Source organism: Azospirillum largimobile (genome assembly GCF_977007025.2).
The window spans coordinates 1-57257 of sequence record NZ_CDRMUA020000005.1 but is presented as its reverse complement, the minus strand read 5'-3'; the positions used below and the strand labels follow the sequence as shown (position 1 = coordinate 57257).

At 68.4% G+C, this 57257-nt stretch carries 51 protein-coding genes and 1 pseudogene (1 of these 52 running past the window's edge); 30 read left to right on the top strand and 22 right to left on the bottom strand.

Annotated features, from left to right (window positions below):
* The 14 genes and pseudogenes from ACWPKK_RS24970 to ACWPKK_RS24905 form a co-directional block, all read left to right on the top strand.
* Positions 1–2533, top strand: partial view of a two-partner secretion domain-containing protein gene (locus tag ACWPKK_RS24970; protein WP_452009781.1) — the 3' portion only. Its footprint begins 2861 nt before the window's first position; 2533 of the gene's 5394 nt are visible here — the last part of the coding sequence; the start codon falls outside the window, past its left edge; its stop codon occupies positions 2531–2533.
* A 261-nt stretch (positions 2534–2794) separates the two neighbouring features.
* The gene (gene hmgA / locus ACWPKK_RS24965; protein ID WP_452009778.1) at positions 2795–4099 is read left to right on the top strand and encodes a homogentisate 1,2-dioxygenase; all 1305 of its coding nucleotides are present in this window, start codon (positions 2795–2797) and stop codon (positions 4097–4099) included.
* Between the two features lie 139 nt (positions 4100–4238).
* Positions 4239–4736, top strand: a complete 498-nt coding sequence (locus ACWPKK_RS24960) for a class I SAM-dependent methyltransferase (protein WP_452009776.1) — start codon at positions 4239–4241, stop codon at positions 4734–4736.
* Positions 4737–4905: 169 nt separating this feature from the next.
* Positions 4906–8025, top strand: coding sequence for an ABC transporter transmembrane domain-containing protein (locus ACWPKK_RS24955; protein WP_452009774.1), 3120 nt, complete (start codon positions 4906–4908; stop codon positions 8023–8025).
* Between the two features lie 201 nt (positions 8026–8226).
* Positions 8227–9996, top strand: coding sequence for an ABC transporter ATP-binding protein (locus tag ACWPKK_RS24950; protein WP_452009771.1), 1770 nt, complete (start codon positions 8227–8229; stop codon positions 9994–9996).
* Between the two features lie 176 nt (positions 9997–10172).
* Entirely contained in the window at positions 10173–12116 is a 1944-nt protein-coding gene (locus ACWPKK_RS24945) for an ABC transporter substrate-binding protein (RefSeq protein WP_452009769.1), read from the top strand.
* 6 nt (positions 12117–12122) lie between these two features.
* Entirely contained in the window at positions 12123–13154 is a 1032-nt protein-coding gene (locus ACWPKK_RS24940) for an ABC transporter permease (protein ID WP_452009767.1), read from the top strand.
* 41 nt (positions 13155–13195) lie between these two features.
* A complete protein-coding gene (locus ACWPKK_RS24935; protein ID WP_452010752.1) occupies positions 13196–14368 on the top strand; it encodes an ABC transporter permease in 1173 nt (390 codons plus the stop codon).
* Between the two features lie 268 nt (positions 14369–14636).
* A complete protein-coding gene (locus tag ACWPKK_RS24930; RefSeq protein ID WP_452009764.1) occupies positions 14637–15950 on the top strand; it encodes a glycosyltransferase family protein in 1314 nt (437 codons plus the stop codon).
* On the top strand, positions 15947–17257 hold the full coding sequence (locus ACWPKK_RS24925) for a glycosyltransferase family 4 protein (RefSeq protein WP_452009761.1): 1311 nt from the start codon (positions 15947–15949) through the stop codon (positions 17255–17257). The genes ACWPKK_RS24930 and ACWPKK_RS24925 overlap by 4 nt, the downstream gene beginning before the upstream one ends.
* On the top strand, positions 17254–18384 hold the full coding sequence (locus tag ACWPKK_RS24920) for a glycosyltransferase family 4 protein (RefSeq protein WP_452009758.1): 1131 nt from the start codon (positions 17254–17256) through the stop codon (positions 18382–18384). Before ACWPKK_RS24925 ends, ACWPKK_RS24920 begins: the two co-directional genes overlap by 4 nt.
* Positions 18381–18782 (top strand): annotated as a pseudogene (locus ACWPKK_RS24915) (histidine phosphatase family protein); the annotation flags it as partial. The gene ACWPKK_RS24920 and the pseudogene ACWPKK_RS24915, both read left to right, overlap by 4 nt.
* A gap of 365 nt (positions 18783–19147) precedes the next feature.
* Positions 19148–20293, top strand: coding sequence for a glycosyltransferase family protein (locus ACWPKK_RS24910; protein WP_452009755.1), 1146 nt, complete (start codon positions 19148–19150; stop codon positions 20291–20293).
* Complete coding sequence (locus ACWPKK_RS24905; protein WP_452009752.1) at positions 20290–21060, top strand: polysaccharide deacetylase family protein; 771 nt, start codon at positions 20290–20292, stop codon at positions 21058–21060. The genes ACWPKK_RS24910 and ACWPKK_RS24905 overlap by 4 nt, the downstream gene beginning before the upstream one ends.
* A 93-nt stretch (positions 21061–21153) precedes the next feature.
* On the opposite strand, the gene ACWPKK_RS24900 is transcribed toward ACWPKK_RS24905, so the two are convergent.
* The 5 genes from ACWPKK_RS24900 to ACWPKK_RS24880 form a co-directional block, all read right to left on the bottom strand.
* Positions 21154–23559 carry a cellulase family glycosylhydrolase gene (locus ACWPKK_RS24900; RefSeq protein ID WP_452009750.1) on the bottom strand — a complete coding sequence of 802 codons (2406 nt, stop codon included), beginning with the start codon at positions 23557–23559 and terminating at the stop codon, positions 21154–21156.
* Positions 23560–24167: 608 nt separating this feature from the next.
* Complete coding sequence (locus ACWPKK_RS24895) at positions 24168–24947, bottom strand: amino acid ABC transporter ATP-binding protein (protein WP_452009748.1); 780 nt, start codon at positions 24945–24947, stop codon at positions 24168–24170.
* Complete coding sequence (locus tag ACWPKK_RS24890; protein ID WP_452009745.1) at positions 24934–25584, bottom strand: amino acid ABC transporter permease; 651 nt, start codon at positions 25582–25584, stop codon at positions 24934–24936. Before ACWPKK_RS24890 ends, ACWPKK_RS24895 begins: the two co-directional genes overlap by 14 nt.
* Positions 25577–26251, bottom strand: a complete 675-nt coding sequence (locus ACWPKK_RS24885) for an amino acid ABC transporter permease (RefSeq protein ID WP_452009743.1) — start codon at positions 26249–26251, stop codon at positions 25577–25579. The genes ACWPKK_RS24890 and ACWPKK_RS24885 overlap by 8 nt, the downstream gene beginning before the upstream one ends.
* A 162-nt stretch (positions 26252–26413) precedes the next feature.
* Positions 26414–27205, bottom strand: a complete 792-nt coding sequence (locus ACWPKK_RS24880) for a transporter substrate-binding domain-containing protein (protein WP_452009740.1) — start codon at positions 27203–27205, stop codon at positions 26414–26416.
* A gap of 211 nt (positions 27206–27416) precedes the next feature.
* Between ACWPKK_RS24880 and ACWPKK_RS24875 the strand changes: the two genes are divergently transcribed.
* Positions 27417–28295, top strand: a complete 879-nt coding sequence (locus ACWPKK_RS24875; RefSeq protein ID WP_452009738.1) for a MurR/RpiR family transcriptional regulator — start codon at positions 27417–27419, stop codon at positions 28293–28295.
* A 206-nt stretch (positions 28296–28501) separates the two neighbouring features.
* Positions 28502–29926, top strand: coding sequence for a pyruvate kinase (gene pyk, locus ACWPKK_RS24870; protein WP_452009735.1), 1425 nt, complete (start codon positions 28502–28504; stop codon positions 29924–29926).
* 56 nt (positions 29927–29982) lie between these two features.
* On the opposite strand, the gene ACWPKK_RS24865 is transcribed toward pyk, so the two are convergent.
* Complete coding sequence (locus ACWPKK_RS24865) at positions 29983–30408, bottom strand: Lrp/AsnC family transcriptional regulator (protein ID WP_452009732.1); 426 nt, start codon at positions 30406–30408, stop codon at positions 29983–29985.
* A gap of 163 nt (positions 30409–30571) precedes the next feature.
* Complete coding sequence (locus tag ACWPKK_RS24860) at positions 30572–31057, bottom strand: acyl-CoA thioesterase (RefSeq protein ID WP_452009729.1); 486 nt, start codon at positions 31055–31057, stop codon at positions 30572–30574.
* A gap of 410 nt (positions 31058–31467) precedes the next feature.
* On the opposite strand from ACWPKK_RS24860, the gene ACWPKK_RS24855 reads away from it, so the two are divergent.
* Both ACWPKK_RS24855 and ACWPKK_RS24850 read left to right on the top strand, forming a co-directional pair.
* Positions 31468–33735, top strand: coding sequence for a carbohydrate-binding domain-containing protein (locus ACWPKK_RS24855; RefSeq protein WP_452009726.1), 2268 nt, complete (start codon positions 31468–31470; stop codon positions 33733–33735).
* A 312-nt stretch (positions 33736–34047) separates the two neighbouring features.
* Positions 34048–34254, top strand: coding sequence for a hypothetical protein (locus ACWPKK_RS24850; protein WP_452009723.1), 207 nt, complete (start codon positions 34048–34050; stop codon positions 34252–34254).
* A 310-nt stretch (positions 34255–34564) separates the two neighbouring features.
* Here ACWPKK_RS24850 and ACWPKK_RS24845 read toward each other — a convergent pair whose 3' ends face one another.
* The 3 genes from ACWPKK_RS24845 to ACWPKK_RS24835 all read right to left on the bottom strand — a co-directional run bounded on the left by ACWPKK_RS24845 (position 34565) and on the right by ACWPKK_RS24835 (position 37770).
* Positions 34565–35518, bottom strand: coding sequence for an aldo/keto reductase (locus tag ACWPKK_RS24845; RefSeq protein ID WP_452009720.1), 954 nt, complete (start codon positions 35516–35518; stop codon positions 34565–34567).
* Positions 35519–35542: 24 nt separating this feature from the next.
* A complete protein-coding gene (locus ACWPKK_RS24840; RefSeq protein WP_452009717.1) occupies positions 35543–36754 on the bottom strand; it encodes an MFS transporter in 1212 nt (403 codons plus the stop codon).
* A 128-nt stretch (positions 36755–36882) separates the two neighbouring features.
* The gene (locus ACWPKK_RS24835) at positions 36883–37770 is read right to left on the bottom strand and encodes a LysR substrate-binding domain-containing protein (RefSeq protein WP_452009714.1); all 888 of its coding nucleotides are present in this window, start codon (positions 37768–37770) and stop codon (positions 36883–36885) included.
* A gap of 118 nt (positions 37771–37888) precedes the next feature.
* On the opposite strand from ACWPKK_RS24835, the gene ACWPKK_RS24830 reads away from it, so the two are divergent.
* Both ACWPKK_RS24830 and ACWPKK_RS24825 read left to right on the top strand, forming a co-directional pair.
* Positions 37889–38641 (top strand): TSUP family transporter, encoded by a 753-nt coding sequence (locus ACWPKK_RS24830; RefSeq protein ID WP_452009711.1) that lies wholly within the window; start codon positions 37889–37891, stop codon positions 38639–38641.
* A 710-nt stretch (positions 38642–39351) separates the two neighbouring features.
* Positions 39352–40731 carry a replication initiation protein gene (locus ACWPKK_RS24825; RefSeq protein WP_452009709.1) on the top strand — a complete coding sequence of 460 codons (1380 nt, stop codon included), beginning with the start codon at positions 39352–39354 and terminating at the stop codon, positions 40729–40731.
* Between the two features lie 31 nt (positions 40732–40762).
* On the opposite strand, the gene ACWPKK_RS24820 is transcribed toward ACWPKK_RS24825, so the two are convergent.
* The 6 genes from ACWPKK_RS24820 to ACWPKK_RS24795 form a co-directional block, all read right to left on the bottom strand.
* On the bottom strand, positions 40763–41143 hold the full coding sequence (locus ACWPKK_RS24820; RefSeq protein WP_452009706.1) for a type II toxin-antitoxin system death-on-curing family toxin: 381 nt from the start codon (positions 41141–41143) through the stop codon (positions 40763–40765).
* Between the two features lie 51 nt (positions 41144–41194).
* A complete protein-coding gene (locus tag ACWPKK_RS24815; protein WP_324864407.1) occupies positions 41195–41419 on the bottom strand; it encodes an AbrB/MazE/SpoVT family DNA-binding domain-containing protein in 225 nt (74 codons plus the stop codon).
* 118 nt (positions 41420–41537) lie between these two features.
* Positions 41538–42308: a hypothetical protein gene (locus tag ACWPKK_RS24810; RefSeq protein WP_452009704.1), complete on the bottom strand. Its 771-nt coding sequence runs from the start codon at positions 42306–42308 to the stop codon at positions 41538–41540.
* Between the two features lie 119 nt (positions 42309–42427).
* Positions 42428–42853 (bottom strand): DUF350 domain-containing protein, encoded by a 426-nt coding sequence (locus tag ACWPKK_RS24805; protein ID WP_324864411.1) that lies wholly within the window; start codon positions 42851–42853, stop codon positions 42428–42430.
* A 25-nt stretch (positions 42854–42878) separates the two neighbouring features.
* Positions 42879–44669, bottom strand: a complete 1791-nt coding sequence (locus tag ACWPKK_RS24800; protein ID WP_452009701.1) for a DUF2491 family protein — start codon at positions 44667–44669, stop codon at positions 42879–42881.
* Positions 44670–44901: 232 nt separating this feature from the next.
* Entirely contained in the window at positions 44902–45684 is a 783-nt protein-coding gene (locus ACWPKK_RS24795; protein WP_452009698.1) for a lysophospholipid acyltransferase family protein, read from the bottom strand.
* A gap of 147 nt (positions 45685–45831) precedes the next feature.
* On the opposite strand from ACWPKK_RS24795, the gene ftsE reads away from it, so the two are divergent.
* The 4 genes from ftsE to hemP all read left to right on the top strand — a co-directional run bounded on the left by ftsE (position 45832) and on the right by hemP (position 48414).
* Entirely contained in the window at positions 45832–46572 is a 741-nt protein-coding gene (gene ftsE, locus ACWPKK_RS24790; RefSeq protein ID WP_452009696.1) for a cell division ATP-binding protein FtsE, read from the top strand.
* A 4-nt stretch (positions 46573–46576) separates the two neighbouring features.
* Positions 46577–47470, top strand: a complete 894-nt coding sequence (locus ACWPKK_RS24785) for a cell division protein FtsX (RefSeq protein ID WP_452009694.1) — start codon at positions 46577–46579, stop codon at positions 47468–47470.
* Positions 47471–47483: 13 nt separating this feature from the next.
* On the top strand, positions 47484–48122 hold the full coding sequence (locus ACWPKK_RS24780) for a YdcF family protein (RefSeq protein WP_452009691.1): 639 nt from the start codon (positions 47484–47486) through the stop codon (positions 48120–48122).
* 124 nt (positions 48123–48246) lie between these two features.
* Positions 48247–48414, top strand: coding sequence for a hemin uptake protein HemP (gene hemP, locus ACWPKK_RS24775; protein ID WP_085091948.1), 168 nt, complete (start codon positions 48247–48249; stop codon positions 48412–48414).
* Between the two features lie 88 nt (positions 48415–48502).
* Here the strand turns inward: hemP and ACWPKK_RS24770 are convergent, their stop codons facing one another.
* Complete coding sequence (locus ACWPKK_RS24770) at positions 48503–48703, bottom strand: heavy-metal-associated domain-containing protein (protein ID WP_452009689.1); 201 nt, start codon at positions 48701–48703, stop codon at positions 48503–48505.
* A 340-nt stretch (positions 48704–49043) separates the two neighbouring features.
* Here ACWPKK_RS24770 and ACWPKK_RS24765 point away from each other — a divergent pair, with 340 nt between their 5' ends.
* The 5 genes from ACWPKK_RS24765 to ACWPKK_RS24745 all read left to right on the top strand — a co-directional run bounded on the left by ACWPKK_RS24765 (position 49044) and on the right by ACWPKK_RS24745 (position 53079).
* Positions 49044–49496, top strand: a complete 453-nt coding sequence (locus ACWPKK_RS24765) for an SRPBCC family protein (RefSeq protein ID WP_452009686.1) — start codon at positions 49044–49046, stop codon at positions 49494–49496.
* 63 nt (positions 49497–49559) lie between these two features.
* Positions 49560–50951 (top strand): GntP family permease, encoded by a 1392-nt coding sequence (locus tag ACWPKK_RS24760; protein ID WP_324864428.1) that lies wholly within the window; start codon positions 49560–49562, stop codon positions 50949–50951.
* A gap of 2 nt (positions 50952–50953) precedes the next feature.
* Complete coding sequence (locus ACWPKK_RS24755; RefSeq protein WP_452009683.1) at positions 50954–51613, top strand: CoA transferase subunit A; 660 nt, start codon at positions 50954–50956, stop codon at positions 51611–51613.
* A gap of 17 nt (positions 51614–51630) precedes the next feature.
* A complete protein-coding gene (locus ACWPKK_RS24750; protein WP_324864432.1) occupies positions 51631–52278 on the top strand; it encodes a 3-oxoacid CoA-transferase subunit B in 648 nt (215 codons plus the stop codon).
* A 12-nt stretch (positions 52279–52290) separates the two neighbouring features.
* On the top strand, positions 52291–53079 hold the full coding sequence (locus tag ACWPKK_RS24745; RefSeq protein ID WP_452009680.1) for a 3-hydroxybutyrate dehydrogenase: 789 nt from the start codon (positions 52291–52293) through the stop codon (positions 53077–53079).
* 70 nt (positions 53080–53149) lie between these two features.
* Here ACWPKK_RS24745 and ACWPKK_RS24740 read toward each other — a convergent pair whose 3' ends face one another.
* From ACWPKK_RS24740 to ACWPKK_RS24720, 5 genes are all read right to left on the bottom strand, one after another.
* Positions 53150–53530 carry a ribbon-helix-helix domain-containing protein gene (locus tag ACWPKK_RS24740; RefSeq protein ID WP_452009677.1) on the bottom strand — a complete coding sequence of 127 codons (381 nt, stop codon included), beginning with the start codon at positions 53528–53530 and terminating at the stop codon, positions 53150–53152.
* A 107-nt stretch (positions 53531–53637) separates the two neighbouring features.
* Positions 53638–54348, bottom strand: a complete 711-nt coding sequence (locus ACWPKK_RS24735) for a Crp/Fnr family transcriptional regulator (protein WP_452009675.1) — start codon at positions 54346–54348, stop codon at positions 53638–53640.
* Between the two features lie 77 nt (positions 54349–54425).
* Positions 54426–55178: a TfuA-like protein gene (locus ACWPKK_RS24730; RefSeq protein ID WP_452009672.1), complete on the bottom strand. Its 753-nt coding sequence runs from the start codon at positions 55176–55178 to the stop codon at positions 54426–54428.
* Entirely contained in the window at positions 55175–56446 is a 1272-nt protein-coding gene (locus tag ACWPKK_RS24725) for a YcaO-like family protein (RefSeq protein WP_452009670.1), read from the bottom strand. The genes ACWPKK_RS24730 and ACWPKK_RS24725 overlap by 4 nt, the downstream gene beginning before the upstream one ends.
* Positions 56447–56567: 121 nt before the next feature.
* Positions 56568–56765, bottom strand: a complete 198-nt coding sequence (locus tag ACWPKK_RS24720) for a hypothetical protein (RefSeq protein ID WP_452009667.1) — start codon at positions 56763–56765, stop codon at positions 56568–56570.
* Between the two features lie 167 nt (positions 56766–56932).
* Here ACWPKK_RS24720 and ACWPKK_RS24715 point away from each other — a divergent pair, with 167 nt between their 5' ends.
* Complete coding sequence (locus ACWPKK_RS24715; protein ID WP_452009665.1) at positions 56933–57223, top strand: ribbon-helix-helix domain-containing protein; 291 nt, start codon at positions 56933–56935, stop codon at positions 57221–57223.
* Positions 57224–57257: the final 34 nt, after the last annotated feature.

Sequence of the window (57257 nt, the reverse complement as noted above, 5' to 3'; positions counted from 1 at the left end):
GATCGACGGCGACGCCTCCGAAGCGGATGCAGAGGAGGCCTGGGGCGTCAAAATCCGGGGCTCGGCGGAGATCACGTCGGCAGGCGGGGTTGCCATCACCGGCAAGGCCGGCGCATCCGCAGTCACCTATGAGGTCGCCGGCATCGGCCTGGATGCCGAAAGCGACGGAAACATCCGGATCGTGGCCGCCGCCGGCGAGGTGACCCTGCGGGGCACCGCCGGAACCGGCGAAAAGGCATTGGACGTGTACAGGAACGGCGATGTGGTGATCAGCAGCACGCCGGCACCACCGCCTCCGCCGCCACCTCCCCCGCCCCCGCCACCACCGCCGCCGGTGGTGCCGCCACCGGTACTGCCGCCGGTGATGCCGACGGTGCCGGAGGTTCCGACCACGCCGCCCACGCCGCCCACCCCGCCCACCCCTACGACACCGACCACCCCCACGACACCGACCACCCCCACCACGCCGGGAACCGACAGTGGAGACGGGGGCGGAACCGGCACGCCGTCCACCGGCACGTCCGGAACGGATACGTCCGGCACCACCCCGGAAGGAACCGGGAACGGATCGACGGGAAGCTCCCCCTCGGACACATCGCCTTCCAGCAGCCAATCCGCCGCGGCCGGCAACAGCTCCGTACAGACGGTGCTGCAGACGGTTGCTCAGATCGCAGCAAACACGGTGACGGGCACAACCACGACCACGACGACCAGCACGGCCACCACCACCGGCACCGCGACCGCCGGCACGACCACTCCGTCAACCGGGGCCTCGACCGCCGCAACCACCCCGCAGACCTTCCTGTCGGCGCTGGAACAGGGCACGGCTGCCCGAAACACGGCTGCCCAAGACACCGCCAGCCAAGACACCGCCAGCCAAAACACCGCCCCCCAGACCGGGGAAGGGCAGGGCACCCAGGCGGCGGGCGGCAGTTCGTCCTCCGGCAGCAGTCCGACCTCTCCGCCACCGCCACCGCCGCCCGGTCCGTCGACGGTGGTGCTGCCGTCCGGCCGCTCCGTCACCTTCACGGCGGAGGCGACGCAGTCCTACGCCTCCGGCGCCACCCTGTCGCAACCCGGTCCGCAGCTGCTCGCCTCGCCCCAGGTCCAGGCGGCGGCCGGCTCCATCATCCAGGCGGCGGCCGGCTCCATCATCCAGGCTGCCGGCGGCGGCGGCATGGCGCAGGCGGTGACGACGCTGGCCACCGGCACGCTGTCGCTGCCGGAACAGCGCGCCGTGCTGGCCAGCGTTCCCGTCCCCACCCTGATCGGCGGCCTGACCGCCAGCAGCGATCCGGTGGCGGTGCGCGTCGGCGGCATCCTGCAGAACAGCGCGGCCGGCCAGCCCGGCGGCTATGCCCAGGTGCGTGCCACGGTGACCCAGGCCAACCTGCCGCCCCAGGTCGCCCGCACCTATCTCGCCATGGTGCAGCGGGTGGAGCGCGAACAGCGCACCCAGGCCTTCTCCGGCGCGCTCCGCCAACTGGCGGCGAACCCGGCGGCGGCGGACATGTTCAGCCGGCCGAACGCCTCCTCGGCTCCGCCCAGCCTGCAACAGGCACGCGGCGGGCGCACCCGCGGCGGCAGCATGACCCTGCGCGGCATCGTCGCCGACAGCGCCAACCTGGCCGAAGCGCGGGTGAATGGCCGCTGGGTCTTCATCGACGAGCAGGGGCAGTTCCGCACCAGCATCCCGGTGGAGCCGGGCGCGACCGAAGCCACGCTGACCATGACCGACGAGGGGGGCAAGACGACCGAGCAGCGCATCGCCATCGATGCCGCCGCCGCCACACCCGACCCGGCCGCTCCGCCGAAGCCGCGCAAGATCGCCCTGATGATCGCGGTCGACAGCTACCGCGACACCGGCATTCCCGCCCTGGCCACGCCGGACGCCGACGTCAAGGCGGTCGGCAAGGCGCTGAACGACCATCTCGGCTTCGAGACGCGGGTGCTGCGCAACCCGACCAAGGCACAGATCGGCGAGGCACTGCGCAAGCTCGGCCGCGAGGTGGGCGAACAGGACCAGGTGATGGTCTATTACGCCGGCCACGGTTATGAGTTGGCGGAAACCGGAGCCGGCTATTGGCTGCCGGCCGACGCGGAGACGACCAGCGCCCGCAACTGGGTGTCGAACAACGACATCGGCCGCTTCCTCAGCCGCATGCCGGCCAAGCATGTGATGCTGGTGTCGGACAGCTGCTATTCCGGCGCCTTCACCAAGGAACAGAAGGTCGATGCCGCCCGCCTCGCCAACGAGCAGGAGATCCGTCAGCGCCGGTCGGTGATGGCGCTGTCGTCGGGCGGCGACGAGCCGGTGGCCGACGGCGAGGTGAACTCCCCCTTCGCCGCCGCGCTGAAGAAGCGGGTGATGGCGCTGCCGAAGGACAGCAACGGCTACGCGCTCTACCAGGAGGTCCGCGAGGACGTGACCCGCGACGCCCCGCAGACCCCGCAATACGGCGTGATCCGCACCGCCGGCTACGACGAAGGCGGCGACTTCCTGCTGGACCTGCCCGACCGCGCGATGAACTGAGGGGGATTCTCCCCCTCTCCCCCCCGGGGAGAGGGTCGGGGTGAGGGGGATGCATAGTGTGGATTCGGTAGGGAGCGGAGAGTGCGCGGTTCTTGAAGATCCTCGCCACGCGTCCCCCTCACCCTAACCCTCTCCCCAGGGGGGAGAGGGAATTCCCCCCAATTTCCACTGGCGCATAGTTTCAAAAGAAACTATATGAGCGACAAATGGTCGCGCCCGGCCCCACGCCGGCCGCATCCCCCGGACAAGGGAGCAGCCCGCATGACGTCCTCCGCCTTCACCTACCGATCCGGCTTCGGCAACGAGTTCGCGACGGAGGCGCTGCCGGGCGCGCTGCCCGTCGGCCGCAACTCGCCGCAGCGCCCGCCCTATGGCCTTTACGCCGAGCAGATCAGCGGAACCGCCTTCACCGCGCCGCGCGCACACAACCGCCGCTCCTGGCTGTACCGCATCCGCCCGGCGGTGGTGCACGAGCCGTTCCGGCCGATGGAGTCCGGCCGGCTGACCAGCCGCTTCGACGAGGTGCCGGCTCCGCCGACGCAGTTGCGCTGGAACCCGCCGCCGATGCCGGACGCGCCGACCGACTTTGTCGGCGGGCTCGTCACCATGGGCGGGAACGGCGGACCGCAGGCGCAGGCCGGCTGCGGCATCCATCTCTACGCCGCCAACCGGTCGATGGAGGGACGCTTCTTCTACGATGCCGACGGCGAGTTGCTGATCGTGCCGCAGCAGGGCCGCCTGCGCCTGTTCACCGAACTGGGCGTGCTGGAGGTCGAACCGCAGGAGATCGCCCTCATCCCCCGCGGCTTGCGCTTCCGGGTGGAGTTGCTTGACGGCACGGCGCGCGGCTATGTCTGCGAGAATTTCGGCGCGCCCTTCCGCCTGCCGGACCTCGGCCCCATCGGCTCCAACGGGCTGGCCAACCCGCGCGACTTCCTGACCCCCGATGCCTGGTACGAGGATGTCGAGGGCGCCTTCGAACTGGTGGCGAAGTTCGACGGCGCACTGTGGAGCGCGCCCATCGGCCACTCGCCGCTGGACGTCGTCGCCTGGCACGGCAACCACGCGCCCTGCAAATACGACCTGCGCCGCTTCAACACCATCGGCTCGATCAGCTTCGACCATCCCGACCCGTCGATCTTCCTGGTGCTGCAATCGCCCAGCGACACCCCCGGCGTCGACAGCATCGACTTCGTCATCTTCCCGCCGCGCTGGCTGGTGCAGGAGGACACCTTCCGCCCGCCCTGGTTCCACCGCAACATCGCCAGCGAGTTCATGGGCCTGATCCATGGCGTCTACGATGCCAAGGAGGAAGGGTTCCTTCCGGGCGGCGCGTCTTTGCACAACTGCATGAGCGGCCACGGGCCGGATGCGGAGACCTTCGCCAAGGCAACCGCCGCCGACACCACCCGGCCGCAGCGGGTCGGCGACACCATGGCCTTCATGTTCGAAACGCGCGCCGTCATCCGTCCGACGCGGCACGCACTGGAAACTGCCGAGCTTCAGCACGATTATTACCGCTGCTGGCAGGGGCTGGCGAAGCGCTTCGACCCGGACCGTCCGTAAGCGGGCAGGGCGGCAGCACCCGCCGGCCCCGACCATGCGACAATTTGTCTCGACGGCACGCGCGCGGCCTTTCACACTGCGCCTTGCCGATCCGTGAAGCGCAGGGGAGGGGCCGATGGGGGCCGCTATGGGCAAAGAGATGGAATCCCGGTCGCTGCTCGACCGCATGATCGACCGGATGACGGTGCAGCGCGACGCGCTGGCCTGGGCCGAACGCGCGGTCGCCGGGCGCGACGGCATGGTGCTGGAGGTGGGGCTGGGCAAGGGCCGCACCTTCGACCATCTGCGCCACCTGTTCCCGCCGCGCGACATCCTTGTCTTCGACATGTGGGTCCGCGTTCCCGCGGAGCTGACGCCGGACGAGGATCGCCTGTTCCTCGGCGATTTCAAGGAAACCATGCCGGCGGCCGCGGAGCGGTTCGGCCGCTGCGCCCGGCTGGCCCATGCCGATTTCGGCAGCACCGACCGCAGCCACGACGCCCGCCAGGCGGCTTGGCTGGCGCCGCTGATCGACGCGCTGATGCTGCCGGGCGGCGTCGTGCTGTCCGACCGGCCGCTGGAGCGTCCCAACTGGACCCCGCTTCCCCTGCCGGCGGACGAACGCTGGCCCTATCATGCATGGCGGGTGGAAAGCTGAGCGGAGTGGCGCCCATGCCCGTGACGTCAATGAAGGGGGCAGACGCAAGGCCGGCAGTGGAAAACAGCCCGGTTCACGCCAATCTTCAGTCCCCTCCGCCCGAAACGGCCCCGGCATCCATGCCGGGCTTCTCAGGGACGGACGACGGTCGCGACGCTGAAGGCCTTTGATGGACCGCAACATTTTTCAGTTCATTTGGAAGCACAGCGGCCGACAGCAGATCCTGCTCGCCCTGTTGACGATCGCGTCCTTCCCGGTGCTCTACGCATCGCTGGAACTGCCGAAGATCATCATCAACCGGGCCTTGTCCGACCCCCAGCCGGTTCGCGAGATCCTGGGCATCGCCATGGGGCCGGTGACCTATCTGCTGGTGCTGTGCTTCACCTTCCTGGCGCTGGTGCTCGCCAACGGCGCCTTCAAGATGCGCATCAACACCTTCAAGGGGGTGGTCGGCGAACGGCAGGTGCGGCGGCTGCGCTTCATGCTGCTGGACCGCATGCTGCGCTTCCCGCTGCCGCATTTCTCCAAGGTCAGCCAGGGAGAGCTGATCTCCACCGTCGCGTCGGAAACCGAACCGCTGGCCGGCTTCATCGGCGATTCCTTCGCCCAGCCGCTCTACCAGGGCGGCACGATGCTGACGATCCTGCTGTTCCTGTTCATCCAGCAGCCGACCATCGGGCTGGTGTCGATCGCGCTGATCCCGGTGCAGGCCTACATCATCCCCAAATTGCAGATCAAGGTGAAGCTGCTTGGGAAGGAGCGGGTGCGCAAGGTCCGGCAGCTGTCGGAACGCATCGGCGAAAGCGTGGAGAATGTCCGCGAGGTCCGTGTCAACGGCACCATCCGCTACGTCCTGGCCGAATTCTCCCAGTATCTCGGCAGCATCTACTGGATCAGGCTTGAGATCTACAAGCGCAAGTATTTCGTCAAGTTCCTGAACAACTTCATCAACCAGATCACGCCCTTCTTCCTGTTTTCGATCGGCGGGTATCTGGTCCTGCAGGGCGACCTGACCATCGGCGCGCTGGTGGCGGCATTGTCGGCCTTCAAGGACCTGACCGCCCCCTGGAAGGAGCTGCTCGACTATTACCAGAACATGATCGACGCCCAGATCAAGTACGAGCAGATCGCCGACCAGTTCTCCCCGCCCTTCCTGTTCAACTGGACCCCGTCGACGCCCGCCACGCCTGCCGACCTGAAGGCCCCGATGCGGCTGGAGGCGGTGACCTGGGCCAACGAGTACGGCGACCGCATGCTGCAGCGGCTGTCGCTGGAAGTGCCGCCGGGCGCGCTGGTCGGCATCGCCGGCACCAACGCGCTGGCGCTGCGCCGTCTGGCCGAGGTGCTGGTGCGCCTGTCCCCGCCGACCTCCGGCCGGATCACCATCGGCGACCAGACGCTGGACCAACTGCCGCTCGACCTGCTGGGGCGCCGCATGGCCTATGCCAGCCCGGAACCGCGCATGTTCACCGGCAGCATGATGCAGAACATCACCTATGGCCTGCGACATCGCCCGCCGCCCGACGATCCGGAGACGATGAGCCCCGCCCGCCGGCGCGAGATCGTGGAGGCCCAGGCGTCCGGCAACTCCGCCGACAGCATGGAGGGCATCTGGACCGACTTCGGCATGATCGGCGCGACCGACTGGGCCAGCCTGCGGCCCTGGTTCATGCAGTGTCTGGCGGCCACCGGCGGCGAGAGCGCCGTCTACCAGCGCGGCCTGCGCGAGGTGTTCGACCCCGACGACTATCCCTTCGTGGCCCAACCGCTTCTGCGCGCCCGCCACTGGCTGCGCGACGCCATCGGCGAACGCGGGATGGACAAGCTGCTGGCCCGCTTCGACCGCGACCGCTTCAACCCCTATGCCAGCCTGGCGGAGAACCTGCTGTTCGGCCTGCCGGACGGCAAGCGGCTGACCGTCGCCCGCATGGTCAGCGACCCCACCATCCGCGCCCTGATGGAGGCGCACGGTCTGTGGGACTCCGCGGTGCGTCTCGGCCGCCGCTTCGCCATGCGGGTGGTGAGCGTCTACCGCGACAGCGACGACGGCGACGTCATGATCATGCGCTACCCGCACATCGACGACTCCCTGTTCGAGGAGCTGGTGGAGGCGGTCACCCGCCTGAAGCGCCGGTCCGAGCGGCCCCAGCGCCGCCACCAGGAGGCGGACACGCTGCTGTTCGCCACCATGTTCCTGATGATCGTGCCCAAGCGCGACGGCATGGATTTCGCCCCGCAGCCGGAACGCGAGGCGATCATGGCGATCCGCCGCCGCCTGCTGGACGACATGCCGCAAGACCTGCGCGACAAGGTCGCCATCTTCGACCCGGACCTCTACCACCCGCGCCTGAACGTGATGGACAACCTGTTGTTCGGCCGCATCACCACGGAGGATCCCCGCGCGATCACCCAGCTGCGGGCATTGGTGGACGAGGCGCTGGAGCGGACCGACGCGCGGGCCTTCGTGCTGATCCTGGTGGCGCTGGGCGAGGTCGGCATCGGTGGCTCCCTGCTGCCGATCAGCGTGCGCCAGCGGGTGCAGCTGATCCGCGGCCTGATGAAGAAGCCCGACATCTTCGTGATCTATCAGGCGCTCAACAGCTACGACCCGGATGAGAGGCTGCGCATCTTCCTGCGCATGAAGGAACTCCTGCCGACGATGACGATGATCGTGCTGGAGGAGCGGATCACCGACAACCCGGCCTTCGACGCGATCTACGACCTGGAGGACGGCCGGCTGGTCCGGCGCGGCCAGAACGGCGCCGACCAGCAGGAGGACACGATCCCCGGGGAAGGGGAGGGCACCGACGAACCGGCCCTGCGCCTGCTGTCGCGCTCCCCCGTCTTCTCCGACCTGCCGGAAACGGTGCTGCGCCGCATGCTGGCGGCGTCGGAATGGCGGGCGGTGTCGGCCGGCGACTTCATCTACCGCAGCGGCGAGCAGTCGGAGTTCGTCTTCGTCCTGGCGGAAGGGGAGGCGGAGCTGGTGCGGCTGATGCCCGACAACCAGCCGCCGCTGCACATCGCCTACATCAAGCCGCCGGAGGTGATCGGCGAGGTGGAGTTGCTGGCCGGCGTCCGCCGCTTCTCCACCATCCGGGCGCGCACCGACCTGCGGCTGCTGCGGCTGGATGGGGCGGCGATGCTGCGGCTGCTGCCGTCGGTGCCGGACCTGCCGATGCGGGTGATCCAGCAGATCGGCAAGCGCCTGACCAGCGAGGGACCGGCCGGCTCGGCGCCGACGCCAATCGAAACCAAGGCCGACAGCCGTTCTGAAACAGAAGCATGACGAAATGAACGCCATGGGGCAGGGACGCCAGGCATCCCCTCTCCCCCCCGGGGAGAGGGTTAGGGTGAGGGGGACGCACAACGGGGATTCTCGGGATAGCCACGCATTGCATCCCCCTCACCCCGGCCCTCTCCCCAGGGGGGAGAAGGGGATAGCGGCGAATTACGGATCGCATTGGAGAATAGGCCAGGAGACGCAACTATGCTGAAGGTCGACGGCCTGACGATCCGTTTCCGCAATGCGCCGGTCGACCGTCCGGTCGTCGACGGCGTCGGCTTCTCGGTCGGGGCGGGGCAGAGCGTGGCGCTGGTCGGCGAATCGGGGTCCGGCAAGACGCTGACCTGCCGCAGCATCCTGCACATCCTGCCGCGCGGGGCGGAGGTGGCTGGCGGCTCCATCCTGTTCGGCCGGGGGCCGGAGGCGGTCGATCTGCTGCGGCTGCCGCGGTCGGGCCTGCGTGACATCCGCGGCAGCCGCATCTCCATGATCTTCCAGGAACCGATGAGCGCACTGTCGCCGCTCCACAGCATCGGCGACCAGACCATGGAGGTGCTGCGGCTGCACGGCCACTGCAACCGCCAGAGCGCCCGCGACCAGTGCCTCGCCATGTTCGAGCGGGTGGGATTCCCCGATCCGCTGCGCGCCTTCCGCTCCTACCCGTTCCAGCTGTCGGGCGGCCTGCGCCAGCGGGCGATGATCGCCATGGCGATGGTCGCGCGCCCGCAGCTGCTGATCGCCGACGAGCCCACCACGGCGCTGGACGTCACGCTGCAGGCCCAGGTGCTGGCTCTGATCAAGGAGCTGCAGGCCGAGACCGGCATGGCGGTTCTGCTGGTCACCCACGACCTGGGCGTGGTCGCCAACATGGCCGACGCCGTGGTGGTGATGCGCGCCGGCCGGGTGATGGAATCGGGGGCTTGCGCCGACGTGCTGGGCCGGCCGCTGCACGGCTACACCCGCAAGCTGATGGCCGCCGCCCCCTCCATTCCCGAGATGACCTGCGCGCTTCCCGCCTCTGGCGCGGAGGACGCCATCCTGGAGTTCCACGGCGTTGCCAAGACCTACGAGCGAGGATCCACCCGCGTGCGGGCGCTGGCCGGCATCGACCTGTCGGTCCGCCGCGGGGAGACGCTGGCCATCGTCGGCGAGTCAGGATCAGGCAAGACGACGATGGCGCGGCTTGCAATGTTGGCGGAGCGGCCGGACCCCGGCGGTCGCCTGCTGTTCCGGCCGTCCGCCGGGGAGCCGCCGCTCGACCTCCTTTCCGCCGCGGGGCCGGAGCTGACCGCCTACCGCCGCCGTGCCCAGATGGTGTTCCAGGACCCCTATGCCTCCCTCAGCCCCCGCATGAGCGTCGGCGAGATCATCGCCGAGCCGCTGGCGATCCACGGCGTCTGCGGCCGCGGCGAAGGTCGCGAGCGGGTGCGGGCGCTAATGGCGCAGGTCGGGCTCGACCCCGCCTGGGCCTGCCGCTATCCCCACGCCTTCTCCGGCGGCCAGCGCCAGCGCATCGGCATCGCCCGCGCGCTCGCCCTCGATCCGCAGCTGCTGATCTGCGACGAGCCGACCTCGGCGCTCGATGTCTCGGTGCAGGCGCAGGTTCTCGACCTGCTGGAATCGATCAAGCGACGGCTCGGCCTCAGCCTGATGTTCATCTCGCACGATCTGGCGGTGGTGGCGCGGCTGGCCGACCGGGTCGCGGTGATGCGCGCCGGCCGGGTGATGGAGCAGGCGCCGCCCGCCGTCCTGTTCTCCGCCCCGCTGCATCCCTACACCCGCGCGCTGATCGCCGCCTCGCCCGAACCGGACGTCAGCCGCCCGATCGACGTCGCCACCGTGGCTCTCGGCGCCGGCGCCCCCGACCTGTGGCCCGAACCCTTCCGCCCCACCCCCGACGGCGCCCCGCCCCCCCTGGTGGAAGCCGCGCCCGGCCATTTCGTGAGGGGCCATCCCGCGAGGTGGGCGGCATGATCAAGCGCTTTCCCATCACCGGAGACTCTCATCCTCTCCCCCCCGGGGAGAGGGGGGGGCCCCGCCGCTTTGCGGCGGGGTGGGTGAGGGGGACGCGCGGCGGGATGCTCGCGAAAATCCTGCCGCGCATCCCCCTCACCCTGACCCTCTTCCCGGGGGGGAGAGGGAACAAGCCCGTGGGGTTCGCAGGTCTCCTCCTCCTCACCCTCCTCCTCACCACCCCCGCGGCCGCCGCCGCCTTCACCCCGCAGGAACCCGCTCTCCTGCGCGACGAGGTCACCTACGGCCTGCTTCCCCCCGTGCGCCAGCGCATGCCGGAAGAGCCGCTGATCGTCGATCCGACGGCGAAGGGCCGCGACCTCGGCCGTTCCGGCGGCTGGATCCGCACCTTCATCACCCAGCGGCGCAACAGCCGCATCGCCGTGCTCTACGGCTATGCCCGGCTGGTCGGCTACAACGAGAAGCGGGAGCTGGTGCCGGACATCCTGAAGGACGTGACCGTCGTCGACGGCCGCGACTTCACCCTGACCCTGCGGGCCGGCCACCGCTGGTCCGACGGCGCCCCCTTCACCAGCGACGACATCCGCTACTGGTGGGAGGACATCGCCAACGATCCGATGCTGTCGCCGTCCGGCCCGCCGCGCTTCATGCTGGTGGACGGCAAGCCGCCGCAGGTCAGCTTCCCCGACGCGGTCACCGCCCGCTTCCGCTGGGAGGAGCCGAACCCCTATTTCCTGCCGACGCTCGCCGCCGCCCGGCCGCCCTTCATCTACCGGCCGGCCCATTACCTGAAGCGCTTCCACTCCCGCTACACCGGCGAGGCGGAGTTGGCGCCGCTGATCGCCAAGTACAAGGTCCGCAACTGGGCGGCCCTGCACAACGCCCGCGACGACATGTTCCGCATGGAGAACCCGGACGAACCGACCCTCCAGCCCTGGATGGCGATGTCGAAGGGCACCGGCAGCCACCTGCTGTTCCAGCGCAACCCCTATTACCACCGCTTCGACACGCGCGGCATGCAGCTGCCCTACACCGACGGGCTGGACGTGACGGTGATGGCCGGCGGGCTGATCCCGGCGCAGGTCGCCACCGGCAAGGCCGACCTCCAGGCCGAAGGGCTGACCTTCTCCCAGGTCCCGGTGCTGGTGGCGGGGGAGGGGGGCGGCAAATACCGCACCCTGCTGTGGCCGGAGGGCAAGGCGGCAGAGATCGCGCTCTATCCCAACCTGAACTACAACGACCCGGTCTGGCGCGGCCTGCTGCGCGATCCCCGCTTCCGCCGCGCCCTGTCGATGGGCATCGACCGGCGGATCATCAACCGCTCGCTCTTCTTCGGGCTGGCGCGCGAAAGCGGCGTCGACGTGCTGCCGGGAAGCCCGCTCTACAAGCCGGAACGCACCGGCGTCTGGACCGGCTACGACCCCAAGCGGGCCGCGGGGCTGCTCGACGAGATCGGGCTGAAGCGCCAGCGCGGCGAGCTGTACCGCGAATTGCCCGACGGCCGCCCGCTGGAGGTGATCGTGGAATCGGCCGGAGAGAAGTCGGAAGTCGCCGATGCCCTGCAGATCGTCGCGGAGACCTGGCGCGACATCGGCGTCCGCCTGCTGGTGCGCACGGTGGACCGCGACGTGCTGCGAAACCGCGTCTATGCCGGACAGACCATGATGGCGGTGTGGGGCGGCTGGGATAACGGCGTGCCCGATCCCGACAGCAGTCCGGAGGAACTGGCCCCGATGACGCAGGAGAATTTCAGCTGGCCGAAATGGGGGCAGCATTACCAGACCTCCGGCAGTGCGGGCGAACCCATCGACATGCCGGTCGCGCAGGAGTTGATGGACTTCGCCCGCCGCTGGCGCCACACCACCGACGAGACCGAACGGCGCGCCCTGTGGTCGGCGATGCTCGACATCCATGCCGACCAGATCTTCGCCATCGGCGTGGTGTCGAAGACGCCGCAGCCGATCGCCGTGGCCAACCGCCTGCGCAACGTGCCGGACAAGGGGCTGTGGCTGTGGGATCCCGGCGCCTATCTCGGCATCTACCGGCCCGACGAGTTCTATTTCGCCGACGCCCGCCCGGCCGATCCGGAGCCGGCCGGCATCCACCGCAGGGGGGAATGACCGCCTATGCTGCGTTTCATCCTGCACCGGCTGCTGGTGATGATCCCGACGCTGATCGTGGTGTCGATCGTGATCTTCATCGTCATCAACCTGCCGCCCGGCGACTATCTGTCCAACCAGATCGCGGAGCTGCGCGCCACCGGCCAGGAAGCCGGTCTGGCGAAGGCGGAGTTCCTGCGCCGCGAATATGCGCTGGACCGGCCGCTGCCCGAGCAATATCTGGTCTGGATCGGCCTGTGGCCGGGACCGAACGGCTTCAACGGCCTGCTGCAGGGCGACCTCGGCTGGTCGTTCGAGTTCAACAAGCCGGTGGCGGAGGTGGTGGGCGAGACCCTGTGGTTCACCGTCATCCTCAACGTCGCCGCCGTGCTGTTCGTCTATCTGGTCTCCTTCCCGCTGGGGGCGCTGGCGGCGATCCGGGCCAACAGCTGGGTCGATTACCTCGCCGCCACCATCGGCTATATCGGGCTGGCGACGCCCAACTTCCTGCTGGCGCTGATCCTGCTCTATTACGGCCAAAAATGGCTGGGCCTGCCGATCGGCGGGCTGGTGGACGCCCAGTACGAGAACCAGCCGATGAGTTGGGCCAAGGCCGGCTCGGTCCTGCAGCACCTGATCGTTCCCACCGTCGTCATCGGCCTGTCCGGCACCGCCGCCATGGTGCGGCGCCTGCGCGCCAACCTGCTGGACGAGCTGGGCAAGCCCTATGTCGTCACCGCCAAGGCCAAGGGCGTGCCGCCGCTGCGCCGGCTGACCCGCTATCCGCTGCGCATGGCGTTGAACCCCTTCGTCTCCGACATCGGCTCGCTCCTGCCGTCGCTGGTGTCGGGGTCGGTGCTGATCTCCGTCGTGCTGAGCCTGCCCACCATCGGGCCGGCCCTGCTGGAGGCGTTGCGGGCGCAGGACATCTTCCTGTCGGGCTTCATCCTGATGTTCATCTCGCTGCTGGTGCTGGTCGGCATGCTGATCTCCGACATCGCGCTGGCCCTGCTCGATCCCCGCATCAGGCTGGGCAAGGCAAGGAAGGCCCAGTCATGAAGGACCAGGGCATGGAAGGCGGGGGCATGGAAGGCGGGGGCATGGATGGCCACCGTGTGAAAGGCGGCTGGGACCATTACGTCGACAGCCGGCCCTATCCCGATCCGGCGGCACCGGACGGACCGGCGACCCGCTTCGATCCGGGCGCATCGACCGGGCGGCTGATGCTGCGGCGGTTCCTGCGCCACCGGCTGGCGGTGCTGGGCGCGCTCTTCCTCGGGCTGTCCTATCTCAGCCTGCCCTTCGTCGATTTCCTGGTTCCCTACGGCGCCAACGAACGCGACGTGGAGCATCTCTATGCCCCCCCGCAGGGCATCCACCTGTTCCACGAGGGCCGCTTCATCGGCCCCTTCGTCTACCCGACCACCGGACAGCCCGACCTGAAGGACTATCGCTGGCGCTACGAGGCGGACGAAAGCCGGCCGATGCCGCTGGCGTTCTTCTGCCCCGGCAAGCCATACCGCTTCCTGGGGCTGGTGGAGATGCAGATGCGGCTGGTCTGCCCGCCGCCGGGGGCGACGCTGCATCTGCTGGGCACCGACCGGCTGGGCCGGGACATGCTGTCGCGGCTGGCCATCGGGGCGCAGCTGTCGCTGACCGTCGGCCTGCTGGGCATCGCCGTGTCCTTCGCCATCGGAGTCACGCTGGGCGGCATGGCGGGGTATTTCGGCGGCTGGATCGATGCCGGGGTGCAGCGCCTGTCGGAAATCCTGAAATCCCTGCCGGAGCTGCCGCTGTGGCTGGCGCTCTCCGCCGCGGTGCCGGCGCAATGGAGCCCGGTGACGGTATTCCTCTGCATCTCCATCATCCTCGGCCTGCTCGACTGGCCGTCGCTTGCCCGCGCCGTGCGCTCCCGCTTCCTGGCGTTGCGCGAGGAGGATTTCGTCATGGCGGCGGAGCTGATGGGGGCGAGTCCGGCGCGGATCATCCGCCGCCACCTGCTGCCCAACTTCGCCAGCCATCTTCTGGCCAGCGCCACCCTGTCGATCCCGGCGATGATCCTGGGCGAGACGGCGCTGTCCTTCCTGGGGCTGGGGCTGCGCCCGCCGGCCACCAGTTGGGGGGTGATGCTGAACGACGCCCAGAATTTGATGGCCGTGGAAACCTATCCATGGGTGTCATTGCCGATGCTGCCCGTGATCCTGGTAGTCTTGTCCTTCAACTTCTTCGGCGACGGACTGCGTGACGCCCTGGATCCGTATCATGGCGATTGAGCCCTTTCCCTGGCGGCCGCGGGACACCTCAGGCGCCGCCGTTATTCCTATGCCATACTGCATAGGTGGGTTGTCGTCGCTCGGCCGGAAGTCGGCTTGATGCGCGGCACGATCCATGTGAGGGGTTCTATCCAGGCTGGAGCGCTGCCGCCGGCACCTGGACCAGACGCGCAACCAACGGGGCCAAGCCGGTCCTCAGACGAGCATAATGATTTGATCTGCTACGGCTTTTCGGTTCCGACTCCTTGCTGAAGCGGAGTGTCCGAGCATGCACCAGCCCCTGGCCCCCTTTCGGTCCATCCACCCCGACCGGACACCGCCGCGCATCCTGCTGTACAGCCACGACACCTTCGGGCTGGGGCATCTGCGGCGATCGCGGACGATTGCCCAAGCCCTGGTGTCGGCCTTTCCCGACGCCTCCGCGCTGATCCTCACCGGTTCGCCCGTCGCCGGCCGCTTCGATTTCCCGGAGCGGGTCGACCATGTGCGCCTGCCGGGCGTGGTGAAGCAGCCGGACGGCGGCTACACCGCCCGCAACCTGGGCCTGCCGATCGAGGAGACCACCGCCATCCGGGCGGAGATCATCCGCGCCACCGCCCGTGCCTTCCGCCCGACGCTGGCCATCGTCGACAAGGAGCCGACCGGCCTGCACGGCGAATTCCTGCCGGCGCTGGAGGAGATGCGGGCCGGCGGCAACACCCGCGTGGTGCTGGGCCTGCGCGACGTGCTGGACGCGCCCGAGGCGCTGCAGCCGGAGTGGGAGCGCAAGGAGGCGGTGGCCGCCGTGGAGCGCTATTACGACCAGCTCTGGGTCTACGGCCTGCCGCAGGTCTACCGTCCGCTCGACGGCCTCGACCTGCCGCCGGAGGTGGCGGCGCGGGTGCGCTACACCGGCTACCTGCGGCGGGAGCCGTCGGAGGGCGGCGGTGCCGCCCAGGCCGGGGACAGCCTGATGGCGGCGCCCTATGTGCTGGTGACGCCCGGCGGCGGCGGCGACGGGGCGGCCCTGGTCGACTGGACCATCGCCGCCTACGAGAGCGATCCGGATCTCGCCCCCAACGCCCTGATCGTCTACGGCCCCTTCCTGGAGGATGCCCGCCGCCAGGAGTTCGCCGCCCGCATCCGCCGGCTGAAGGGCAGGGTGCAGACCATCAACTTCCATTCCCGCATGGAAGACCTCTATGCCGGCGCCGTCGGCGTGGTGGCGATGGGCGGCTACAACACCTTCTGCGAGATCCTGTCCTTCGACAAGCCGTCGGTCCTGGCCCCGCGCACCCGGCCGCGGCTGGAACAGCGCATCCGGGCCGAGGCGGCGGAGGCGCTGGGCCTGCTGCGCACGCTGGACAGCGACCGCGACTGCGGCGACCCGCGGGCGATGGCCGACGCCATCCGCGCGCTGCCCGCCCAGCCGCCGCCCTCCGCCAGCCCGCTGCCGGGCCTGCTCGGCGGGCTGGACCGCATCGTCGAGCTGACGCGCGAGGTGCTGGAGGCGGACTCGGTGGCGGCCCGCGCCACCCCCGTCACCCCGATCCGCCGGGCGGCGCAACGCCTGTCCCGCGCGGCGATGGGCAAGCGCGCATGACCAATGGAGTGGAGAAGGACGGCCACGCGCCGTCCGGCGTGCTTCCGAATGCCGTGCCGACCCGTTCGCCGTTGAAGATCGCCGTGGTGGTGAAGGGATACCCCCGCCTGTCGGAAACCTTCATCGCCCAGGAAATCCTCGCCCTGCAGGAGCGCGGTGTCGATCTGGCGATCTGGTCGCTGCGCCACCCCACCGACAGCCGCCGCCACGCCCTGCACGACCGCATCACCGCACCCGTCCATTACCTGCCGGAATATCTGCGCGACGAGCCGCAACGCGTGCTGCGCGCGCTCGGCCGGCTGCTGGTCCGCCATCCGGGCGGGCTGGCCCGCACCGCGCTCGGCTGGCTGCGCGACCTGAGGCGCGACCGCACCGCCAACCGGGGCCGCCGCTTCGGGCAGGCTCTGGTGCTGGCGGCGGAGCTGCCGGCGGATGTCCCCTTCGTCTACGTCCATTTCCTGCACACCCCGGCCTCGGTCGGGCGCTATGCCGCGGCGATCCGCGGCATCGGCTGGGGCTTTTCCGCGCATGCCAAGGACATCTGGACCACGCCGGAATGGGAGAAGCGCGAAAAGCTGTCCGACGCCCGCTTCGGCGTCACCTGCACCGCCGTCGGCGCCGCCCATCTGCGCGGCCTTGCCACCGCCCCCAGCCGCATCGATCTCGTCTATCACGGCCTCGACCTCTCCCGCTTTCCCGCCCCGCCGGACCGCGCGGACGCGCTGGACCGCGACGGCTCCGCCCCCGGCCGTGCGGTGGAGATCCTGTCGGTCGGCCGGCTGGTGGAGAAGAAGGGCTATGACCGGCTGCTCGACGCCCTGGCGACGCTGCCGGACGATCTGCACTGGCGGCTGGTCCATATCGGCTCCGGCGACCTGAAGCAGTCTCTGCGCGCCCAGGCCGACCGGCTGGGGCTGACCGGCCGCATCGACTGGCGCGGCGCGCAGGACCAGGCGACGGTGATCGAGGCGTTGCGCCGCGCCGACCTGTTCGTGCTGACCAGCGTGGTGGCGGGCGACGGCGACCGCGACGGCCTGCCCAACGTGCTGATGGAGGCGGCGAGCCAGCGCCTCGCCATCCTGTCCACCGCAGTGTCGGCCATCCCCGAATTCATCACCGACGGCACCCACGGCCTGCTGACCGACGGCACCCCGCCCGCCATCGCCGCCGCGCTGGAACGGCTCGCCACCGACCCTGCGCTGCGCCTGCGGCTGGGCGAGGCCGCCCATGCCCGCCTGCGCGCCGAGTTCGGCATGACCGCCGGCATCGACCGCCTCGTCCGCCGACTGGAGGAGGCCGCGGCGTGAGCGCCCCATCCCTGCCGCGGATTGCCTTCCATGCCCCGCTGAAGCCGGTGGACCACCCCATCCCCTCCGGCGACCGCCAGATGGCGCGGCTGATCCTGCGCGCGCTGGAGGCGACCGGCCCGGTCGAGGTGGCGAGCAGCCTGCGCGTCTATGACGGCAGCGGCGATGCCGCGCTCCAGGCACATCTTCTGGCCGCCGCCGGCGCCGAGCGCGAGCGCCTGCTGTCCCTCTACGCCGTTGCACCGGAACGGCGTCCGTCGCTGTGGCTGAGCTACCATGTCTATTACAAGGCGCCCGACCTGATCGGGCCGCACATCGCCCGCAGCCTTGGCGTCCCCTATGTCGTCGTGGAGGCGACCCGCGCCCGCAAGCGCCTGACCGGCCCCTGGTCCGCCTTCGCCGCCGCCGCCGAAGCGGCCATCGAAGCGGCCGACCTCGTGCTCTGCGTCAGCGCCCGCGACCGGCAGGCGGTGGAAGCCTACGGCCCGCCCGGCCAGCGCGTGGCGATGCTGGCTCCCTTCCTCGACCTGCCGCCCGCCCCGGAATCAAACACCGCCGACCGCAGGGCGCCGGGTTCGCCGCCCCGCCTGCTGACCGTCGCCATGATGCGGCCGGGCGACAAGCTCGCCTCCTACCGCCTGCTGGCCGAGTCCCTCCATCTCCTGGCCGCCCATCCCTGGACGCTCGACATCGTCGGCGACGGCCCGGCGGCGGCAGAGGTGTCGGCCCTGTTCGCCCCCTTCGGTCCGCGCGTGCGGCTCCTCGGCGCCTGCGCTCCCGCGGATCTCGCCGGCCATTACCGCGCCGCCGACCTTCTGGTCTGGCCCGGCCTGAACGAGGCCTTCGGCATGGTCTATCTGGAGGCGCAGGCCCATGGGCTCCCCGTGCTCGCCGTCGACAATGCCGGCACCGGAACCGTCATCCGCGACGGCGTCGGCGGCCGCCTGACCGGCCCGACGCCGCAGGACTTCGCAACGGTGCTGTCCGCGCTGCTCGCCGACCCGGAGGCCCTAGCGTCTCTCGGCCGAAGCGCCCGTGCCCATGTCGAGGCGCATCACGGCCTGACCGCCGCGGCGGAGCGTCTGCGCAGCCTGCTGACCGGCCTGACCGGACGGGTGGCGGCATGATCCGGCTGGCCTTCCTGCGCCACGGCATCACCGGCTGGAACCGCGAGGGGCGCATCCAGGGCCGCACCGACATCCCGCTCGACGCGGAGGGGCGCGAGCGCCTGTCCCGCCTGACCCTGCCTGAGGACTGGCGCGACGCCGCCCTGCACGCCAGCCCGCTGTCCCGCGCCGTGGAGACCGCCCGCCTGCTGGGCAACGGCCGCCCCGTCCGCACCGACGCCCGCCTGATCGAGATGGACTGGGGCGCCTGGGAGGGGCTGCGCGGCATCGACCTGCGCGCCGATCCCGCCAGCGGCTACCGCGACATCGAAGACTGGGGCTGGGACTTCCGCCCCCCCGGCGGCGAAAGCCCGGCCGACGTCCGCAACCGCCTGACCGGCTGGCTAGACTCCCTCTCAATACGGCAAGAATCCCCTCTCCCCCCCGGGGAGAGGGTTAGGGTGAGGGGGTCGCGCGGCGGCCCTCCACCGAGAATCCACGCAATGCATCCCCCTCACCCCGACCCTCTCCCCGCTTTCGGCGGACCAAAGGTCCGCCTGTCGCGTCAGCGCAAACAAAGTTTGCGCGTGAGCGGGGGGGAGAGGGGGAACCACCTCGTCATCACCCACATCGGCGTGATCCGCGTCGCCCTGGCGCTCGCCTGGGGCTGGGACTTCCGCGGACCGCCGCCGGTGGCGGTGAAGCGCGACCGCCTCTACACCATGACGCTCGCCAATGACGGCACCCTGCGCCCGGCCGGCAACCGCGAGGGGGAGCGCCTGTCGTGAAGCTCATGATCGTCGTCACCCACCTGCTGGGCACCGGCCATCTCAGCCGCGCCCTCGCCCTGGCGGAGGCCTTCGCCGCCCGCGGCTGGAGCGTCGATGTGGTCAGCGGCGGGCGCCCGGCCCCCCATCTCGGCAACGGCGGCGCCACCCTGCACCAATTGCCGCCGCTGGCGAGCGACGGCGCCGATTTCGCCACGCTGCTGACCGCCGACGGGCGTCCCGCCGATGCCCAGACCTTCGCCGCAAGGCGGGCGATGCTGACCGGCCTGCTCGACGGTCTCCGCCCCGACGTTCTTGTCACCGAACTCTTCCCCTTCGGCCGCCGCGCGCTCGCCGCCGAGTTCGACGCCCTGCTGGAGCGCGCCCGCAGCCTGCCGGACCCGCCGCTGACGCTCGCCTCCGTCCGCGACATCCTCGCCCCGCCCTCCAAGTCGGCGCGGGTGGCGGAGACGGAGCGCCGGTTGCTCGGCTTCTATGACGGCGTGCTGGTCCATTCCGACCCCGCCGTGGTGCCGCTGGAGGACAGCTGGCCGCTGACCCCGGCGATGCGTCCGCTGCTGCGCTACACCGGCTTCGTCGTCCCGCCGCCGGCCGCTTCCGACAGCGGCACGGACGGGCAGGGCGAGATCCTGGTCACGGCAGGCGGCGGCCCGGTCGGGCGTCCCGTCTTCGAGGCCGCCGCCCTTTGCGCCGCGTCCACCGCCTTGCCGCAGCGATGGCGCCTGCTGGTGGCAAAGGGCGACGCCGCGCTGGCCGACCGGCTGCGCGCGATGGCCCCGGCCGAACGCCTCGTGGTGGAGCCTGTCCGCCCCGATTTCCGCGCCCTGCTGGGCCGTGCCGCAGCCTCGGTCGGGCGCTGCGGCTACAACACCGCGCTCGACTGCCTGACGGTGGGGGTGCCCAGCGTCTTCTGCCCGTTCGAGGACGGCAAGGAGGTCGAGCAGACCATCCGCGCCGCCATACTGGCCCGCCGCCCCGGCATCGCCATGCTGCGCGAGGCAGACCTGACCCCCGACAGCCTCGCAGGCGCGCTCCATTCCGTCCTGGGCGTGCGCATCCCGCCGCTCGACCCGGCATCGCTGGCCGGGGCAGCGCGCAGCGTCGAGATCGTCGGGGCCATGCTGGCGGAGAAGAGATCATGAGCGGCTGGAGCGTCACGAACTGGAGCGCGGTGGAAGAGGAGTTGTCGCGCTGGACCGGCCTCGGCCGCCGCTGCGCCGTCTGGCTGCGCGACGACGACGCGGTGGCGGCCGGCCCGCAGCTCGACCGGCTGCTGAGCCGCTGCGCACGGTTCGGCATCCCGCTCGGCCTCGCCGTCATCCCGGCGGATGCCGAGCGCTCGCTCGCCGACGCGCTGGCGGAGCAGCCCCATGCGACCGTGCTGGTCCATGGCTGGGCCCACGCCGACCATGCCGCCCCCGGCGCCAAGAAATGCGAATTCGGCCCGGAGCGCCCCGCCGACATCCGGCAGGCGGAGGCCGAACGCGGACTATCCGTACTGCGCGGCCTGTTCGGCGACCGGCTTTTCCCGCTGTTCGTCCCGCCCTGGAACCGGATGGCCGCCGACATGCCCGGCCGGCTGTCCGCCGCCGGCTACCGCGCCGTCTCCGCCTTCGGTGCCCCACCGCGGGAGAGGGGCGGCCTTGCCTGGATCAACACCCATCTGGACCTGATCGACTGGCGCGGCAGCCGATCCGCCGTGCCGCTCGACGCCCTGCTCGACACGCTGTGCCGCGAGTTGCGCGAACGGCGGGAGGGCCGACGCGACCCGCATGAGCCCATCGGCCTGCTGACGCATCACCGGGTCCATGACGAGGCGATCTGGGGCCTGCTGGACCGCCTGCTCGACCGGCTGGCCGGCCATCCGGCGCTGGACTGGCCGGCTGTCGGCACACTGTGCCGGTCCTGAAAATGCATTCTCTGGAAAACGCAGACGGGGCCGACCCGCGCCTTTGGCGACGCGGATCGGCCCCGTGTTGCAGTGCTGTCCTTGCGGGAGAGCTTACGCCGCGAGGTCGGTGATGTAGCCCGTGGCGGCACCGATGCTGGTGTTGCCGTGGGTCAGGTTCAGCAGGAAGTTCTCCGTTCCTTCATTGCCGGCGTTGTCGCCGTTGATGTGGACGGTGACCGTCTTGGTGGTCTCGCCCGGCTGGAAGGTCAGGCTGCCGCTGGTGGCGGTGTAGTCGGACCCGGCCTTGGCCGTGCCGTCCTCGGTCGAATAGTCGATGGTGGTGGCGGTGGTGACCGCGTTGGCCAGCTGCACGGTGAAGACCGCCTCGTCGCTGCCCGCCACGGTGCCGGAGCTGCCGGTGCCGGACGCCAGACCCGCCTTGATGATGTTCATCTTGTTCGAGTCGATGGTCTTGTAGTCGTCCTGCAGCAGGCCGCCGACGTCACCCGATTCCGGCGTCCAGGCCCAGTAGGTCCAGTTCATGCCCTGCTGGCCGGCCGGCAGGTCGCTCTTGCCGTCCAGATCCCAGTCGCCGTTCAGATACTTGACGAAGGCGTTGGCCCAGGTCTGCTCGGCGCCGCTGTTCATCTGGCCGCCGAACTCGCCGATCAGCACGGGCGCGATGTTGTTCTTGTAGATGTAGCCCCACATGCTGTCGTACTGGGCCGGCAGGTTGTTGGGGAAGTTGGAGTCCTGCAGCCAGCTGAAGTTGCCGACGCTGTGGCCGTAGGCGTGCGGGGAGTAGACCAGCTTGTTGGGCACGTCGAACTCGATCGGACGGTCCTTCACGCCGGCCAGCGTGCTGCTCCACTCGGTGCCTTCGACCAGCATCAGCCAGTCCTTGTTCACGGACTGGATGGCATTGCCGATGCGCTCGGCGGCCGAGGCCCAGTCGGTGGCGGGATTGCCGCCCCAGGTCGCGGACACGCTCGGCTCGTTGTGCAGATCGGCGCCGACCACCGCCTCGTTGCCGGCATAATGCTTGGCCAGCATCTTCCAGTTCTCGATCACCTTCGATTCCGGGTTCTTGTCGGTGTACCACAGCCCGTGTTCGTTGGTGCCGGCGCCGCCGTCGTTGCGGTGGTGGTCGAGGATCACCTTCATGCCGACCTTGCCGGCATAATCGATGACCTTGTCATAGACCTCCAGCCGGGTCAGGCCCTTCAGGTCCGGGTTCTTCGAATAGTCGATGCCGTTGGTGACGGCCTCGCTGTCGAACATGTCGTCCGCCCAGGTCAGGCGAATGACGTTGAAGCCCAGGTCCCTCATGCTGTCGACGTGGCCCTGGTAGCTGTCGGCCCACAGGCCGGCGGGCACGTAGTTGTAGCCCTCGCCGCCGAACCAGTTGACGCCGGTCAGGCGGACGTTGTTGCCGCTTTCGTCGACGATCTGGTTGCCCTTGGTGCTCAGGAAGCCGTTGATCGACCCGCTGCTCTGGCTCTCCACCATGCCCGGATCGGCGACGGTGACGTTGCCCATCTTGACCGACGGCGTGCTGCCGTTGCCGGTGGAGCCGCCCGTGTTGCCCCCCGTGGAGCCCCCCGCGCTGCCGCCCTTGCCGCTGTCGGTGCTGCCGCCGTCGCTGCTGCCGGTATCGCCGCCGGCGTCGCCGCCGTTGTCGCCGGTGGAGGCGCCGAAGTGGCTGGCATCCAGCTTCGCGGTCAGCGTGGAGTTCCAATAAAGATCGGCGGTGGCGCCGAGGTCGGCACCGTCGGCCTCACGCTGGACCGACACCGCATCGTCGGTCGCCGCGACGGCCTTGCCGTCGACGCTGACGCTGTGGACGTACAGGTTGCGGTCGGCACCGTCGACGATGCCGTCGTTCTCGTACTTCACCTGCACCGAATGGGCCGCGCCCTGGGCCAGATCGGCGGTGAACTTGAATTCCTTGGCTTCGGCGCTGTCGGCGACGGCCTTGCCGATCTCCTTGCCATCCACCATCACGGTGAAATGGGCGCCTTCGCCGCCGGCCGAACTGGCGGCCGCATTCACGGCGATGACGTTCTGCGCAGTGACGGCGGCCGGGGCGGTGATCGGAGCGGCCGGGGCGGCGGTCTGGGCACCGGCGTAGTAGCTGGCAGGGGTGCTGAAGGTCAGCGCGCCGTCCCACCACATGGCTTCCTGGCCGGCCTGGGTCGGCGCCGGGGCGGCATCGTCATAGCGTTCGTAGATGGCGTCGGTCGGCTGCAGCGTGTGGCCGTTCACCTCGATCGACTGGACGTAGAGGTCGCGATTGGCACTGTTGGCCGTGTCGTTGTCGTAAACGACCTGGACGGTGTGCGCCGTGTTGGCCGCAAGGTCGGCGGTGAAGCTGTAGGCCTTCGACGAGGCGGTCGCCGCATTGGCCGTCCCGACCTCCTGACCATCCACCAGCAGCTTGAAATTCGGCGCGATACCGTCCGCGGACTGGCCGTAGGCGTTGACGACGATCTTGCTCGGCGTGGTGGTCGTGCTCATGACTTCGATCCTATGTCCGTTTCGTTGAAGCCATGCTGGCGTTCCAATGGTTAACGAAACCTTTCCAAATCCGGTTAAGTTTTCTCGAAGCTTGTGGCAAATTTGGCTCAGCCGGTCACAGGGGCGGTCAAGGGGGAGGGGCTATGTTCGGCAACTATATCCCATCATGGTCACAGGGATAACCGTTCTATAGCCAGTCTTCCCTTCGTCGTTACAATATCAGCTTTAGAAAGTGAAATTCAGGCAAGATGATCTCGAAAGACATAGATCCATCTACTAGGAAGCTTCGCACGCATCCGGAATTATAGTTTCGCATATCCGCCGGATAACGACCGATCCTTGTCGAAAATACTTATTCTTTGGGATGCACTATTGGTCATCGTTCCGACGCGCTGAGGTACGGCCATAGAGGTAATTCGAAGTCGCGACAGACCTTATGCGTACGCAAAAAGGTTAAAAGTCGTGATCAATCAAGGCGGCTTGGCAGCAGTGTTAATGGATTTTTTAACAGATAATATTCCTATCATCCGCACGCACGAGAGCGCCCCGCACGCATGGGCGTACGGGGCGGGACAGGCAAGGGCAGCGATGGAGTGCGGGCGCGCCGCTCAGCGCGCCTCGACCATGCCGATGAACTGGGCGAGTTCGGGCGTGGATGGCCGGTCGAACAGCTCGGCCGGCGGCCCCTGTTCGATGATGCGGCCGCCATGCATGAAGACCAGCCGGTCGCAGACCTCGCGGGCGAAGCGCATCTCGTGCGTCACCAGGATCAGCGTCATGCCCTCTTCCGCCAGCCGGCGGACGACGGACAGAACCTCGGCAACCAGTTCGGGGTCCAGCGCCGACGTGATCTCGTCGCACAGCAGAACCTTGGGCGCCATCGCCAGCGACCGCGCGATGGCGACGCGCTGCTGCTGGCCGCCCGACAGCTGGGACGGATAGGCGTCGAACTTGTTGCCCAGCCCGACCTTGGCCAGCGCGGCTTCCGCCGCGGCGCGTGTGGCGGCCTTGTCCTGCTTCTTCACCACCTTCAGCGCCAGCATGACGTTGTGGCCGGCGGTCAGGTGGGGGAACAGGTTGAACTGCTGGAACACCATGCCGACCTTCTGGCGCAGCGCCCGCAGGTCGATCTGGCCGGGATCGACGCATTCGCCATCTACCTCGATGACGCCGCCGTCGATGCGCTCCAGCCCGTTGATGCTGCGCAGCAGGGTGCTCTTGCCCGATCCGCTGCGGCCGATCATGGCGACGACCTGCCCCTCCTGCACCGCCATGTCGACGCCCTTCAGCACCTCCACCGGGCCGAAGGACTTCCGGATGGCGGACAGCTTCACCAGGGGCCTGCCGGTGGCGGGCCCACCGGCGACGGGCGTGTTAACGGGCGACATTGAGCTTCCTTTCCAGCGCCTTGGCCGACAGCGACAGCGGGTAGCACAGGGCGAAATAGATCAGCCCGACCAGCCCATAGACCAGGAAGGGCTGGAAGGTGGCGTTGGTGATCATGGTGCCGGCCTTCGTCACCTCGACGAATCCGATGATGGAGGTCACCGCCGTGCCCTTCACCACCTGCACCGAGAATCCGACGGTCGGCGGCACGGCGATGCGCAGCGCCTGGGGCAGGATGACGTGGCGCATCTGCTCCCCGAAGGTCAAGGCGAGGCTGGCAGAGGCCTCCCACTGGCCCTTCGGCACCGCCTCGACGCAGCCGCGCCAGATCTCGGCGAGATAGGCGGCGGTGAACAGCGTCAGCCCGACGGCCGCGGCGGTCCAGGCCGTCGTCTCGATGCCGATCAGCGGCAATGCAAAGAAGACGATGAACAGCTGCATCAGCAGCGGCGTGCCCTGGAAAACCTCGATGAACAGCCTCGCCGCGACGCGCAGCGGCGGCACCGGCGACACCCGCGCCAGCAGCAGCAGCAGCCCCGCCACCCCGCCCGAGACGAAGGCGATCAGCGACAGCAGCACCGTCCAGCGCGCCGCCAGCAGCAGGTTGGACAGGATGTCCCACAGCGTGAACTCAAGCACGCGACACCCCCTTGGCGAACATCCGCCGGCCCATCAGGCTGAAGATCCAGCGCAGCCCCACCGCCAGCGCCAGATACAGCGCGGTCGCCAGGAAATAGACCTCGAAGGGCCGGAAATTGCGCGACTGGATGAAGTTGGCGGCGAAGCTCAGCTCCTCCGCCGCGATCTGCGAGCAGACGGACGAGCCCAGCATGACGATCACCACCTGGCTGGTCAGCGCCGGCCAGATCTTCGCCATCGCCGGCCCCAGCACGACGTAGCGGAAGATCTGCGGCCCGGTCATGCCCAGGCTGGCCCCGGCCTCGATCTGGCCCTTCGGCGTCGCCTCGATGCCGGCGCGGATGATCTCGGTCGAATAGGCGCCGAGATTGATGACCATCGCCAGCACCGCCGCCTGCCATTCGGCCAGCCGGATGCCCAGCGACGGCAGCCCGAAGAAGATGAAGAACAGCTGCACCAGGAAGGGCGTATTGCGGATCAGCTCGACATAGGCGCCGACCAGAACCGCCAGCGGCTTCACCGTGGAGGTCCGCGCCGCCGCCCCGCCGATGCCGAGCGCCACCCCTAGCACCGTGCTGACCGCGGTCAGCCCGATGGTGGTCACCACCCCGTCCACCAGCACGGGCGTGTGGTCCAACAGGGACGAGAAATCGAAACTGTAGGCCATGAAGCAGTGTCCGTCGGTGGTTTGCCCCCTCCCCATCCCTCCCCCGCTCTCGGCCGGCCGAAGGCCGGTCCGATCGCGGGAGAGGGGGCCTTACGGGAGAGCGGCGGCAGTCCCCTCCACCGCCGGAGGCGGGGGAGGGTTAGGGAGGGGGCAAAATGCCGATCACAGATCCTTCGGCAGCGGCGCGTGGAGCCACTTCTTGGCGATGTCGTTCAGCGACCCGTCATCCTTCGCCTTGGCGATGATGGCGTTGACCTTCTCCAGCAGCGGCCCCTCGTTCTTGTTCAGCCCGACGAAGCAGGGGGAGTTCTTGATCAGGAACTTCAGGATCGGCTGGCGCGGCGGGTTGCGCTCGAAGATGGCGGCGGCCACCACGTTGCCGGTGGCGACCAGTTGCACCTGCCCCGACAGGAAGGCGGAGATGGTGCCGTTGTTGTCCTCGTAACGGCGGACGGTGACCTTGTCGGTCACGATCTTCGACAGTTCGATGTCCTCGACCGAGCCGCGGGTGACGCCGACGGTCTTGCCCTCCAGGTCCTCCGGCTTCTCGGCCTTGATGTCGTCGGGACCGAAGATGCCGTTGTAGAAGGGGGCGTAGGCGGCGGTGAAGTCGATGACCTTCTCGCGCTCCGCATTCTTGCCCAGGCTGGAGATCACCAGATCGACCTTGCCGGTGGTCAGGTAGGGAATGCGGTTGGTGCTGGTCACCGGCACCAGCTCCACCTTGGCGCCCATTTCCTTGGCGATCAGGGTGGCGGTGTCGATGTCGTAGCCGACCGGCTTCAGGTCGGTGCCGACCGACCCGAAGGGTGGGAAGTCCTGCGGGACGGCGACGCGCAGCACCTTCTCCTTGGCGATGCGTTCCAGCGCATCGGCGTTCGCGGTTGCTGTGAGACCACCGGCCAGAACCGCCGTGGCAAGGCCGAGAGCACCCAGAATCTTTGCAAACCGCATGGCACCTGATCTCCAGAGCGAAGGACGATGTGCGTCCCCTTTTCAAAGCATGTGCCACTTTCGCCATACGAATTCGGGTGTGCGCCAAAGGGCGGAAATGTTACGGTTATCCCGCTTCCGGCAAATTCCGTTACATTCGTAACGTCGCTCTGGTTGCAGTCACCCCCGCTTATTTTTTGCGCATGTGCCGATCTTGCGAGGCGTTCAGCCCATGAAACAGGCAAGCCAGTCCACCACCACGGATCCCTCCCTGACCGTGCGCATCCGCGACCGCTACGGCGACCTCAGCCGGACGGAGCGGCAGCTGGCCGACGTCATCCTCGCCTGCCCGGGGGAGCTGTCGGGCTATTCGGCGACGGAACTGGCGAACCGGGCCGGCGTGTCGAAGATGACGGTGTCGCGGCTGGTCCGCCGCCTCGGCTATCCCGGCTTCGAGGAGGCGCGGCTCGCCGCCCGGCGGGGTGGCGACTGGGGCTCGCCGCTGTTCCTGCTGCCTCCCGGCGGTCCGGCTTCGGTCTCCGTCGCCGATCCCGCGCCCTTGGAGGCGCATTTCCAGCGCAGCGCGGAAGCACTCGCCGCCACCGCCCGCCAGACCGATCCGGCGATGCTGGCCCAGGCCGCCCGCGCGCTTGCCGACGCCCGGCGGATCTGGGTCTGCGGCGCCCGCAACAGCGCCTTCCTGGCCGGCTATGCCCGCTGGCAGTTCATCCAGGTGCGCGGAGAGGTGCATCAGATGACGGCGGCGGGCGAGACGATGGCGGAGACGCTGGCCGATCTCGGTCCCGAAGACCTGCTGTTCCTGGTCGGCATCCGCCGCCGCCCGCCCGCCATCGTCCGGCTGCTGCGCACCGTGCGGGACCGCGCCATCCCCACCATCCTGATCGCCGACAGCCACTCCGCCCTGGAGGCCCCGCCGCCGCCGCTGACCTTCCGCTGCGAGACGCGCAGCTTGGCGGCGCTCGACACCCATGTCGCGGCGATGGCGGTGATCCACGCGCTCGCCGCCGAGTTGATTCCGCTGACCGGAGAGGCCGGACGCGCCCGCATCGGCGCAATCGAAGACCTCCACGAACGATTGGAAGAACTCTAACTCCGTGAGCCGCCTTGCTTTTCGGCGGCAATGACGACACCTTGGTATGGCACGCGAACGGTCGTAAGGCGCCACCCGAACGGTTGCCCGCCCCGGCTGTTGCATTGCGGACCAGTCACCCCGCCGTCCTCCCAAGGTGGCAGCCGCTTGTGCCGGCGCACCGGACGGCCCAGCCAACAGAGGACGGCCCCCGCGGCCGGAACCATATGCGCCGTCATCGCCGCGCCAAGATCGTCGCCACCGTCGGACCGGCCAGCAACTCGCCCGAGATGCTGAAGACCCTGTTCCTGGCCGGCGTCGACACCTTCCGGCTGAATTTCAGCCATGGCACCCACGACGACCACGCCAAGGTCCACCGCGCCATCCGCGAGCTGGAGGCGGAGGTCGGCCGTCCCATCGGCATCCTGCAGGACCTGCAGGGGCCGAAGATCCGCGTCGGCACCATCCGCGACGGCAAGATTGCCGTCGCCACCGGCGAGTCGATCCGCTTCGTGCTTCAGGGCAGCGATGGCGACAAGCGGTCCATTCCGCTGCCGCACCCGGAAATCTTCGCCGCTATCATGCCGGGCCACCACCTGCTGATCGACGACGGCCGGGTCCGCGTCGAGGTGACCGAGCTGGGCGACGACTGGATCGAGGCCCGGGTGGTCGTCGGCGGCACCATCTCCAACCGCAAGGGCGTCAACCTGCCGGGCACCATCCTGGATCTGTCGCCGCTGACTGCCAAGGACCGCGCCGACCTCGCCTTTGGGCTGGAGCTGGGGATGGACTGGGTCGCCATGTCCTTCGTGCAGAAGCCGGGCGACATCATCGAGGGACGCGGACTGATCGGCGACCGCGCCGGCATCATGGCGAAGATCGAGAAGCCACAGGCGCTGGAGCGGATCGACGACATCATCCGCCTGTCCGACGCGGTGATGGTGGCGCGCGGCGACCTCGGCGTCGAAATTCCGCACGAGGATGTGCCCGGCCGCCAGAAGGAGCTGGTGCGCGCCTGCCGTCTGGCGGTGAAGCCGGTGATCGTCGCGACGCAGATGCTCGATTCGATGGTCTCCGCCCCGACCCCGACGCGGGCCGAGGCCTCGGACGTGGCGACCGCCATCTATGACGGCGCCGACGCGGTGATGCTGTCGGCCGAATCGGCGTCCGGCCAGTATCCGGTCGAAGCGGTGACGATGATGGACCGCATCATCCGCTCCACCGAGCAGCACAAGCTCTACCATTCGCTGATCCAGGCGACCCATCCGGGCGAGGAGCACAGCCCTCCCCACGCCGTGGCCGCCGCCGCCGCCGATCTGGCCGATGCTCTCCATTCCTCGGCCATCGTCGCCTTCACCTCCAGCGGCACCACCGCGGCGCGCATCGCCCGCAAGCGGCCGGAGGTGCCGATCCTGGCGATCACCCCCGACACGGCGGTGTCGCGCCGGCTCTGCCTGCTGTGGGGGGCCCACAGCATCCTGTCGGACGACATCCGCACCTACGAGGAGATGGTCGACCGCGCCATCGCCACCGCGCGGGCGGAAGAGTTCGCCGGCAAGACCGGCACCATGGTGGTCGTCGCCGGCATCCCCTTCGCCCAGGCCGGCACCACCAACAACCTGCGCGTCATCCAGATGGAAGGAAAGGCCTGAGGGCAGTCTGCCAGGGGCGGAACGGAGCGGTGGCACTGCCGCCGCTCCGCCGTCTTCTACCGCTCCATCTTCGTCGACAGCACGATCGACGACATCGTCCGCTCCACCCCCGGCAGGCGGCCGATGGTGTCGAGCGCCGCGTCCATCGCGTCATGGGTCTCGGTACCGATGGTGGCGCACAGGTCGTACTGGCCGCTGATGCTGTGCAGCCGGATCACCTCCGGCATCTTGCGCAGGGCGTGGACGGCGCGGTCGGCCAGCTTGGCGTTCACGCTGATCATCACCAGGGCCGACACGCCGCGGCGCGGCGCCGGGTCGCCCAACTTGACCGTATAGCCGGCGATCACCCCCTGCCGTTCCAGCCGGGCGATGCGGTCCTGAACGGTGGAGCGCGACAGCCCCAGCGCCCGGCCGAGCGCCGCCGTGCTGGTGCGCGCATTCACCGTCAACAGGTCGATCAGCCGGCGGTCGAGGTCGTCCATGGAGGTCCGTCACAGGGAGGGCATAATCCCCTCTCCCCCCCCGGGGAGAGGGTTAGGGTGAGGGGGTAGCGCGGCAGGACCTTCGCGGAAATCCCGAAATGTGTCCCCCTCACCCCGACCCTCTCCCGGGGGGGAGAGGGGGACCGGCGCCAACCAACCCCTCTTACCCCTCGCAGCCCGCCTGATAGCGCTCCATCGCCGCCCGGATGTCGTCGGGGATCGGCACTGCGGCGAAGTCGTCCAGCGAGGTGGTGACCAGCGTCAGGCTGCCCGACAGCCGGACCTGCCCCTCATGCTCGCCGTTGATGCGCAGCTTGACGGAGCTGCGGCCCAGCCGCTCCAGCAGGACGCCCAGCGTCAGGGTGTCGCCCATGCGGCTGGGGATCACGAAATCGCATTCGGCATGCACGATCGGCAGCCCCAGCCGCCGCTGCAGGATCATCGTCGCATAGTCGATGTCCAGGCCCTGGGTGAACCAGTCCTCCACCGTCCCGTTGAACATGTCGAAATAGACCGGGAAATAGACGATTCCGGCGGGATCGCAGTGGGAAAAGCGAATGGGCCGCTGCATCCGGAAACAGCCCGGCGGCAGAGGCCGGTGGTTGGGGTTCTGTTCAGGGCGGCGCGACCGCTCGCTGTACTCGTGCATCTCTCGATCAATCCTTGTTCCGCACAGGCTTCGGACATATGGGGTGGCCGGGCCGTTGCGGTAGCCGCGTCTCTTCCGGCGGCGAACAGTTGTAGCTATTCCAAACAATCCGGGAAAAGCACCTTTCGTTCAATGGCTTCCTGCAGGAATAGGGGAAAGCCGCAATATTCGCTCCGCTTGCTGTTGCGGAAATGCTGCAGTGCAATCACTACGATGCCGGGAATCCGCGCCCAATATCACTGCCCACAATTTGTCGCAGATTCCGCGGCTTTTAGCGCAAACATCACACAAAGATCCCCCGGCACCTCGCCATCCTCCGCGCACATCCCGGGTTCAGGCCCAAAACGGACATCAGGCCCGACAGATCCGCGAAGGAGCCGTCGGGCCCATCAGGCGAGGACACCGAACCGATGGCCACATCCGCTTCCAAGATCGTCGTGAACGCCCTGGGCAAGGCCGCAGGCGGCGTGAACGCCCATTTCACCCTGCTGGTCGACGGCCAGAAGGTGGGTGAGGGCACCGCCGGCACGACGGCGAAGGATTTCGTCTTCACCCCCGTGCTGACGGCCGATGCCGCGCACAAGGTGCAGATCCGGTACGACAACGACGCCGTCATCAACGGCCAGGACCGCAGCCTGACCGTCAACAGCATCAGCATCGGCGGCAAGGCGATCGCCCCGACCGCCGGCATCGTCAGCTACGACAAGGGCGCGCTCGACGGCAAGGACATCGTCGCCGGCCAGTCGAACCTGTGGTGGAACGGCACGCTGGTCGTCAATGCCGACAAGAGCTATTTCCCTGTTTCCGCGGCACCCGTGGCGGGCACCGGGGGCAAGGACACCATCGTGGTGAACGCGTCCGGTACCCCGGCGGGCGGCGTGAACGCCCATTTCAAGGTGCTGGTCGACGGCAAGCAGATCGGCGAGGGGACCGCCGGCACCACCGCCAAGAATTTCACCTTCACCACCGACGCCGCCGATCGCGTGGCGCACAAGGTGCAGATCCAGTACGACAACGACGCGATGGTCAACGGCCAGGACCGCAGCCTGAACGTCAACAGCATCTCCATCAACGGCCACAGCTATGCCCCGACCAGCAGCGCCGTCTCCTATGACAAGGGCGCGCTCGACGGCAAGGACGTGATCGCCGGCCAGAAGGGCATGTGGTGGAACGGCACGCTGGTGGTGAACGCCCCAGCCTCCGACTTCCCGGCCGGCACGACCACGCCGACCCCCACGCCGACGCCCACCCCCACACCGACTCCGACGCCCGCCCCCACGGTGCCGGCGCCGACCGAACCCGGCTTCTACGTCGCCAGGAACGGCAACGACAGCTGGTCCGGCAAGCTCGCCGCTCCCAATGCCGCCGGCACCGATGGCCCCTTCGCCTCGCTGCAGAAGGCGCAGGCCGCCATGCGTGCCGACGCCACCATCGACACCACCTATGTGCGCGGCGGCGACTATTACCTGAAGAACGTGGTCTGGCTGGACGGCCAGGATTCCGGCGTGACCTTCTCCGGCTACGGCAACGAGAAGGCGGTGATCCACGGCAGCGCGCAGGCGTCCGTGTCGTTCGGCCTCGGCGGCGCCAAGAACGTGACCATCGAAGGCCTGACCTTCACCGACGGCGTCGCGAGCGGCCATTATGTCTACGCCGACAACGCTGCCGGCCTGACCTTCGCCAACAACACCGTGACCGGCGGCGGTTACGGCATCACGGTGCAGAACAGCGCCAACAGCAAGGTCATCGGCAACCAGTTCGATCGCACCGGCGCCGAGGCGGTCTTCGTCAAGGCCGGCTCCAACGCCACGGTGGTGTCCGACAACCTGATCAGGAATCCGAACGCCGCCGACCGCGGCGACGCCGGCATCTGGGTCAACGGCAGCTCCGACGTCAAGATCACCCACAACCAGATCGAGGACTCGCCGGAGAAGGCCATCGCGGTCGGCTCGGTCCAGACGGACGGCAGCGACGCCACCTACCGGGCGACCATCGCCTTCAACAAGGTGATCGACGCCAACCTGGAATCGAACGACGGCGGCGGCATCTACCTGATCAACCGCCAGCAGGACCTGACCGGTCACACCATCGTCAACAACGACGTGTCCGGCACCACGGCGACCAACCCGTCGGGCGACGTGGCGAGCTGGGGCATCTATCTGGACGACTGGACCAGCGGCGCCACGGTGAAGGGCAACGTCGTCCACGACAACATCGGCGGCGTGTTCCTGCATGGCGGCTGGAACAACACGGTCACCGAGAACGTCATCGCCGGCAACAGCGGCGCCCAGATCGGCCTGCAGCAGGACGTCGCCTGGGGCGGTTGGAAGGGCAAGGTGATGAGCGGGAACGACATCTCCGGCAACGTCATCGACGTGCGCGAAGGCACCGCCGTCCACATCTACGGCCCGGCCGGCGTCGGCAACCTCCACAACAACTTCTACAGCAGCCTGAACACTGCCGAGAAGGAGTTCGACGCCTGGCCGCAGGTGATGTCGAGCGGCGCCTGGGGCACCCTGTCGAACTGGCAGGCTGCCGGCTACGACAAGGGCTCGGTGACGCTGAATCCGGGCTTCGTCAATCCGGGTGCGGACGACTTCAGCCTGTCGGCGACCTCGCCGGTCTACGGGCTGGGCTTCGACCACATCGCCTACGGCGACATCGGACTGCTGGGCTGATCCTCTCGATCCTTCCCCGGCCGCCGGTTCTAGAACCCGCGGCCGGGAAAGGGTTAGGCTGGAACCTTGGGGTAGGCAGGACGTTAAGGCTTTCGAAAAGTCACCCGGCCTGACGCCGGAGGGATCTTGAAGTCAAGACTCACCACCCCAACCTGTCACTTCGTCATGCCGCCCCCGCCTTGAAATAAGGACGCCGGGAGTCATCCTGTGAAACACATCGGATGTCTCGTCACCGAACCGTCTTCGACACGGGCGGCATGCCGCAGGCTTGGTCGGCGTTCCGCCGAGGGCCAGCCAATTCAAGAGGAAACCATGGAACGACGTGAATCCTGGATGAAGGACCCGGAGCTGAAGGCCGCCTACGAGGCGCTCGGCCCGAATTTCCGCCGCGAGGTGGAACTGGCGCAGCAGCGCCGCGGTCAGCGCAACCTGCAGGGCGCCACCATCGCCGCCCGCACCGGCCGCTCCGCCTCCCAGTCCGCTCCCAAGACCCATTCGGTCAGCGTCGTCCGCCGCTGACGGTCTCCCTGCACGGGATTTTTCGCTCCGCGCTTAGCCTCGCCCTGCCGCCATGGTATGACGGAACCGTCCGTTCCCGACCGTGGAGGCGTGCCGATGCTCAGCCACTGCATCCCGCCGCGCCGATGCCCCCACACCACTGCGACACCACGCCTCCGGCCTGCCGGACGCCTGCGCGCTTGTCGAGCGGCGCATGTTGAACAATGGAACATCGCCGGGAAACCGTTCCACACTGTTCCATTCGTTCCACTCCGGTGGGGAACGGAGCGCGGCGCAGTGACGGATCCGCCGCCGCGCCGGCTGGTCCATCCTACCAGGCGCTTGCGCGGTCCAACCGCCCGATGTCGTCGGCATCCAGCCGCAGATTGGCCGCGGCGATCAGGTCGCCCATCTGTTCGGGCTTCGATGCGCTCACGATGGGCGCCGTCAGGCCGGGGCGCGCGATCAGCCAGGCGAGCGCCACCTGTGCCGGGGTCGCCCCATGCCGGCCGGCAACCTCGTCCAGCGCCGCCAGAATCGCCCGGCCGCGCTCGTTCAGGTATTTCGACACCGCACCGTTGCCGCGCGCGCTCTTGCCGGCATCTTCAGTGGAGCGGTACTTGCCGGTCAGGAAGCCGGCGGCCAGCGAGTAGTAGTTGATGACGCCCAGGCCGTTCTCCCGGCAAATCCCCTCCAGTTCCGCCTCGTAGCCCTCGCGGCTGTAGAGGTTGTATTCCGGCTGCAGGGTCTCATAGCGGGGCAAGCCGGTGCGGGCGCTGTCCTCCAGCGCCTCGCGCAGGCGGGATGCCGTCAGGTTGGAGGCGCCGATCGCGCGGACCTTGCCCTGGTCGATCAGGTCCTTGTAGGCGCCCAGCGTGTCCTCGAACGGCGTCGACGGGTCGTCCCAGTGGGACTGGTAGAGGTCGATGCGGTCGGTCTGGAGACGGCGCAGCGAATCCTCCACCGCGGTGCGGATCCAGGCCGGGGACAGGCCCTTCTTGCCCGGCCCCATCTCCGATCCGACCTTGGTCGCCAGGACGATGCGGTCGCGGTTGCCACGGCTCTTCATCCAGTTGCCGATGACGGTCTCGGACTCACCCCCCGCGTTGCCGGGCGCCCAGGCCGAATAGACGTCGGCGGTGTCGACGAAGTTGAAGCCGGCATCGACGAAGGCGTCGAGCAGCCGGAAGGAGGTCGCCTCGTCGGCGGTCCAGCCGAACACGTTGCCGCCGAAGCAGAGCGGGGACACCGTCAGGCCGCTATGGCCAAGCGGGCGTTGATCCATTGCATCGTCTCCTTGGATATCGGGTCAGGCGGCAGGCCGCCCGCGGAATTCGGTCAGGTAGAACAGCAGGCCCAATGCGGGAAAGACGAAACCGATCCAGGTCACCGGCTCCCACCCGCCGACGGCGAAGGCATAGCCGGCTAGCGCCGATCCCGCGGCTCCGCCCAGGAAGAAGATCGCCATATAGATGGCGTTCATCCGGCTGCGAGTCTCCGCCCCCAGCGAATAGATCGCGCGCTGCCCCAGCACCATGTTCATCTGCACGCCCATGTCCAGCAGCAGCCCGGCCAGCACCAGCAGCGCGATGGAGCCCTCTCCCGCTCTTGCGACGAAGAAGGACAAGGCCGCCATCGCCAGCGCGAAGCCGGTGGCCGGCCGGGTCCAGCCGCGGTCGGCGATCCGCCCGGCGATGGGCGCCACCAGGGCGCCCGCCGCTCCCGACAGGGCGAACAGCGCGATCCCCCGCTGGCTGAGATGGAAGGGCGCCCCCGCCAGCAGCAGCGGCACGGAGGTCCAGTAGAGGCTGAAGGCGGCGAACATCATGGTCTGATAGACGGTCCGGCGCTGCAGCACCGGCGTGCGCACCAGCAGCCGCCCGAGCGAGCCGATCAGCGCGCCATAGCTGGATTGGCCCGTCGGCCGCCGTTGCGGCAGCACCCGCCACAGCAGGATGGCGAACCCCACCATCGCCACCGCCGACAGGCCGAACACGGCCCGCCAGCCGAGGCTGTCGGCGATCAGGCTCGACACCGGGCGAGCCAGCAGGATGCCCAGCAGCAGCCCGCTCATCACATTGCCCACCACCTGCCCGCGCGAGGCCTCCGGCGCCATGTGGGCGGCGAGCGGCACCAGCATCTGCACGGCGACGGAGGTGACGCCGATCAGGAAGGCCGCCGCCAGGAACAGCGATGCGGTGGGGGCGACGGCCGCCACCAGCAGCGCCGCCACCGTGCTGGACAGTGTCACCACCACCAGCCGGCGGTTCTCCAGCAGATCGCCCAGCGGGACCAGCAGCACCAGCCCGGCGCCATAGCCGACCTGGGTCAGGGTGACGACGAGGCTCGCGGTCTCCGGCGACAGCCCGACCGCCGGGCCGATCAGTCCGACCAGCGGCTGGGCATAGTAGATGTTCGCGACCACCACCCCGCAGGCCAGCGCCATCAGCATGACGAGCGACCGCGACAGGGCCGGATGGGCGGCGTCTTCAGCCGGACGGGGAACAGCGGTGGGCGGCATCGCGCGGTCCTGTAGGGTCGTGACTGCTGGGAATGGACACGGAAACAGCGGCCACCCTATGTCGGCACCCGCAGCCGGCGCATCGGCGAATTGCGCCGCCCGGCCATGCGCCGAAGGGACAAAGGGGCCTACTCCACCTCGCCGCACAGCGCATAGAGCCAGTCGCGGAAGGGCGCCAGCCCCGCATCCTCGCGCCGGGATGCGCGATAGACCAGATACCAGGAATGGACCATCGGCACCGCCAGTCCGAAGGGCGTGGCAAGGCGCCCGGCGGCGATGTCGTCCAGGATGTAGAGCCGCGGTGCCAGCGCCACCCCGACGCCGTCGATGGCCGCCTGCAGCGTCATGGCATAGCTGCCGAAGGACAGCCCCCTTGTTCCGGAAGCCGCCCCCGGATCCGCCACCCCGGCGGCGGCGAGCCAGCGCGGCCAGTCCTCCGCCCAATGGGAGACGTGCAGCAGGGTGGCGGCAGCCAGATCCGCCGGCCTGCGCAGTCCCGCCGCCAACCGCGGCGCGCAGACCGGCTGCAGGCTGGAGGAGAACAGCCGCTCCGTCTCGTAGCCCGGCCATTGGCCGTCACCCAACAGGACGGCGCAGGTCCAGTCGTCGTTCATCGGCGCGCCGGCCCCGCCGGTGGCGATCCGCACCTCGATCTCCGGGTGGTCGATGTGGAAGCTGGACAGGCGCGGGATCAGCCAGCGCACCGCCACCGTCGCCCCCATGCCCACCGTCAGCACCGGCCCGGCCCGCATCGAAGATACCTGCTCCACCCGCCGGGCGATGCCGTCGAACGCCTCGGTCAGCGTCGGCTGAAGCGCCCGGCCGCGTTCGGTCAGCACCAGCGTGTTCGCCCTTCGGTCGAACAGGGGAAAACCCAACCGTTCCTCCAGCAGCTTGACCATCCGGCTGACGGCGGCCTGGGAGACGTGCAGTTCCGCCGCGGCGGCGGTGAAGCTGCCATGGCGGGCCGCCGCCTCGAACGCGCGCAGGCCGTTCAGCGAAGGAAGGCGGCGCATCGGTCCATCCTTACTTGACCCCAATTTTTCCTGAGGCTGAGCATCGAACAATGCCGTTTGCGGCGCAACCGCGCGCATGCGAGATTTTCAGCCTGATCTCCGACATTTGGACCGATTCATGCTGACGCTTCCGCTGATGGTGGGGCTTGGCCTTACCGTTCTCGTGACCTCGTTTCTGTCGGGCCTGTTCGGCATGGCCGGTGGCATGGTGCTGATGGGCCTGCTGCTGATCCTGCTGCCGGTGCCGTCGGCGATGCTGCTGCATGGCGTGACGCAGTTCGCCTCCAACGGCTGGCGGGCATGGCTGTGGCGGCGCCATGTGGTCTGGCCGATCATCCTGCGATTCGCGCTGGGCGGATCCGGGGCCGGGTTGCTGTTCGCCCTGGTCGGCGCCATTCCGGACCGGGCGGTGTCGCTGCTGATTCTTGGGCTGACGCCCTTCCTTGCCCTGGCGGTGCCCACGCGCTGGGCCCTGGACGCCCGGAAGCCGCTGCATGGCCTCGTGGGCGGCTTCCTGTGCATGGGGGTGCAGCTGGTCGCCGGCATCTCCGGCCCGCTGCTGGACGTGTTCTTCGTCCGCAGCGCCATGACCCGCCAGAGCGTGGTCGCCACCAAGGCCGCGATTCAGTCGGTCGGCCATCTGGTGAAGATCGCTTACTTCGCTCCGCTGGTCGCCGGCGGCGTGGATGGGACGGTGGAATCGACGGTGATCCTGATGTCGGTCGCCATGGCCCTGCTCGGCACGAATCTCTCCCGCCGCGTGCTGGACCGCATGAGCGATGTGCAGTTCCGCCTGTGGAGCCGTTATCTGGTGATGGGCACTGCCAGCGTCTATCTGGGGCAGGGGCTGTTCCTGCTGGCTGCCCACTAAAAAGCCATTTTATATCAGCTGTTTAGCTTAACTTCCGTCCGCTATCCTTACTGCTTGGGGGCTGGATCCCGGCCTCCCGCGACCGACCGGCCCGCCTCCCGATCCTTACGGCTTGGGGGCGGGCTTCCTTACATCCTGGGGGCACTTAAGCCCTTGAGAGTCCTTACATCGCTCTGAAGAAGACCCTGCAGATCTCCAGAATCCGCCGATCCTTACCTCTTGGGGGCCCGGATCTGGCCGTGAGTGCCCCCAAGCCGTAAGGATGGCGCTTGTCCATGGATCCCCGGACAGCAAAAATGGCCGAACGCCCCCAGGGAGTAAGGATAGAGCATGTTCCATGGGGAGGCTTCCCGGACTCGAGTCGGACCGATTCGGGTCGTGTAAGGATGCCGGAGGGCGACTTCGGGTGAGATTCGCACTTGGGAAGCGTTGGCAAATCCTACACTTAGCGGGCGCTTGGCTCTCCCTTTCCCTTTCAAGAGGATTCGTCGGCGCGAAAAGCCAGAGGAGTCCGCGAGTCGCATCGAATCTTCCTTACAGGGTGGGGGAAACAGCCTTACCGGGTGGGGGCGAGTCGCACACCCCCCGGGGCGTAAGGGTTCTGCCCCCAGGATGTAAGGATGAACAGGATTCTTCGGCGCCACCCTTTCCTTACTTGTTTTTGGGGTAAGGATTGATTTAGCCTCGCGCGATTCTGGCGGAGGATTGCGATGGCGGGGACGGGGCGCAGGAAGGCGCGCGGTGCGGTGGCGGAGGAGTCCGTCCCGTCGGACGCGGCTGCGCCCGTCATGGCCGGTTCGGCAAAGGTCGCCTCCAACCTCGTCGTGCTGGGTCCGGAAGATCTGGCCGGCGGCGCGGTGATCGACGGTGACGGCGCCGCCGCCACCCTGCCGTCTGTTGCCGCCGAATCCGCGGCTCCGGTCGCCGGCCTGACCGCCCGCGTTGCCAGCGCCACCTTCGAGCGCGACGGCTACAAGCATCTGATCAAGGCGGCGGAGGCGGTCTACAGCTATCCGGCCAACGGCACGCGCCTGTCGCTGCCGGCGCAGAAGATGCTGAACTTCATGATCCATCTGGCCGGCAGCCAAAACTTCGCCAACAAGCTCTACCGCATGCCCAAGCGCGTGGTGCGCGGCAACCACAAGGGCAACGAGCGGATCTTCGACGCCCTGAAGGAGATCTTCGACTCCAGCCTCGTGGTCATCGGCCCCTTCCGCGGCCGCCGGTCGCGCGCCGAGCTGCGCATCCTCTCCAGCTATGTCCGGCCGGAGGAGGAGGAGGACAGCGACGCCGCCGACATCCATTTCCAGTTCACCGACGCCTTCCTGGAAATCCAGCGCTCGTCCCAGCTGTGGGCAAAGCTGTCCGGTCCGGCGATGGTCAAGGTCACCAGCACCTACGCGCTGAAGCTGTACGAGATCGGCATGCAGCGCTACCAGATGGATTACCCGTCGCTGGAGCTGGACATCGACACGCTGCGCAAGCTGATGAACGTGCCGGAGGGCGCCTACAAGGATTTCGGAATCCTGCGCACCCGCACCATCGACCGCGCCATCTCCGAGGTGAACCAGCTCGCCCCCTTCCGCGTCAGCATGCCGGAAGACAAGATGAAGCGGAAAGGCCGCAAGATCGAGGCTGTGACCCTCGATTTCCTCGCCAAGGACGAGGAAGAGGCGGCCGAGACCTATCTGGAGCGCGAACGCCACAGCGCCGGCCGCCGCGCCCGTCGAATCGGCAAGGTCGACACCATCGCCCCCGCCGATCCGGTGGAAGCCGGCCTCGCCGATCTCGGCCCGCTGCCCGACGCCGATGACGTGACGGCGCTGTGGGCCGCCGTCCTGCACGCCCTGAAGGGCAAGGTCCCCGCCCCGCTGCTGGCCGAACTGGAGCCGGAGCGGGTGGAGGAGGCCCCCCAGGGCGGCCGCCGCCTCGTCCTGAAGGCCAAGAACGCCGCCGTCGCCGACACCGCCCGCATGAACCACTGGCCGAGCCTGAAGTCGGCCCTGTCCTCGCTCACCGCCGGGATGATCGAGGACGTGGCGTTCGAGGTGGCGGCACGCAAGGCGAGGGTGGCTTCCCCCGAGGCGTAAGGATTGCGCTCAATCGAACTTGAAAACCATTCTATTCCAAGTCACTGATGTCATAGGAGTGATCGGCAACCCAGTTTCGAAAGGCTGCTTCTTCCATTTGGCCGGCAGCAAGCGCCAGGATGACGTCCGCGGCTTCACGTTCCGATGCGTCGAGCTCAAAACCGTTGAGCCCCAGGATGAGGCCGAGCGTGACGAAAGCGGCTCGTTTGTTGCCATCTACGAAAGGATGGTTGCGGCAAACGCTGGCGCAGGCGGCCGCAGCCAAATCAAAGATAGTCAGCAGTTCATCGCCGTAAGCGATCAGCTGATAGGGGCGTGCCAGCGAGGCCTCAAGTGCTCCCAGGTCACGAATGCCGGGAGCACCGCCATGTTCGGCAAGCAATTCACCATGCAGGTCGAGTACAGCCTGCAAGGGAAGATTTACATAGGGGCGCCCACGGACAGTCGGTTGGTCCACATCCGCCTACTTTGAAAGAATTTCCATTGTACGGCGGTACCGTGCGGAAAATCTCCGGCCGATATTCAGTGCGCGATTATAGGTATCATCGGCCTTGGATATCTCGATATGGCCGTCCTTGACCTCGACCGCCACCTCGTCGCCACGTTCCAGATTGGCAGCTGCCAGAACATCGCGCGGCAGAGTCAATCCAGTGGAGTTTCCAATTTTCGTCAGCTTGGCAGTGTGCATGGCGACCTCAGCCCAGGAACACCGGACAATGTAATAACTCGCGTTATTACGTCAAGCCTGCGGACTCCCCCAGGAGGTAAGGATCGGCGGAGTCTCCCCCACCGATCCCCTCCAATCCTCAGCCCTGCTTGGCCTTCAGCGCCGCCAGACGGTCCGACAGGCTGGTGGCGGTGGCCTTGCCCGACGCGGCAGCCAGGGCGGCGGCGATGTTGGGATCTTCCTTCTCGGGGGCCGACGGGCGCAGCAGCTTGGCCTTGGCGTTCGCGGCCTCGGCGGCGGCCAGATCCTTGGCTGCCGTGTCCTGCATCGCCTTCAGCGCGACCGAGAGGCCGCTGGTGGCGCCGGCGAGGCCGGCGGCCTGACGGGCCGCTTCCGCCTGACGCTCGGCCATGGCGCGCTGCTGGTCGGCGCGACCCATGTCGCGCTGGGCGCGGCTCAGCTCGGCGCGGGCAGCCTTCAGCTTGCCGCCAGCCTCGGCATAGTTCTTTTCCAGCATCTCCAGGAACTCGCGGGCATCCACCGCGTCGCGGGCCTCGCGCTCGATCTCCGGGGCCATCTCCTCCAGCATGGCAACGATGGTCTCCAGGCTCTTTTCCAGGCCGGCCTTGCGGGCGGGATCGGTCTCGGCGTCGATCTGGCGCTGCAGATGCTCGGCCGCCGCCATGCGCTGGGTCGACAGGGCCTTGATCTCGTCGGCTTCGCGCTGCTCGCGGTCGTAGATGGCGCGGGCTTCCGCCACCTGCCGGCCCAGGCCGTCCAAATGCTGCTCCATGGTCCGCAGTTCCGCCTCGGTCGCGGACTTGGGATCCCAGCGCACCAGCGCCTCCATGGCGCCCTGGACGGCTTGGTCGGTCTTGACACCCATAAGGTTGCGGATGAAGGCAAGCATGGCGTGAATCCTGTCGATGAGGGTTGTTGGAAGCGCCCCGGAAGGCGCCTCGCCTGCACAGATGGGGAGGGGACGATCCGGCGACCAGACCCCTTATCCTTACCTCTCGGGGGGCCGGCTTAACCGGCCATGGCCGCCGCGTTGATCAACGCCACCCCCAACTGGACCCCGACCAGCGTCGCCGCCGACGCGACGTTGCCGGATTCGATCTGGCCGCGCAGGTCGCGGATCAGCAGGGTCGCGACCGCGAAGGCGACCAGCTGCAGGATCACCGCCACCACGCCCCAGAGCAGGATGTCCAGCAGGAAGGCGCTGGTTGCCAGCGTCGCCGCCAGCGGGATGGCGAGCGCCACGATGGAGCCGGCAAGCGTCAGCCCGCCGGCGGTGTTCCCTTCCGACACCAGCCGGCGTTCGTTGAAGGGGGTGATGCGGGTGTAGACGGCAACGCCGACCGCCAGCAGCGCCAGCGTGACGGCGAGCTGGACCAGCAGCACCGGAAGCCCGGTGCCGAGCGCGGTCAGGATGGAACCGAAGGTGCTTTCCATGGGGCCGGCACTCTTGTCGTGTGGGTTAGGACAGGGAGAGGGAGGCGGGATTCACGTCGATGCCGGCGGCGATCTCGACCGAGGCGCGGCCGGAGCGCTCCACCGCTTCCACCAGGATGTATTCCGTGGTGGGGGCGGGGGCCGCGGCACCGGTGGGCGCGCCATACAGCATGGCCCGGCTGACCACCGTCTCGGTCCCGCGCTCGGTCTGGCGCGCCTCGCTGAGCGTGAAGGGCTGGATGCGGCTGGCGCCTGGCTGCCAAATGCGGGGATAGAGCTTGCCGTCCTTGGTCTGGAACTCCGGCCAGCCGATCATCCCCTCGGCATCGTCCAGCCAAAAGCCCCATTCGCCCTCGTCTGACGGCGTCACGCTGTCGATGGGCGTGAAATAGCGGCATTCGTCCGGCTGCCCGTCGGGGCCGAGATGAATCTGGAAGAACCCCCCGGTCTTTCCGGGGCCGCCCGGCAGATGCAGCCGATAGACGGTGGCCGGGCCCGAGGTGACGGTGCCGACCGCCTCGATCGACACCAGCCGGTCGCTGCCGGTGTCCGGTGCCTTCACCTTGGTGGCGCTCTCCGCCAGCAGGAAGGGGGTGGGGTCGATGGTGACCGCCATGCCCAGCCGGAACAGCGACGGGCTGTAGGCCTTGCCGCCGAGCTTCTGGTTCACGTAGTTGCCGAGCGTTCCGAACAGGGGCACGTCCGATCCTCCCTTGGAGACTGGGCCATTGGAGACTGGGCTTGGTTTCGCTGCCGGGGCATCCATCCGCCGCCGTGCCCGCCACAGCAGGAACAGCACCGCCACGCCGAGCAGCAGGATGCCCCACCACCAGAAACCGTGGCCGGAGCCCTGGGAAGGTTGGGACGCCTGCGCGGCGTTGGCGCTGTCCACCGAACTGGAGGAGTCGGCGCGGGCAAGCTCCGCCGGCACGTCGGGCGGCAGCTGTCCCGCCTCACGCGGGGTGCCGGACTGGGCGGCGACCGACTGGTCGAGCTGGTCCAGCTTGCCGCGCAGTTCCGCATTGTCGCGGGCCAGCCGGTCGGCCTCCTGCCGCCATTCGCGATAGCCGGGGTCGTCGGCGTTGTTGTGGAAGAAGGCAGCGTGGCCCGGCCGGGTCAGCGTGTCGAGCATGAACCACAGGAACAGCCCGTCCCAGATGCCGAAGCGGCGCGGCGCGCTGTAGGCGTAGGGCGGCGGGTTCCAGCCGTAGCGGCCATAGGGATTGACGGGCGCCGGACGGGTGGACGGGGTGCGGTAGGAGGAGCCGCCCGATCCCCAGCCCCAACCCGATCCACTGGAGCTGCTGGAACTGCCGGTGCGCCCCTGGGTGGAGGCGGCGGGCGGCGGTGCGGCCGGCGGTGTGCGGTCGGCCTCCTGGCGGGTGCGGTAGCGGTTCAGCGCGTCGGCCGAGCCCTGCTGGCTGAAGGTCCGGTCACCGGCTGAGATCGAGGGGGCGGAAGTGGGCGGGGCGGCGACCGAGGGGGCGCTGTTGCCCGGCCGGGCGTAGCCGCCGCTGGAACTGGAGGAACCGCCGGAGAACCATCCGCCGCCGCTGCTTCCGGTCGAGGGCGTGCGCGGGGCGGAGGGGCGGGCATAGCCGCCGCTGCTGCCGCTGCCGACGGACGGGGTGCGCGAAGGCCGGGAATACCCGCCCGAGGACGAGGACCGGCTGCTGCGGGAACCGGCGCGGGCCTGCGCCTCGTCCGGTGCGAGTGCCACGGAGACCGCCGCGGTGGCGGCGATGGCGAGCGGAGCGGGTGCCGCCGGCACGGTCAGGATGGCGCCGACGGGGACCGCCAGCGGCTGCGCCGTCATCAGAAGGGCGACGGCGGCGGCACGCCATCGATCTTTCCAGCGCTCTCGATGCCGGGTGGGACACCGGGGCTTCGCGGTCTGCGTCATCCGTCCTCTCGCGCGTCATCGGGAGCCGGTTCAACCGGCCCTCCCGGCGATTCGTTGCGCGAGCGTAGGCAGATACGCGACGGTGCTCAAGGATTTATCAGTCGCAGTCAAGCAGTTGTGAGCTGGCCGGTGGCCGGACGAAGCGTCACGACACTGCGGTCGCCGTCTGCTTGCTCTGCTCCGGCTCGGCCAGCGGCGGGCGGATGGTGGGCGGGCCGCCGGCTGCGGTGACGAGGCGGTCGCTGGCGGCCTCCAGCTCCTCCTCCAACTCGCGCATCGCCTCCGCACGCGGACGGCCGGGGAGGATCGGCGGCAGGAACTCCACCACCACGGTGCCCGGGCGCTTCAGGAAGCTGTGGCGCGGCCAATAGAGGCCGGCGTTCAGCGCCATCGGCACGATGGGGATCTTCAGGCTTTCATAGAGCACGCCCACGCCGATCCGGTAGGGGCGGTAGGTGCCGGGGGCGACACGGGTGCCCTGCGGGAAGATCACGATGGGACGGCCTTCGTCGCGCACCGGTCGGGAATTGCGGATCAGGGACTTGATCGCCGCCCCGCCGGCGCCGCGGTCGACCGGGATCATCTTCGCCTTGGCGGCGTACCAGCCCCAGATCGGGATCCACATCAGCTCCCGCTTCAGGATGATCGCCGGGTCCTTCACCAGAAGGTGGAGCTTCATCGTCTCCCAGGCCGACTGGTGCTTGGCCGCCAACAGGAAGGGGCCGTCGGGCAGGTTCTCGCGCCCGCGCACCTCGTAGCGGATGCCGACGAGCGTGCGCTCCAGCCAGCCGACGGTGCTCAGATACCATTTCACGACCGCGACCATCTGCGGACGCGGCAGCAGCAGCATCCACAGCAGGGCGAAACACATCAGCGCGGTCCAGAGGTGGAACGCGATGTTGAAGGCAAGGGACCGGATCCAGATCATGGCCGGCAACTTGTCAGGTCTTCACCGACTTCTCAAGTATTCCGCGCTGTTGCGGAGATGGTTCCGCAGCGCGGGGCGGGGTGGACTCCGTCCCGCGCCGGGTGCATTGTCCCCGGCGTGGAGGGGTGTCGTGGCTGTGGTGGGACCGTGATTCGTTTCGAAAATGTCGGCTTGCGGTACGGCACGGAGGCGGAGGTGCTGCGCGACATCAGCTTCACCCTGCTGCCGGGGTCCTTCCATTTCCTGACCGGTGCCAGCGGGGCGGGCAAATCGTCGCTGCTGAAGCTGATGTATCTGGCCCACCGGCCGTCGCGCGGGCTGGTCACCCTGTTCGGCCGCGACATGGCGATGGTGACCCGCCGCGAACTGCCGGAGCTGCGCCGCCAGATCGGCGTCGTGTTCCAGGACTTCGCGCTGCTCGACCATCTGTCGGCGCTGGACAATGTGGCGCTGCCGCTGCGCATGGCCGGCACGCCGGAGGTCGACGTGGTCGCCCACTGTACCGAAATCCTGCGCTGGGTGGGGCTGGGCAACCACCTGCACGCCAAACCGTCCACCCTGTCGGGCGGGCAAAAGCAGCGGGTGGCCATCGCGCGCTCCGTCATTAACCGGCCGCGGCTTCTGCTGGCGGACGAGCCGACCGGCAACGTCGACGACGGCATCGGCATGCGCCTGCTCTATCTGTTCGAGGAACTGTACAAGCTGGGAACCACCGTGGTGATCGCCACCCACAACGAGGCGCTGATCCGCCGTTTCGACCACCCGCGACTGCATCTCGACAATGGCCGGTTGATGGTGCTGCCCGCGCGCGGAAGCCGGGTTCATGATGGCCGTGCGTCCGACGGCCGTGCCGGCGACGCGCGCCCGCAAGAGTCGCGGTGGGAGTAGCGGCATGGCGCTTCGTCCGGTCCGTCCCCGCTCCGACCTGCCGCTGGCGGTCGATCCCTCCTCGCGCTTCCTTGGCTGGATCACCGCGCTGATGGCTTTCCTGGCAGCATTGGCGCTGGCCGGCGCCATGCTGGTGTCGGACATGGCGCAACGCTGGGACAGCGGCCTTGCCGGCGGGCTGACCGTCCAGGTGGCGCCGATGCCGGGGGCTCCGGTCGCGCCGCTGGACGAGCGGGTGGAGGCGGCGGTGACCGTCCTGCGCGCCTTCCCCGGGATCCGCTCGGCCACCGTGCTGGGCGGGGGCGAGATCGCCCGGCTGCTGGAGCCCTGGCTGGGGTCGGGGGCGTCGGACCCGCTGCTGCCGATGCCGCGGCTGATCGACGTCGCCGCCGACGGGCCGGTCGACGTCGCGGCCTTGCGGCTTCGCCTGACGTCGGCGGCGCCGGGGGCGACGCTGGACGATCATGCGGTGTGGCTGGCCGACCTGCGCTCCTTCGCCGGGGCGGTGCGGCTGGCGGCGCTGGGCGTGGTGCTGCTGATCGGGGCGGCGGCGGTGATGACGGTGGTTTTCGCCGTGCGCACCGGCTTGGCCATCCACCGTCCGGTGGTGGAGCTGCTGCACCTGATGGGTGCGACCGACCGCTATGTGTCCCGCCAGTTCGAACGGCATGTGGTGTCCTTGAGCCTGCGCGGCGGCGCCATCGGCCTGCTGCTGGCCGGCGGCACCCTGTATGGGCTGTACCGGGCGTCCCAGGGGCTGCGGGCCAGCCTGCTGGCCGACCTGTCGCTGCAGCCCTGGCAGTGGGCGGTGCTGCTTCTGGTGCCGGGGATGCTGGCCCTGCTGGCGTTGGCGACCGCACGCTGGACCGTGCTGCGCACGCTGGAGTCCATGCCGTGAGCCGGGGGGCGCGATGAGAACCGCGCACCGGCGGCACGGCGGCGCGGTGGCGCGGGCGGTGGCGCATCTGCTGGCCGGCTTGCTGGTGGCGGCCGTCCTCTGGCTTGGCGGCCTGGTCTGGTACGCCGCCGACGTGCCGCGTGCATCCCCCGCCGGCGCCGATGCCGAACGGCCGACCGATGCCATCGTCGTGCTGACCGGCGGCAGCAACCGGCTGGGCACCGGGCTGGAGCTGCTGGCCGCCGGACGGGCGAAGAAACTGTTCGTCTCCGGCGTCTATGACGGGGTGGAAGTGCAGGAACTGCTGAAGCTGTCCCGCCGTTCCCCGACCGAGATGGAATGCTGCATCACGCTGGGCTATTCGGCGGACAGCACCATCGGCAACGCCTATGAGACGGCGGACTGGATGCGCGACCAGGGGTTCCGGTCGCTGCGGCTGGTGACCGCCAACTATCACATGCGCCGCAGCCTGCTGGAGCTGTCGATGGCGATGCCCGACGTGGATCTGGTGCCCCATCCCGTCGTCGCCCCCACCGTCCATCTGGACGAATGGTGGGTATGGCCCGGCACCGCGAACCTGCTGATCAACGAGTACAACAAGCTGCTGGTGGTCGGCCTGCGCTGGATGGTGCACCGGACGGTCAAGGGCTGACGGTCTATCCCCAAAAGAGAATGAGAATGACTTGCAATTAGATTCGGACGGGGGTAGTGTCCGGTTCAGGGTTCACGCCCGGGCATCGCCGACCGCAACGTCCGTCCAGCAAGAAAGACACGCCATGCACGACAGCGCCGTCTCCGCTCCCGCCTCCTTCATCGCCGCATCCCTGCCGGTGGTCGAATCCGCCCGTTTGATGTCGGGCAGCCGCGAGATCGTGATCCAGCACGCCGGGCAGAGCTATCGCCTGCGCGTGACCCGCGCCAACAAGCTGATCCTCACCAAGTAAAGACCGTCAAAAGAACCTTCCGGGAAAACGCCATCGGGAATGGGCGCCGGCCATATGGCCGGCGCCCATTCTTTTTGTGGATGGTGCCTCAGGCCCGGCCCTGCACCTCGTACCCGGCGTCCTCGATGGCTTGGCGGATGGTCGATTCTTCGGCGTTGCCCTCGACGGTCACCTGGCCTTCCTTCAGGTCGACAAGAGCCCGCTCGACCGACGGAAGCGCTTCCACCGCCTTGGTCACCGTCTGGGCGCAGTGGCCGCAGGACATTCCAGATACCTTCAATGTCAGCATGGGGATTCTCCCTTGGCGGTGCGACGGCGCACCCGATTTCCACAGGCTGAGCCTTCCAGCGGCTGGAAGGTCAAGCGGCATTTCACAACTCGGCTCAACCGCCTTCCGGGACGATCGTTTCGCTCTGTTGTGGATGTCTATAATTCGAGACGCCGTCTCTAAAAATAGACGATTTTCCCCCACACAATCTCGATTGTGAGACAGGTGGTCGGTCGGTGAGTTTTGTGTGCAATGCACAAAATCAGCCTTATCAAAGGTTTCGGCTGTCACTATCGGTCCATGCAATTCTGGCATGACCCTTGCTGTCATGGTTTCACCCCGCCCTCAGGGGACTGCCGCCATGAGAAAGCGCACCCCGATGCCGCTGGTCACCGCAACCTCTCATCTGCCCGTTCCGGCACGCCGCGTGTGGCCGCTGGTTCGGTGGAACGGGGCGTTGGGCGACTGGTATCCCGGTGCGGTCTCCATGGTCGTGGAGGGGGTGGGGAAGGGCGCTCTTCGGCGTCTGCGGCTTTATGACGGGGCACCGGTCGTCCACCGGCTGGAGCATGTCAGCCGCATCGACGATGCCTACACCTATGCGGTGGTCGAAGGACCGTACCCGGTCGCCGACCTTCTGGCGCAGATCCGTCTGCGCGCCGATGGGGAACGGCAGGCCGCCCTGGATTGGACCGCCACCTTCCGTCCGATTACCTCACACCCGAACCAGGGCGCGGAGGCGGAGGCGGAGCGTTTCGTCCGCGACTTCTACGACGCCGGCATGGCCCGGCTCCGCAGTCTGCTTCAGCCGTAAATCCCGAAAACACACCCGTGACGGTCACCGTCCGAAAAGAATAACCGAGGGAGCATCGTCCAAATGAGTTTCCTGATCTGCGTGGGAGCGCTCGCGTTCCTGATGCTGGTCGCCTACCGGGGCTTCAGCGTCATCCTCTTCGCGCCCATCGCGGCGATGGGGGCCGTGCTGCTGACCGACCCGTCCGCCGTCCCGCCGATCTTCACCGGCCTGTTCATGGACAAGATGGTCGGCTTCGTGAAGCTGTACTTCCCGGTCTTCCTGCTGGGCGCGGTGTTCGGCAAGGTGATCGAGTTGTCCGGCTTCTCCAAGTCGATCGTCTCGGCCGTCATCAAGCTGGTCGGGCGCGAGCGTGCGGTGACCTCCATCGTGCTGGTCTGCCTGCTGCTGACCTATGGCGGCGTGTCGCTGTTCGTCGTGGTCTTCGCCGTCTATCCCTTCGCGGCGGAGATGTTCCGGCAGAGCGACATCCCCAAGCGCCTGATCCCCGGCGTGATCGCGCTCGGCGCCTTCACCGTCACCATGGACGCGCTGCCGGGCACGCCGCAAATCCAGAACATCATCCCCACCACCTTCTTCAAGACCGATGCCTATGCCGCCCCCTGGCTGGGTGTGATTGGCTCGATCTTCATCCTGGCGCTGGGACTGCTCTATCTGGAATGGCGGGTGCGCTCGGCCATCGCGCGGGGCGAGGGCTATGGCAGCGGACACAGCAACGAACCGGAGCCGGTCGCCTCGGAAGCGCTGCCGAACCCGATCCTGGCCCTGTCGCCTCTGGTCGCCGTCGGCGTGCTCAACAAGCTGTTCACCATGGCGATCCCCGGCATCTACGGCACCACCAGCGAAGTGGCGCTGACCCCGGGCGCCAAGCCGCTGGTGACGCAGGTCTCCTCCGTCGCCGGCATCTGGGCGGTGGAAGGGGCCCTGCTCTGCGGCATCCTGATGGTGCTGGCCTTCGCCTGGAAGCCGGTGTCCCAGCGCTTCGCCGACGGAACCAAGGCCGCCATCGGCGGGTCGCTGCTGGCCGCCATGAACACGGCCTCGGAATACGGCTTCGGCGCGGTCATCGCGGCGCTGCCGGGCTTCCTGATCATCCGCGACGCGCTGGCCGCCATCCCCAACCCGCTGGTGAACGAGGCGGTGACCGTCACGGCGCTGGCCGGCATCACCGGTTCCGCGTCGGGCGGCATGAGCATCGCGCTGGCGGCCATGGCCGACCAGTTCATCGCCGCCGCCAACGCCGCCGGCATCCCGATGGAGGTGCTGCACCGCGTCGCCTCGATGGCCAGCGGCGGCATGGACACCTTGCCGCACAACGGCGCCGTCATCACCTTGCTGGGCGTCACCGGGCTGACGCACCGGCAGTCCTACGGCGATATCTTCGCCGTCACCTGCATCAAGACGCTGGCGGTCTTCTTCGTGATCGCCGTCTATTACCTGACCGGGATCGTCTGATCATGAAGAACAAACTCGTTTCCCTGGAAGAGGCCGTCGCGCGCATTCCCGACGGCGCTTCCCTGCTGATCGGCGGCTTCATGGCCGTCGGCGGCCCCAACCGGCTGGTGGACGAACTGATCCGCCAGGGCAAGCGCGAGCTGACCATCATCGCCAACGACACCGCCCGGCCCAACAACGGCCTGGGCAAGCTGGTGGTGGAAAAGCTGGTGCGCCGCGTCGTCACCAGCCACATCGGCCTGAACCCCGAGACGCAGAAGCAGATGATCGCCGGCGACATCGAGGTGGAACTGGTGCCGCAGGGCACGCTGGCCGAGCGCATCCGCGCCGGCGGCGTCGGCCTGGGCGGCGTGCTGACCCCCACCGGCGTCGGCACCACGGTGGAGGAGGGCAAGCGCACGGTCGAGATCGACGGCGTCACCTACCTGCTGGAAATGCCGATCAAGGCCGACTTCGCTCTGGTCGCCGCCAAGCAGGCCGACCTGTACGGCAACCTGACCTACGCGCTGACCGCGCGCAACTTCAACCCGCTGATGGCGATGGCCGGTGCCACCGTGATCGCCGAGGCCGAGGACATCCTGCCGGTCGGCTGCATCCCGCCCGATGCGGTGATGACGCCGTCGGTTCTGGTCGACCACATCGTCACCGCGACGCCGCGCTGATCGGGGAGTATTGAGCCATGGATGAAAAGACCCTGATCGCCAAGCGCGTCGCGCTGGAGCTGATGGACGGCGACCTCGTCAACCTGGGCATCGGCCTGCCGACCCTGGTCGCCCGCTACGTCCCCGCCGGACGGCACGTGTTCTTCCAGTCGGAGAACGGTATCCTCGGCATGTCCGGCCCGATCACCGGGGCGGAGAACCACGACCTGACCGATGCCGGCGGCTCGCCCATCTCGGCCCTGCCGGGGGCGGCGTCCTTCGACAGCGCCTTCTCCTTCGGTCTGATCCGCGGCGGCCATCTGGACGTCACCGTGCTGGGCGGCCTGCAGGTGGATCGCGAAGGGCGGCTCGCCAACTGGATGGTGCCGGGCAAGATGGTGCCGGGCATGGGCGGTGCGATGGATCTCGTCACCGGCGCCCGCCGGGTGATCGTCGCCATGCAGCACAGCGCCAAGGGCGAACCGAAGATCGTCGAGCGTTGCGCCCTGCCGCTGACCTCGGTCCGCCGGGTCGACCTGGTGGTGACCGACCTCGCCGTCATCGAGCCGACCGACGCCGGCCTCGTCTTGAAGGAAACCGCCCCCGGTGTCACGGTGGAGCAGGTGATCGCCAACACCGGGTGCGAACTGATCGTCGCCCCGGATCTCCGTCCCATGCCGCTCTAAAGGTAAAGAACAATGACCAATCTGAAGGGGAAGGCCGCGCTCGTCACTGGGTCCACCAGCGGGATCGGCCTTGGAATCGCACGGCAGCTCGCAGGGCAGGGCGCCGACCTGATGCTGAACGGCTTCGGCGACGCCGCCTACATCGCCGAGCTGTGCCAGTCGCTGTCGGCGGAGTTCGGCGTGCGCGTCGCCCACAACGGCGCCGACATGTCGAAGCCCGAGGAGATCGAGGCGATGGTCGCCGCCACCGAGGCGGCCTATGGCCGGCTGGACGTGCTGGTCAACAATGCCGGCATCCAGCATGTGGCGCCGGTCGACGCCTTCCCGGTGGAGCGTTGGGACGCGGTGATCGCCATCAACCTGTCGGCCGTCTTCCACGGCACCCGCGCGGCATTGCCGGGCATGAAGGCGCGCGGCTGGGGCCGGGTCATCAACATCGCGTCGGTGCATGGCCTGGTGGCATCGGTCAACAAGTCGGCCTACGTCGCCGCCAAGCATGGCGTGATCGGCCTGACCAAGGTGACGGCACTGGAACTGGCGGAGACCGACATCACCTGCAACGCCATCTGCCCGGGCTGGGTGCTGACGCCGCTGGTGCAGAAGCAGATCGACGCGCTGGCCGCCTCGCGCAGCCTGTCGGTAGAGGAGGCCGGGCGCGAGTTGCTGAGCGAGAAGCAGCCGTCGAAATCCTTCGTCACCCCGGAGCAGCTGGGCGAACTGGCGGTGTTCCTGTGCTCGGAAGCGGCCGGCAACATGCGGGGAGCCGCGCTGACCATGGATGGCGGCTGGACCGCCCAGTAAGGCGGCCCTTCCAATGCCGTAAGGGGGGGTGGGCCGAAGTGCTCGCCCCTTCCCGGAATCCCGGCCCTTCTCAGCTTTCGCTGGTGGCGGGAACCGTATCGAAGGGGGTGGCGATGAACGGACGGCCCTGGCCGTGGCCGGCGCGGGCATGGCCGCGTTCGGTCGCAGCCTGCCGGAAATAGCCGACCACGAACACGCGCAGTGCGTTCGCGAGCGATACGCCGGCCTGGGAGGAGCGGCGGCCCTGCTGTTCCATGCGGTCGCGGACATCCCCGCACAGCTCTTCCACCGTCAGGTCTTCCCGCTGGGAGATCTCCTCGAGCCCTTCCCAGTAGGACGGCTCCAACCGGATGGAGACATCGCGCCCGGACAATTTCAGCGTGCGGGTGACCAGGGAGGCGACACCCGCAAATTGACCAGTGCGAGACCTATTGTTCCCATCGCTCGACATGCTCTTAATTCCTCGTCCTGCCCGTGCGATTGCCCCCAACGCGCGCTCACTATAACGCGACTACAACCGGCTTTGGGAACAAAACTTTCGGCAGGTAAGGATTCTCCCTAGGGAGCCCGTTCCGGATCCCCGGCCATGTCCTTGAGCAAGGCCAGATCGTTGATGACGATAAAACCTTTGGCATATGTCACTGCGCCGGTTTTGCGCAGGGCGCCCAGACACTTGTTCACCATTTCGCGGGTGACGCCCAGCATGTTGGCGAGTGCTTCCTGCGACAGCGGCAAGGTCAGGCGCAAGCCGGCCGGGGTCGGCTGTCCGTAGCTGTCCGACAGCAGCAGCAACCTGCGGGCGAGCCGGCGCGGGACGTCGTGGAAGACGGCATCCTCGATGTTCTCCGACACCCAGCGCAGCCGGTCGCACAGGACCACCATCATGCTGGTGCACAGGCGCGGATGGCGTTCCAGGAAGGGAATGAAATCGACCCGGTCGATACGGTAAAGCTCGACCGGGCGCAGGGCGACGGCGGCGGCCGTGCGTTCCCGGCCGTCGATCAGGCCGATCTCTCCCAGGACATCGCCGGCCTCCAGGATGTTCAGCAGCATGGTCTTGCCATCCGCCGAGGAGGTCCGGATGGCGATCTGGCCCTTCAGCACGGCGAACAGGCTGTCGCCGGGATCGCCCTTGTCGAAGATGATCCGGTCGGCATCGAAGCGGACGATACGGCCCAGCCCCAGCATTTCCGCCATTTGCCCGGCGTCGAGTTCTCCGAGCAAGCGGTTGCGCCTCAGCACCGCCGCCACATCCATGGGCGCGTTCATCCATCCGTCCCGGCACCGTTTCACGCCGCGGCGGCGACAATCGCCACCCCGGCGCGATCAGTCTACCGAAAACGCACCTACATCGCGAGGGGGGCGGCGTCGCGCAGGGCACGTTCCCACAGGACGGTTCGTTCGAAATGGAAACGGGCTTCCGGCACCGCATCGTTGCCGGCGGGACGGCCGAGGCGCCGTGCCATGCTGCGCAGCATCGCCTTGGCATCGTCGCGCTTCTGGTCGAAGCGGCCTTGCGGCAGCCAGCCGCGGAACGCCGCCAGTTCGTCCGCCGGAAGGCCGATGTCGCCACCCAGCCGCAGCATCCGGCCATAGCCGCGCTCGCGGTAAGGCAGCTCCTTGGCGATGGACTCCAGGCGCAGGGAGGTTCCGGCGGTCAGCACCCGGTCGGCCACCGCGTCGGACAGGGTGCGGCGGATGTTGACCATCGCCTCCGACAGTGCGGTGTAGCCGAGTTCGGCCGGGCCGTGGATCACCGCGACCTCGTCGTCGTCCTCCAACCGGCCGTCGCGGAACGCCTCGAAGATGGCGCCGACGCCGACCATGCCGAAGGGATACAGCTCCGCCGCGCGCAGCGCCCCCATGCTGGAGGCGCCGAACACCGGGATCCCGGCATGGATGGCGTAGAGGATTTCCTTGTGCCAGACCGACGGCACGCTTTCGAAGAAGCCGTCGATGATGCCGATCGCCGCCGGCTTCTCCGCGCACAGGCGCAGCACGTCGCCCTGGGCGACCGGCGGCAGGAAGGTGGCGTCCAGCTCCCGTGCCGCATCCTCGCGCGGCAGGGTGGGGCCGAGGAAGACATAGACGCCGCTCATGCCGCCTTCTCCATGGCTTGGGTGCCGAGCACGCGCAGGCCGCGTTCGCCCAGCAGGTAATCGGGGGATTCGTCGGCACCCTCCAGCCCCGGCACGACGACGCGCACGACGGGGATGCCGAATTCGGGCTTGGTCAGGTCGACCGCCACCGCCTCCTCGATGCCGACGGCGCGCAGCCGGTCGAGCTGGTGGGCGAGGTCGGCCTCGATGGTGGGGGCGGTGCTGGTCGGGCAGTGATGGAAAGGGCGCCGGCCGGTGCCATCGACGATCATCGCCTTCCAGCGGGCATGGTGGGCGGGGTCGAGGTGGCGCTCGTATTCGGCGCGGGGCATGTCGTCGCGGGCGCCGGCGATGAAGGTCAGGCGGCTCTGCGCCGCCTCGGTCAGGGCGCGGGACAGGGCGATCTCGCGCGCCACATGGCAGCCCATGCCGGTGGCCGGGCGGATGGAGTGCTGGGGCAGCTCCTCGCGCTCGACGATGCGGCAGAGGAAGGCGGGCAGGCCGACGTCGCTGGTGGTCTCCCACACGCCGACGGCGACGCCCGCCGCCTCGAACCGGTCGATCAGCGAGCGGCAGACCGGATCGTCGATGCTGTCCAGGTCGATGCGGGTCGTCGCCTGGGCGACCGGGTCCTGCAGGCGCCACAGGGTGGTCGCGTCGCGCTCCACCAGTTCGGTGACGGCGTGGCTGATCGCCTCCACCTTGTGGTTGCCCGACGCCAGCCCGTTCGAGCCGGCCAGGAAGGCGCCGTGGCCGGGGGCCATCGGCACGGTGAAATTCAGGTGGACCATCTCGAACGGAACCCATTTCGGGCCGCCGTTCAACAGGTCCTGCCCCTCGATCCACAGGATGGGGCTGTTGGGATTGAAGCTGCCGGTCGACAGCCGTGGCAGGCGGTCGACGTCAACCACCGGGTGGGTCCAGCGCAGCTCTTCGAAGCTGGCGAACTTCAGCGGCAGGGTGATGCGTTCGGCGTGATAGCTCTCGATCGACTCCATGACCCCCGATGCCTTGGCGGCGGCGAGCGTCACCCCCTTGCCCTGCGACACCGAGATGGAGCGCGAGTTCGGCCGCGTCACCATCACCACTGGGATGCCGACGGCATCCAGTCCGGTGACGTTGGCGACCCGGGTGATCCCCATGATCGGCAGGAACGGGGCGACCCGTGCCAGGGTCTGTTCGGGCGCCATGACCCGGTGGGTGCCGACCGTGTGGGCCTTCACCGCATCCGAAACGGAGGCTTTGACATCGAGCAGATCGAAGGGCATCGCGGCTTGTCCGGGGCGGAAGAACATCGAGAGGGCGCGTCCCGTTCCCGGGTCCGTGGCCGATCAGCGCCTGAAGCGGTGCTGGTGGCCACGGTCCGAAGAACCGGAACCGGGAACCCGATCAGGCGCCCGGAGTGATCAGGATGCGGCCGGCTTCATGGTCGGCGGATTGGAAGCCGGCGCGGTCGCCCGAACGGACATGGGTGCGGGCGGTGGCGATGGCGCTGTCGGCGACCTCGGACACGCCATGGGCGGTCACGGCATACAGACGGCCATCGGCGCCACGGATCATTGAAGCCTGGGAGATCGAAACGTTCATGAAGCCATTCCTTCAGTGTGTGGTGACACTGAACTCTTCACATTCGAAGGGATGTTCCGCTGTGAAGAATTTCACAGTGCCGATTTGGCCCCGGCGGGTAGACAGATGTGCAGGCAGCGTCGTGTCTGCGCGGGCCGCCGCCGTACAGCGCCTAGGGGAGTGGAGTCATGTTCATTCAGAAGAAGGCCACTGGTCGCATGTCCGGCATCATTGTTCTCGATGCCCTGATGACTTGGCCGACGGTGACTTCGCGCACTATCCCGCTGCCTGGGCGGAGTGCCCGCGTTCGGTTGGAGGCAGCGGTCTGGCATGGGCTGGACGACATCGCTCGCAAAGAGCGTCGTCCAATTCAGGAGTTGTGCCGGGAAGTCGATGCGCTGAGACCATCGAATACGCCACTGACCAGCGCAATTCGTAACTATGTTTTGGATTACTACCGCCAAGCTGAGGCTAGATAGTCAGGAGAGATTATCTTGTTCAAGATAGTTCAGT

Bases quoted from the DNA above. Each gene is read 5' to 3' on its own strand.
- hmgA (WP_452009778.1), top strand. From the start codon at position 2,795: ATGACGTCCTCCGCCTTCACCTACCGATCCGGCTTCGGCAACGAGTTC.
- ACWPKK_RS24960 (WP_452009776.1), top strand. From the start codon at position 4,239: ATGGAATCCCGGTCGCTGCTCGACCGCATGATCGACCGGATGACGGTG.
- ACWPKK_RS24955 (WP_452009774.1), top strand. From the start codon at position 4,906: ATGGACCGCAACATTTTTCAGTTCATTTGGAAGCACAGCGGCCGACAG.
- ACWPKK_RS24950 (WP_452009771.1), top strand. From the start codon at position 8,227: ATGCTGAAGGTCGACGGCCTGACGATCCGTTTCCGCAATGCGCCGGTC.
- ACWPKK_RS24940 (WP_452009767.1), top strand. From the start codon at position 12,123: ATGCTGCGTTTCATCCTGCACCGGCTGCTGGTGATGATCCCGACGCTG.
- ACWPKK_RS24935 (WP_452010752.1), top strand. From the start codon at position 13,196: ATGGATGGCCACCGTGTGAAAGGCGGCTGGGACCATTACGTCGACAGC.
- ACWPKK_RS24930 (WP_452009764.1), top strand. From the start codon at position 14,637: ATGCACCAGCCCCTGGCCCCCTTTCGGTCCATCCACCCCGACCGGACA.
- ACWPKK_RS24925 (WP_452009761.1), top strand. From the start codon at position 15,947: ATGACCAATGGAGTGGAGAAGGACGGCCACGCGCCGTCCGGCGTGCTT.
- ACWPKK_RS24905 (WP_452009752.1), top strand. From the start codon at position 20,290: ATGAGCGGCTGGAGCGTCACGAACTGGAGCGCGGTGGAAGAGGAGTTG.
- ACWPKK_RS24900 (WP_452009750.1), bottom strand. From the start codon at position 23,559: ATGAGCACGACCACCACGCCGAGCAAGATCGTCGTCAACGCCTACGGC.
- ACWPKK_RS24895 (WP_452009748.1), bottom strand. From the start codon at position 24,947: ATGTCGCCCGTTAACACGCCCGTCGCCGGTGGGCCCGCCACCGGCAGG.
- ACWPKK_RS24885 (WP_452009743.1), bottom strand. From the start codon at position 26,251: ATGGCCTACAGTTTCGATTTCTCGTCCCTGTTGGACCACACGCCCGTG.
- ACWPKK_RS24880 (WP_452009740.1), bottom strand. From the start codon at position 27,205: ATGCGGTTTGCAAAGATTCTGGGTGCTCTCGGCCTTGCCACGGCGGTT.
- ACWPKK_RS24875 (WP_452009738.1), top strand. From the start codon at position 27,417: ATGAAACAGGCAAGCCAGTCCACCACCACGGATCCCTCCCTGACCGTG.
- pyk (WP_452009735.1), top strand. From the start codon at position 28,502: ATGCGCCGTCATCGCCGCGCCAAGATCGTCGCCACCGTCGGACCGGCC.
- ACWPKK_RS24865 (WP_452009732.1), bottom strand. From the start codon at position 30,408: ATGGACGACCTCGACCGCCGGCTGATCGACCTGTTGACGGTGAATGCG.
- ACWPKK_RS24860 (WP_452009729.1), bottom strand. From the start codon at position 31,057: ATGCACGAGTACAGCGAGCGGTCGCGCCGCCCTGAACAGAACCCCAAC.
- ACWPKK_RS24855 (WP_452009726.1), top strand. From the start codon at position 31,468: ATGGCCACATCCGCTTCCAAGATCGTCGTGAACGCCCTGGGCAAGGCC.
- ACWPKK_RS24850 (WP_452009723.1), top strand. From the start codon at position 34,048: ATGGAACGACGTGAATCCTGGATGAAGGACCCGGAGCTGAAGGCCGCC.
- ACWPKK_RS24845 (WP_452009720.1), bottom strand. From the start codon at position 35,518: ATGGATCAACGCCCGCTTGGCCATAGCGGCCTGACGGTGTCCCCGCTC.
- ACWPKK_RS24840 (WP_452009717.1), bottom strand. From the start codon at position 36,754: ATGCCGCCCACCGCTGTTCCCCGTCCGGCTGAAGACGCCGCCCATCCG.
- ACWPKK_RS24835 (WP_452009714.1), bottom strand. From the start codon at position 37,770: ATGCGCCGCCTTCCTTCGCTGAACGGCCTGCGCGCGTTCGAGGCGGCG.
- ACWPKK_RS24830 (WP_452009711.1), top strand. From the start codon at position 37,889: ATGCTGACGCTTCCGCTGATGGTGGGGCTTGGCCTTACCGTTCTCGTG.
- ACWPKK_RS24825 (WP_452009709.1), top strand. From the start codon at position 39,352: ATGGCGGGGACGGGGCGCAGGAAGGCGCGCGGTGCGGTGGCGGAGGAG.
- ACWPKK_RS24815 (WP_324864407.1), bottom strand. From the start codon at position 41,419: ATGCACACTGCCAAGCTGACGAAAATTGGAAACTCCACTGGATTGACT.
- ACWPKK_RS24810 (WP_452009704.1), bottom strand. From the start codon at position 42,308: ATGCTTGCCTTCATCCGCAACCTTATGGGTGTCAAGACCGACCAAGCC.
- ACWPKK_RS24805 (WP_324864411.1), bottom strand. From the start codon at position 42,853: ATGGAAAGCACCTTCGGTTCCATCCTGACCGCGCTCGGCACCGGGCTT.
- ACWPKK_RS24800 (WP_452009701.1), bottom strand. From the start codon at position 44,669: ATGACGGCGCAGCCGCTGGCGGTCCCCGTCGGCGCCATCCTGACCGTG.
- ACWPKK_RS24795 (WP_452009698.1), bottom strand. From the start codon at position 45,684: ATGATCTGGATCCGGTCCCTTGCCTTCAACATCGCGTTCCACCTCTGG.
- ACWPKK_RS24785 (WP_452009694.1), top strand. From the start codon at position 46,577: ATGGCGCTTCGTCCGGTCCGTCCCCGCTCCGACCTGCCGCTGGCGGTC.
- ACWPKK_RS24780 (WP_452009691.1), top strand. From the start codon at position 47,484: ATGAGAACCGCGCACCGGCGGCACGGCGGCGCGGTGGCGCGGGCGGTG.
- hemP (WP_085091948.1), top strand. From the start codon at position 48,247: ATGCACGACAGCGCCGTCTCCGCTCCCGCCTCCTTCATCGCCGCATCC.
- ACWPKK_RS24770 (WP_452009689.1), bottom strand. From the start codon at position 48,703: ATGCTGACATTGAAGGTATCTGGAATGTCCTGCGGCCACTGCGCCCAG.
- ACWPKK_RS24765 (WP_452009686.1), top strand. From the start codon at position 49,044: ATGAGAAAGCGCACCCCGATGCCGCTGGTCACCGCAACCTCTCATCTG.
- ACWPKK_RS24760 (WP_324864428.1), top strand. From the start codon at position 49,560: ATGAGTTTCCTGATCTGCGTGGGAGCGCTCGCGTTCCTGATGCTGGTC.
- ACWPKK_RS24755 (WP_452009683.1), top strand. From the start codon at position 50,954: ATGAAGAACAAACTCGTTTCCCTGGAAGAGGCCGTCGCGCGCATTCCC.
- ACWPKK_RS24750 (WP_324864432.1), top strand. From the start codon at position 51,631: ATGGATGAAAAGACCCTGATCGCCAAGCGCGTCGCGCTGGAGCTGATG.
- ACWPKK_RS24745 (WP_452009680.1), top strand. From the start codon at position 52,291: ATGACCAATCTGAAGGGGAAGGCCGCGCTCGTCACTGGGTCCACCAGC.
- ACWPKK_RS24740 (WP_452009677.1), bottom strand. From the start codon at position 53,530: ATGTCGAGCGATGGGAACAATAGGTCTCGCACTGGTCAATTTGCGGGT.
- ACWPKK_RS24735 (WP_452009675.1), bottom strand. From the start codon at position 54,348: ATGAACGCGCCCATGGATGTGGCGGCGGTGCTGAGGCGCAACCGCTTG.
- ACWPKK_RS24730 (WP_452009672.1), bottom strand. From the start codon at position 55,178: ATGAGCGGCGTCTATGTCTTCCTCGGCCCCACCCTGCCGCGCGAGGAT.
- ACWPKK_RS24725 (WP_452009670.1), bottom strand. From the start codon at position 56,446: ATGCCCTTCGATCTGCTCGATGTCAAAGCCTCCGTTTCGGATGCGGTG.
- ACWPKK_RS24720 (WP_452009667.1), bottom strand. From the start codon at position 56,765: ATGAACGTTTCGATCTCCCAGGCTTCAATGATCCGTGGCGCCGATGGC.
- ACWPKK_RS24715 (WP_452009665.1), top strand. From the start codon at position 56,933: ATGTTCATTCAGAAGAAGGCCACTGGTCGCATGTCCGGCATCATTGTT.